Consider the following 54,693-nt stretch of genomic DNA (forward strand, 5'->3'; position numbering starts at 1 on the left):
AAAGACCTATGTCCACTAAGGAATCAGTCCTCAACGAGCCGCGCAACCCAAAAAAGATGTGTGCATTCAATAGCCCCTTGCGGGAGAGGGCAGCACCGGCGCCAACGTCATGTTCGCTTGGGTGAGGGGTTCGTCTCCACGAGTTCGACCGTCTCTGCAGAGGCAGACCCCTCACCCGGCATGATCGCGCTTCGCCTGATCATGCCACCCTGCCCACAAGGCAGAGCGATCGCATATGGGGAAAAAACTTGGCCGGCGATCTCTCTCGCGGCCGTCCTTCGAGACGCTCGCCTCCGGCGAGTTCCTCAGGACGAGGGCTTGTTTTGCGGCAAAATGACAGACCTCCATGGTGAGGAGCGCCGCTTGCGGCGCGTCTCTAACCATGAGGCCCCGTCCGGTTTGGGGCCATATGCGGTCGCCCTCTCCCACAGGCAGAGAGGGTGCACCGCTGTCATGGCAAGCGACTCGATGCTTCACGAGAGACGCAATCACATGTTCTCTTCGCCAAACGAAAACGGCCGGGATCGCTCCCGGCCGTTGTCTGTTCGAAACTCAGAGAACCTCAACCGAGGTTGAGCTCCTTGAAGAAGTCGTTGCCCTTGTCATCGATGATGATGAAGGCCGGGAAGTCGACGACCTCGATGCGCCAGATCGCTTCCATGCCGAGCTCGGGATATTCGACCACCTCGACTTTCTTGATGCAGTGCTCGGCGAGGTTCGCCGCCGCACCGCCGATCGAGCCGAGATAGAAGCCGCCATACTTCTTGCACGCCTCGCGAACCGCCGGCGCGCGGTTGCCCTTGGCGACCATCACCATCGAGCCGCCAGCCGCCTGAAACTGATCGACGAAGGAGTCCATGCGGCCCGCAGTGGTCGGGCCGAACGCGCCCGAGGCGTAACCTTCCGGCGTCTTGGCCGGACCGGCGTAATACACCGGGTGGTTCTTGAAGTAGTCCGGCAGCGGCTCGCCTTTGTCGAGCCGCTCGCGCAGCTTGGCATGCGCGGCGTCGCGCGCGACGATCATGGTGCCGGTCAGCGACAGCCTGGTCTTGATCGGATGCTTCGACAAGGTCGCGAGGATATCCTTCATCGGCTGATTGAGGTCGATCTTGACCACCTCGCCGCCGAGCGCCTGCTCGACCTCGGGGAGATATTGCGCCGGATGATGCTCGAGTTCTTCCAGATAGACGCCGTCCTTGGTGATCTTGCCGAGCACCTGTCGGTCGGCCGAGCACGACACGCCGAGACCGATCGGCAAGCTCGCGCCGTGACGCGGCATGCGGATCACGCGCACGTCGTGGCAGAAATACTTGCCGCCGAACTGTGCGCCGACGCCGAGGCTTTGCGTCATCTTGTGGATTTCCCGCTCCATCTCGAGATCGCGGAAGGCGTTGCCGTCAGCCGAGCCGTGGGTCGGCAACGCGTCGAGATAGCGTGCCGAAGCAAGCTTCACCGTCTTCATGCAGAGCTCGGCCGAGGTGCCGCCAATCACGATGGCGAGGTGATAAGGCGGGCACGCCGCGGTGCCGAGGGTGAGGATCTTCTCCTTCAGGAAGGCGAGCAGACGGTCCTTGGTCAGCACCGACGGGGTCGCCTGGAACAGGAAGCTCTTGTTGGCCGAGCCGCCGCCCTTGGCCATGAACATGAACTTGTAGGCGTCGTCGCCTTCGGCGTAGATCTCGGTCTGCGCCGGCATGTTGTTGGCGGTGTTCTTCTCTTCATACATCGACAGCGGCGCGACCTGCGAATAGCGCAGGTTCCGGCGCAAATAAGCGTCGCGCGCCCCCTCCGACAGCGCCGCCTCGTCGTCACCGTCGGTGATGACGTTGCAGCCCTTCTTGCCCATGATGATCGCCGTGCCGGTATCCTGGCACATCGGTAGGACGCCACCGGCGGCGATGTTGGCGTTCTTCAGGAAATCGAGCGCGACGAACTTGTCGTTGGAGCTGGCCTCGGGATCGTCGAGGATCGCGCGCAGCTGCTTCAGATGTCCGGGGCGCAGGTAATGATTGATCTCGCCGAAGGCCGCTTCCGACAGCGTTCGCAACGCCTCGCGCGACACGACCAGCATGTCGCGGCCGAGCACCTTCTCGACCCGCACGCCTTCGCTGGTGATCTTCTTGTAGGGCGTGGTGTCGGCCCCGAGCGGAAACAGCGGCGTATGCTTGTAGGGCGGGACGGGCTTGGACGGGTCGGGGAAAGCGGTGGGCGCGTTCATGGGAAGCTCGTGGGGTTCTAAAGATGGCCGCCCAAAGCGGTCTTGACAGGCCTGATAGACTACCCCCTCGAGCAAGCGCAATACATCTCTCCGCATGGCCGGTCAGGAGGATCGCAATGGCCACTTTCGTCCTCATTCCCGGCGGTTGGCGCGGCGGCTGGTGGTATGCGCCGCTGGCCGCGCGGCTTCGCGCCGCCGGCCATGCCGCCTATGCGGTCACCTTGAGCGGGCTGGAGGAGACGCCCGCCTCCCCCTCCCCCATCAATCTGGAGACCCATATCGCCGACGTAGTGGCGCTATTGTCGGTCGAAGACCTTTCCGAGGTCGTTCTCTGCGCGCACAGCTATGGCGGCATGGTCGCGACGGGAGTCGCGGACCGCGCGCCCGAGCGACTCGCAGCCCTGATCTATCTCGATGCATTCGCTCCCGAGCATGGTCAGGCCTGGTGGGATCTCGCCGGCGACGGCTATCGCGAATTGGCGATCGCGGGCGCCGGCCACGACGGGCTGACCGTCATGCCGCGCGACGGGGTCGATCCTCGTTGCCGGCCGCATCCGCTCGGCACTTTTGTGCAGAGGCTGCGCCTCACCCGCCAACCGCCGGAGCTTCCTCGCGTCTTCGTTTATGCCTCCGGCTGGAGGGCCACACCGTTTGCTGCACAATATGAGCGCCTGCGCAACGATCCCGCCTGGGAGGTGCGCGTCATCCATTGTGCCCATGATCTTGTGCAGCACGCCCCGGATGAGACGTTCAAAATTCTGAGCGACACGGCCCGCGAGGTGACCACGGCAGGATGAGGTCAGCTTGCCTCCCGCCCGCAGGCCGCAAGCGCCGCATCACCTGCATGCTCGCGGATCCTGTCTGCCACACTCGCCGCCATCCTTCGCTCACAGCGGCCGCGATGCTTGCATGATCCGCACGTGCGCGCTTCAATGCGCGGGGGTATTCATAATGATGTTGAAGACGATTTTGCGTGCGACCGTATGTTGCGTTCTTTCGGTATTTGCAGCCGTGCTCGCGGCCTCGCCCGCGCGCGCCGACCGTTGTGACGATCTCGCCAAGGAGCTGAAGAATCAGATCGACGGCTTGCGGATCGGCCAGACCGTCGCCGGCACCGTTTACCTCGCCCATCCCAAAGCCCGCGAGATCACGCTCGGCTGTTCGGCCAAGAATTTCAGTGGCCAGCTGTTCGCAAAGTCAGACCGCAAACCGCCGCCGGCTTTCATCGACTTGACTGCGGGCGCCGCCGCGATCGTCTTCACACTGCCGAAGGACGACATGCAACGCGGGATCAGGCGCTGCTTCGGCCGCCTGGGGCTGTTCCGCGGCGATGACGTCACCAGCCGCTATCGCCGGCTCGACATGCGCTGCGTCAGGACGAAGACCGAGTCGACGATCACGATCACGCGCAGCAAGGATCAATAGCCGCGCCGGGTTTTCCCCCCATGGTAAACGGTGTGTTTACCGGCCCTGCTACATGGTGACGCAGGAAGACGGCCAACGGCGGCCGCTCTGGGGGACAATCCATGGACATTTCGGGAATTGGCGCCGCGAACGGCTTGCATGCGATGTCGGGCGCCAGCAGCAGCGGCCCGCCGCGGGAGAAGATGGCGAGCCTGTTCGACTCGATCGACACCTCCGGCTCCGGCAGCATTACCCAGAGCCAATTCGATCAGGCCTTCCAGACCAAGAATCCACCAGCCGTGTTCCAGAACCAGGGCGCGGATGCGATCTTTGCGACGCTGGATCCCAGCGGCTCCGGCAGCGTGTCGCGGCAAGACTTCGTTAGCGGCATGTCGCAGTTGATGTCCTCGCTGCGGGCCGACAACGCCGGGCAGTCGGGCACGGCAAGCTCGTCGCAGGCCTCGCTGGCCGCGAGCCTGCAGTCGCTCAGCCAGATCGATCCGTCCTCGGTGCCTACCAACGCCGCGCCCGGCACGCTGGTCGATCAGATCGCGTGAGATCGCAGTTCACTGAGCCAGCAACGGCTCGGTCCCACTGCAGCGGCCCTCGGCGTCCACCACGATGTGACGCACGCCGAGGCCCTGCAACCACGCGATGCCATCACGCCCCTTGAGCATCGCCATGGTCGCCAGGCTTCCAGCCACCAGGCAGCGCGGCGCGAGGACGGTCACGGACGACAATCCCTGCGCCGGCCAGCCGGAACGGGGGTCGAGGATGTGGCAGTAGCGCATGCCGTCGACCTCGACGAAGCGCTCGTAATCGCCGCTGGTCGCCAGCGCTCCCTCAGCCAACGGAATCTCGGCCAAGACTGCGGCAGCGTCGCGCGGATGACGCACGCCGATCCGCCACGCATCGCCGCTCCTCTGCGGGCCGATCACGCGGATGTCGCCGCCGAGATCAACGAACCCACCCGCCGCTCCCATCTCGCTGCAGATCTCGGCGGCACGGTCGCAGGCATATTCCTTGCCGAGACCACCGAAATCCAACTCGAGGCCCTCCTGCGCAAAGGACAGGCGGCCATCGCCCAAGGTGACCTTGTCCAGGCCGATCAACGGCAGCAACGCTGCAACGGCGCTCGCCTCCGGCAAGCGGCCTTGCGTAAAATCCCAGGCACGCCGGAGCACGCCCGAGGTGATGTCGAAGGCGCCTGCGCTGGCGCGATGGCAGCCCTGGGCGAAGGCGATCAGGCCGGCGGTCTCAACATTGACATCGACCGTATCGCCGACGGCCGCGGCCTGATTGATCCGGGCAAGCTCGCTATCCGCGCGGTAGCGCGAATAGCGCGCTTCGATCCTGCGGATTTCCGCCTCCGCGGCGAGCGCGATCGCAGCAGCCCCGGTATCGGCCTCGATGTGAATGGCGCAGGCGGATGCCATCGCCTGAAATCGGTGAACCACAGGGGTCATCGGCTCGCATGGATCGACAGAGTGAGTCGCTGCATTATACCGGCCGGGCCGGCTGCGCAGTCATGCGTGCGCGACGAACTGCCCTGACGCGAGCTTCGGCAGGGCAGCGGGCCGCAACGGCGCCTGGATCTTTCTGTGACCGGGTCAGGCACCCGTTCACCATTGCGGCTGCCACCGCCAGTTGCAGACAATTCGACCGATCGGATTGACGAAACGTTCGTTTGACGCTGGCCACGCTTGGCGCGAGCAAGCGAGGATCTGGACCATGTCCGTATCGACCCTATCACCATCCTCGTCGCCACCGCAGTCGTCGGTGTCGGCCGAGGCGAACAAGCCGCAGACCCAACAGACGGAGGGGACGCAGACTGCGGCCTCGCGGGCGGAGAAGACCGGCGACCAACACGAAGCTGAGAAGCAGGCCTCCCGCCCACCACTGCCGCCGGGACAGGGCACCCGGGTCGACATCCTCGCCTGATCCGCAGCGCCGGACCAGGGACGAGGCTGGCGCTCATGTGTCAGCCGCAGCACGCGCGATGGCGTCCATGACCCGGCCCCAGCCCGGGCTCATCATCTCAAAGGCGAATTTGTTGCCGGGGAATTCGAAGCCATCGTGGACCAGGCGCAGATGCGTGCCGCCCTCGACCGGCGTCAGGGTCCAGGTCACCTCGCTGTCCAGCCGCGAACCATAAGCCGGATTCGAATCCGAGCCGCCCTGCCACGCGTAGCGCAACAATCGCGGCGGCTCGCAGGCGAGCACCTCGCATTGCACAACACCATCCCAATCACCCATCGGCTTGGTGCGAAAAGTGAAGCGGTGGCCGACCACGGCAGCGAAATCGTTCGGCATCAGCCATTTTGCGATCAGTTCGCTGGTCGTCAACACGCGCCAGATCCTATCTGGCGCATACGGCAGCACCTTCTCGACCACGATCGCCTGGGTTTGCCGCATCACTCGCCTTCCTTCAGCAGTTTCTCAAGCTTTTCAAAGCGTTCGCGCCAGAACGTGCGGTAGTGATCGAGCCAGCCGACAAGCGGATCAAGCCCATGCGGCGCGACCCGATAGTGAACGTGGCGACCTTCGCGGCGCTCCGTCACCAGTCCGGCGTCGCGCAGCGCCTTCAGATGGTGCGAGATTGCCGGCTGCGAGACCTCTGATCCCTCCACCAGCCCCGTGGCCGCCACCTCGCCCTCGCGCGCGATCCGCTCGAACACGGCCCGCCGCGTGGGGTCGGCAAGACTCTTCATCACCATCGTGAGTTCGGCTGCTGCGGTCATGATGAATATATAAATGATTGTTTATATATTGTCAAAGACGCTGCATCCCCCGCTCCGCTTGCGCTATCGTTGCGCCGTTCCATCAGGAGGAGCGGCAATGACCGAAAGGACCTTCACCGGAGGCTGTCACTGCGGACAGGTGCGGTTCGAATGCACGACCGATCTTGCGATGGTCACGGCTTGCAACTGCTCGATCTGCACCAAGAAGGGCCTGCACTTCGCCTTCCTGCCGCCGGCCAAATTCCAACTCCGCGCCGGTGAGGAAAACCTGCGCGAATATCTGTTCAACAGACATCTGATCCGGCATCAGCTCTGCATCGACTGCGGCGTCGACGTGTTCGCACGCGGCCGCAAGCCTGACGGCAGCGAGGTCGTCGCGCTGAATGTGAGCTGCATCGACGGCATCGAGCTCTCAAAGCTTGCAATGACGCCGATCGACGGCCGCAACATGTAGCGCGCGATTCCTCTGCGACGGCGTTCGAACCAGACCGGGGCCGGGCAACCTCAGGCGTCGAGCGCCTTGTAGTGGCGGAAGATGCCGTCCTCGTTGAACGGAATGCGGCGCTCGCTCGCGAGATAGGCCGCGATGTTGGGCCGGGCGGCGACGCGGTCGTGCAGTCCGACCAGGCCGGGGATCTTGCGCTCGAACGCTTTCATCCGCTGCGGAAAGGCATAGCGCAGGCCGTCCACGATCTGAAACAGCGACAGATCGATATAGGCGAGCCGGCGGCCGGTGACGTAAGGCCCCTTGTCCTTCAGGATGTCCTCGAAATAGCCGAGGAATTTCGGCACCCGCTCGTTCCAGAATTCCATGGTGCGCTTCTTGGCCGCCGGGCGCTGATCTTCGTAGTAGAGCGTCGGTCCGAGCGGATGATGGGTGTCGTGAATCTCGACGACGAGATCGGTGATCGTGAGCTGGAGCTGATGCACCCACAGCTGCCCGGCCTCCGCCTTGGGCGCGAGATCAAGCCGGCCGCCCAGATAGAACAGGATGTTGGCGACCTGCCCGATCACGAGCTTGCCGGCTTTCAGAAACGGCGGCGCGAAGGGCGGCGTACCGCTCTTGGCGTCGAGCATCTTGGTCATCGCGGCCATGCCGCCGGGTTCGCGGGCGACGTCGCGATAGTCGGCACCTGCCTCTTCGAGCGCGAGCCGCACATATTCACCGCGGCCCTGGATCATGGGCCAGTAATAGAGCTCGTAGCGCATGGATGAATCCTCGCGGGCGGGACAGGCGCAATAGATTTAGCAGGGGTATTCGTTTTCCCAAAGCAAAGGCGCCGCGGATGGTTCCGCGGCGCCCTGCCATACAGTCTATTCGTAGGATCAGTTGGCCTGCTGGATCGCCGAGAGCTGCCAGCTGCTGCCGGGATGGCGCGAGAAGGTCCAGATCTCCGTCACCTGCTGCGGCTGATCGCCGCCTTCCACGAGCCGTCCGGTCGCGCGCTCCACCGTCTTGTCGACCAGCGAGAAGCGCAGCGCCACGGTGGCGTAATCGGTGTCGCCCTCGCGCCAAGCCTCCGCCAGGTCGCCCTGCAGCAGCTTGGTCGCGCTGACCTTGTTGACCACGCCGCGCGCCTGATTCTGCTCGAGGTCGCGCTCGAAATAGGAGGCCATCTCAGGCGTCGTCAGCAGCCGCAGACGGCCGACATCCTCGTTCGACCACGCGGCTTGGATGTCGCCAAGCAGCCGTTCGAAAGCCTCATAGTCGGCCGGCAGGATCTCCAACGGGGGCGTGTTCGCGCCGCCAAAACCGCCGAAACCCATGCCCGACCGGAAGGTCTGGCCGTCGGGCGCCTGGGTTGCGCCGGCATAGGCCGGTTGGTTGCGCCGCTGCCACCAGGCCATCGCCATCCGCGCCAGGAACACGATCAGCAGGATCTGCAGGACGAGACCCAGGATCGAGCCGAAACCGCTGAGGCCGGAGAACAGGCCGCCACCGAACAGCATCCCGAGCAGGCCGGCGCCGAGGAAGCCCGCGGCGAGACCGCCCAGCATGCCGCCGCCACGGTTGAAGAAGCCGCCTCGCGCCGGCGAATTAAAGCCGCTGCTGCCATTGTAGCCCGGCTGCGTGAGCGTGCGGTTGAAGGGGCTCGCAGTCGATGGCGCCGTCGAGGTCGACGGCGGTGCGGAGAAGGTTCGCGAGCCGCGGGAGCCCGAGCTGAAGCCGCCGCCGACGCGGGCGTCGGCCGCCGAAACGACGAGCACCGTCGGCAGCGCGAGCGAAAGGACCAGGGCCATCGCCTTGAGGAGGCCGCTTTTGCGCTGCATGAGACTCATTTGCATTTTCCTAAATCCCCAGGATGGGGATGCCTGTAACATGGGCAAAGCGGCCGAAAAAAGAAGGCGGCACGACGCCGCGCGGCTGCGGCGTGGGGTCGCGGGGAACCGCCGCTTTCGATTGCGGTATCCTATTGTGGCGGCGCCATGGTTTCCTTCACGGCCGCAACCAGCTGGCTGAGCGTAAACGGCTTTGGCAGGAAGGCGAATTGCTGGTTCTCCGGCAGGCTCTTCTCGAAGGCGTCCTCGGCATAGCCGGAGACGAAGATGATCCTCACCTCGGGATTGCGGTCGCGCATCGCCTTCAGCAAGGTCGGTCCGTCCATCTCCGGCATGACGACGTCGGAGACCACCAGATCGACGTTGCCGTCGCGCTCCTCCAGCGCTTCCATCGCCTCGATGCCGTTGGAGGCTTCGATCACGCTGTAGCCGCGTGAGCGCAGGCCCCGTGCATTGAGCGCGCGCAATCCCTCTTCGTCCTCCACCAAGAGAATCGTCCCCTGGCCGGTGAGGTCGGTCCGCGGCTTGGCCTCAGGCTTGGCATCGGTGGCAGGCGCGTCCTTGCCTGCCGCGCCGTTCGTCGCATGCTGCGGCTCGGCATGCACCTCCTGCTCGGCATGATGGCGCGGCAGGAAGATGTGGAACGAGGTCCCCTTGCCGATCTCGCTATCGACATAGATGAAGCCGCCGGTCTGCTTGATGATCCCATACACCGTGGAGAGGCCGAGCCCGGTGCCCTTGCCGACCTCCTTGGTGGAGAAGAACGGCTCGAAGATCTTCTCCCGAATCTCGGCCGGAATGCCGGTGCCGGTATCGGTGATGTCGATCCGCACATAGTCGGCGACCGGCATGCCCTTATAGTTCGCCTGTGCCGCCTCCTCCGCCGCGACATTGGCGGTGCGCACCGTGAGCTTGCCGCCCTCGGGCATCGCGTCGCGCGCATTGACCGCCAGATTGACGATCACCTGCTCGAACTGGGACACGTCGACCTTGACCGGCCAGAGGTCGCGGCCATGGATCAGGTCGAGCTTCACCTTCTCGCCGATCAGCCGGCGCAGCAGCATGGTGAGGTCGGACAGCGCGTCGCCGAGATCGAGCACCTGCGGACGCAGCGTCTGCCGCCGCGAGAACGCGAGCAGCTGCCGCACCAAGGTGGCGGCGCGCGTTGCGTTCTGCTTGATCTGCATGATGTCCTGGAACGACGGATCGGTCGGCTTGTGCGCGTTCAGCAGGAAGTCGTTGGCCATCATGATGGCCGAGAGCACGTTGTTGAAGTCGTGCGCGATGCCGCCGGCGAGCTGGCCGACCATCTCCATCTTCTGCGACTGGTTGATCTGGTTTTCCAGCGCGCGCCGCTCGGTGGTCTCGAGCATGTAGACAATCGCAGCTTCGGTCTCGCGCTCGGGCTCGTCGACGGCGGTGACGAAGAATTGTCCGAACCGCTCCTTCGGACCGTCAAGCATGACCTCCACCGGAGGAATGTCCGCCTGCCCTTCCGCGGCCTGGTTGATCGCGGCGATCAGCAGATGGCGATCGCGCGGGCTGACGGCCCGGAAGATCGACCGCGCCGCGGCGGCATCGGTGCTCAGGCCCTGCGCCAGCTTGGCGTAGCGGGCATTGGCGCGCACCACGGCGCCGCCGCGATCGACGGTGGCGATCGCCATCGGCGTATGGTCGAAGAACCGCATGAAGCGCACTTCGGCCGCGCGCTCGGGGTCGGAACGCTCGTCGCGGGCGCGGCTGATGACCAGCGTCCGCGACGGTCCCGGAGCGCCGTCGGCGCCGAAAGCGAGCTTGTGATAGAGCCGCGCCGGCACGGTCTTGCCGCCGCGCATCTTCAGGTCGATGTCGAACACCTCGGTCCTGACCTCGCCGGGCACGGCCACGATCGAGGTCAGGAGCGAGGCACCGTCGCCGGAGACGACATCCGAAAGCTTCAGCCCGCCAGAGGCGATCTCGGCGAGATCGTAGTCGAGCCAGTTCGCCAGCGTCGCGTTGACGTAGACCAGGCTTCCTTCCGCATTCACCGAGAAGAAGCCGCACGGCGCATGATCGAGATATTCGATCGCGTGCTGCAGCTCCTGGAACACATCCTCCTGCCGCTCGCGGTCGCGGGTGATGTCGGCGATCGCCCACACCGCATATTTCGATTCGCGCTTGCCGCGGCTGAGCGGGCGCACGCGCATCCGCAGCCAGCGGCCCTGGCCGCCTTCGCCGGAGGCGATGCGAACTTCCTCCTGCTGCCGCTTGCCTTCGCGCGCAGCCTTGAGCAGGCGGAAGACGGCCTCGGACACGTCGGGATTGCCGATGAAGACGCGTTCGACCGGCCGCGCCTCCTGCGCGCTGGTGGCGCCGGTCATGGCGAGATAGGCGGCGTTGGCATAGACGACGTGCCCGCGCGGATCGGTCACCGCGAGCCCGTCCGGGGCGAGGTCGGGGACGCGTCCCATCACGGGATCGTCGGTGGTGCGGTCGGCGAAGCGGACGATGCCGGCCGCGAAGGCGAACAGGTTGAACAGCCCGACCGTGGCGAGCAGCGCCAACAGGCCGAGGATATAAGGCTGCGCCTGGGCCCGACCGATCGTCATCAGCACCAGCGCGACCGCGACCAGGCCGCCTGCGACCAGCAGCACCAAAAGGATGCTGCCGCTGCGGCGTGGCCGGTCCGGCAGGTTCACCTGATCCTGTGACGGATCGTTGTCGGGTTGGGCGCTCATGGCAATAGGACGCGACCTGTCGGCAGGGACGTCACGCGCATTGGCGCGGCTCCCGTCCCCACCTGCCTGAATCGGACGCTCAAGCGCAAGCCCGTCAAGCCGATATTCCATGATTTATCCGTATTTTACGTGTTGGGCCGATTCGAAACGCGATGAACTGCTACAGTCGCCCGGACAGGTTGCGCCTGAGACCCATGACGTAGCCGATGATCTCCGCCACCGCGTGATAATGTTCCACAGGAATTTCGTCATCGATCTCCACGGTGGCGTAGAGCGCGCGGGCCAGCGGCACGTTCTCGACGATCGGGATGTCGTGGGCGCGCGCGACCTCGCGGATCTTGAAGGCGATGTTGTCGACGCCCTTGGCGACGCAGATCGGCGCCGACATGCCGCGCTCATAGGCCAGCGCCACCGAATAGTGGGTCGGGTTGGTGATGATCACCGACGCCTTCGGCACCGCCGCCATCATGCGCTTCTTCATGCGCTGCTGGCGCAACTGCCTGATCCGGCCCTTGATGTGAGGATCGCCTTCCGACTGCTTGAACTCCTCCTTCACCTCCTGCACCGACATCTTCTGCCGCTCGTACCATTGCCGGTACTGGAACAGGTAGTCGCCGATCGCGACCAGCGCGAGCAGTGCGACCACCGAGCCCATCAGATGCTTGGTCAGGGAGAGCGTGACGCCGAGCACCGCGCCGGGGTCGAGATGCAGCATGGATTCGAGCCGCATCCGCTCGGGCCAGAGAATCATCACCATCACGCTGCCGAGCAGCACGAGCTTGAAGATGCCCTTGGCGAAGTTGACCGCGGCCTGCTTGCCGAACAGGCGCTTGGCGCCGGAGAACGGCGAGATCTTGCTCAAGGCAGGCTTCAGCGGCTCGCCGGACCAGACCATCCGGTGCTGCAGCATGTTGCCGGCGAGCGCGGCCAGCATGAGCATGAAGATCGGCAGGCCGATCGCAACCACCACCGCATAGGCCAGGCTGCGCCCCAGCGCGAGCAGGCCCGCTCCATCGGTGTGGATCATCCAGGAATTGGCGATCAGGTTGCGCAGCGGCACCATGACGCCGGTGCCGATCGAATCGGAGAAGGTCGTCAGCACGAGCGTCGCCGCCGCGATCACGAACCAGGTGTTGAGCTCCTGGCTCTTGACGACGTCGCCGCGCTCGAGCGCCTGGTCCAGGCGTTTTTGGGTCGGGTCTTCTGTCTTGTCGGAGGTATCGTCCTCGCCGGCCATGCATCAGGCCCTCATCTTGGGGTGAGGTCGTGCATGACGCCCTCGAAATAGCCGAGGAAGGTCCCCATCATCGCCGCGAGCACCAGCGCGAAGATCAGGAAGCCGATCATGATCGAGAGCGGAGCACCGACGAAATAGACCTGCATCTGCGGCATCAGCCGCGCCAGCACCGCAAGCCCCATATTGAAGACGAGCCCGAAGACCAGAAACGGCGCCGAGAGCTGCAGGCCCAGCTTGAAAGCGGCGGCAAAGGCCCGCGTCGCCAACGAGGCGACGTCGCCGCTCGGCACCAATTCGCCCGGGGCAAAGATGTTGTAGCTGTCGTTCAGCGCCGCGATCACCAGGTGATGGCTGTCGGTCGCGAACAGCAAGGTCACGCCCAGCATGGTGAGGAAATTGCCGACCAGCACGCCCTGCTGGCCCTGGGTCGGATCGATCTCGGTGACGAAGCCGAGCCCCATCTGCTGGGCGATGACGGCGCCCGCGACCTGCAGGGCGGCCAAGGTCACGCGCGCGGTGGCGCCGAGCACGATGCCGATGATGATCTCGTGCAGCATCATCACCAATAGCGGCGTCAGCGCCTGCATATCGACCTGATAGGCCTGCCGGTGCAGCGGCAGGATGATCATCGTGAGCAGCAGCGCAATGGCGAGCTTGATGCGAACGGGAATGTTGCTCTCGCCGAGCCCCGGCAGCAGCATCACCATGGCGCCGATCCGGGCAAAGGCCAGCATGAAGGCTGCGGCCAGCGCCGGCAGGAATGAAATATCGATGCGCATCGCGCGCTGCGTCCGGGCCCCTGACGGCGCAAAGAGACAGTCGCGCCGCGGCGCACATTGCCCTATCCGCCGATGATTCGCGACGAGATCCGCATCATGTGGGAATGCAGCGCGTCGGCCATGAACGGCAATGCCAACAGCAACGTGACGAAGATCGCGATGATCTTCGGCACGAACACCAGGGTCTGCTCCTGGATCTGGGTCAGCGCCTGAAACAGCGAGACGATGACGCCGACGACGAGGCCGACCACCATCAAGGGCGACGAGACCACGACGATGGTCCAGATCGCATCGCGCGCGACATCCAGCGTTTCAGCTCCGGTCATTGGCAACGCCTTCCCCAGTGCATGTCCCGCGCCTCTCGACGGCGATCAGGAGGCCCAATAAACGAGTCTTCACCGATGGCTCGCGCAGCAACCGCACAAGCCCGTCCGATGTCCGAATTCGATGATCCGATGCGGCGTCAGATCGTCATCTTCATGATGTCTTCGTAGGACTGGATCACGCGATCGCGCACCGAGACCAGGGTCGACACCGCAACATCGGTCTCCGCCACCGCGGTCACCACGTCCATGACATTGGCCTTGCCTGAAGCCATCGCCACCGTCTGCGCATCGGACTTGCGGCCGGTCTCGACCACGCTCCCGATCGCGTCCTTCAACAGGGCGCTGAACGACGGACCAGAGTTCTCCTGCCCGTTCGCCGACCCGAGAAAGTCGCGCACGCGGGCGAGGCTGCCGAATGTATTGCCCGATCCGGCGGTGTCGAGCACGCGGGCGGAATTCGCATAAGCGTTCGCAGCGGAAATGGGGGAAGCCATGGCTAACGTTCCTATCCTAGGTCTTGAGAATGTCGAGCGTACGTTGGATCATGCGGCGGGTGGCGCCGATGACGTTCAGGTTCGCCTCGTAAGATCGCTGCGCATCGCGCATGTCGGTCATTTCGATCAGCGGGTTGACGTTCGGGTACTTGACATTGCCGGTCGCATCCGCGGCCGGGTTGCTGGGATCGTATTTGACGCGGAACGAAGACTGGTCCGGCACGACCTTGCCGAGGCCGACCACCTTTGCGTCGAGCGCACGGTCGAGCGCCGAGGTGAAGGTCGGGACCTTGCGGCGATAGGGATCGCCGCCGGCGGTCGCAGCCGTGGAGTCGGCATTGGCGATATTTTCCGAGATGACCCGCATCCGCCCCGCCTGCGCGCGCAGGCCCGAGGTCGCGATGCTCATCGATCGCAGAAAATCGCTTGTATCGTTCGACATGCTGGTCGTTCTCCGTGTCTAGCCGCGCGCCTCGACCCTTGCCCTCAGCCCTTGCCGATCGCTGTCTTCAAGAGGTGCAGGCTCTTGCCGTAGAGCGAGGTGACGGCGGCAAAGTCCATCTGGTTCGCCGAGACCTTCAGCATCTCGTCCTCGAGGCTGACGGCGTTGCCGGCCGGCCGGGTCTGGAAGCCCGCCTTGCGATTCTGATCGAAGCCCGTATTCTGGCCGGATGACGGTGCGATATGAGCGGTGCTGGTCAGGCTCAGCGGCAGCGGCGCGAAGGCGTTCGCCGGCGCGCCGGTTGAATCAAACTTCGGCTCAACCAGGTCGCGCGGCTTGAACTTCGGAGTATCCGAATTCGCGACATTTTCGGACAGGACGCGCTGCCGCTCCTGGTGCCATTGCATCTTGGTCCGCAACGCCGACAACACTGGAAGATCGTTGATGGACATTGCGCCGCTCCGCGTCCTGGGGCGTCTTCACCACCCGTTAAACTAGGCACAACTTGCCGTGCGTATGGTTAATGCGAAGTTAACGCGATGTGCGCCGCACCCCGGGAAAGTTCCGGGGCTTTACGATTTTTTTAGGCCTGTGGCAGGAACCGGGGCCCGCTGCACCAAATTGGGACGCGTGACCCCGCCAAGAAGTCGTTTTGGCCCGGCCGATTCATGGGTTATTAAGACCCCGGGCGGCAGTTCCTGCCGTGGGTCGTTAACACGTAGTTCCGCGCCTTCAGGCCCGTTCGCTGCGACCACCCTGCGCTCGAGCGGCGAAATGCGTTGATGGAAGCGGATTTGTAGGGGACCGACATGCCGGCACCACTCACATTTTTCTTTGCGTTCCTGGCCGTGCTGGCGCTGATCGGCCTTGCCGCGTGGCTGGTGCGTCGATTCGCAGGCAGCCGCCTGGGCACCAACACCAGTCGCGGGCGAATGCCGCGCCTCGCGGTGATCGATGCCGCCGCCATCGACGGCCGCCGCAGGCTCGTGCTGGTACGCCGGGACAACATGGAGCACCTGTTGATGATCGGTGGCCCGACCGACATCGTGGTCGAGTCCAATATCGTGCGCGCCATGCCCATGCGCGAGCAGCTGCCGCGGGCCGGCGTCGCGGCCGAATCGCCGCCCCCGCCACGAATCGCTCCGCTGCCGGACGCACCGGTCTGGCCGGAGAGCGAAGCGGCAAAGGCTGAGACGCCGGAGGCCCATGAGCCGCAGATGCCCGAATTGCCGCCGCGTCCGCTGCGGCCGGCCTTCGCCGACGAGCACCGCCGCCCGGCCCCGATCTTGAGCGAGCGGCGCGGTGAGCCTCGCAGCGAGGGGCGCGGCGATCTGGCCGATCGCCGTGAGCCGCTGACGGGGTTTGCGCCCGAGCCAATACCTGGACGTCCGGAGCAGCGACCCGAGCCCCGCCATGAATTGCGCGGCGAGCCGAGGATGGAACCTCGCCCCGAGCGAATGATGCCGCGCAGCGAGCCGGCCGCGCCGCGTCCATTGCGGCCGGCAGAACCTTCGCGTTTGCCGGAACTGCCGAAGGAGCCCGCCAAGGAAGCGCAAAGGGAATTCTCGAGGGAATTGCCGCGGGAACCTTCCAGGGAGTTGCCAAGGGAATTGACGAGGGAGGTGCCGCTGACGAGGGAGGTGCCGCGCCCGGCGCCGCTCCGCGCGGCCGAACGTGCGCCTGAGCGCCCCGCCGTGGCCCCGCCGCCCCCACCACCGTCGCCGCCAACGCCCGCTGCGCCGCCTCAACAGAGCGCCGAGGCCAATCTGGCCGAAATGGCGCAGCGTCTGGAGGCTGCTTTGCGCCGTCCCGCGGGCGAGCCGCCCGCACCGACCGCCGCGGCTCAGGAGCCGCCGGCGAGGCCCGCTGCGCGCAACGAGCCCCCGCCGCCCGCGGCGCCGCCCAAGAGCAGTTTCGAGAACCTCGAGGATGAGATGGCATCCCTGCTCGGCCGTCCGAAATCCAATCAGTGAGGGGCCTGCTCTCCCCGCGTAGAGTTCTGTTCCTTTTCGCCCTGATTGCCGCCGGTTCGCTGGCGGGGAGCGCGGCTGCCCAGGACATCAGCATCAATCTTGGGCCAGGCAATGGGGGCGTCACCGAGCGCGCGATCCAACTGATCGCGCTGCTGACGGTGCTGTCGATCGCACCGTCGATCCTGATCATGATGACGTCGTTCACGCGCATCGTCGTGGTGCTCTCATTGCTGCGCACGGCGATGGGCACCGCGACGGCGCCGCCGAACGCGGTCATCATCGCGCTGGCGATGTTCCTGACCGCCTTCGTGATGGGGCCGGTTCTGCAGAAGTCCTACGACGAGGGCGTCCGTCCGCTGATCGAGAACCAGATCAGCGTGGAGGACGCGCTGCAGCGCGCGGCGGTGCCGCTGCGCGGCTTCATGCAGAAGAACGTGCGCGAGAAGGACCTCAAGCTGTTTATGGATCTCTCAGGCGAGCCGCCGCCGGCGACGCCCGACGAGATGTCGCTGCGCATTCTCGTGCCCGCATTCATGATTTCCGAACTGAAGCGCGCCTTCGAGATCGGCTTCCTGCTGTTCCTGCCGTTCCTGATCATCGACCTCGTGGTCGCATCGGTCCTGATGTCGATGGGCATGATGATGCTGCCCCCCTCGACCATCTCGCTGCCGTTCAAGCTGATCTTCTTCGTGCTCGTCGACGGCTGGTCTCTGGTCGCGGGAAGCCTGGTGCAGAGCTACGGCGGATGAGCGTCGGCAGGCACCAAAGATGCGGCCTTTGTCCGACGCCGCGTTGGCAGCGCTTGAGGCTCAAGCGCTTGAGGCCGAGATCATGTTCCGAAGCCGGTTTCCAGTTTTCCGGATCATGCTCTAGCGAACAAAACTGAGATACGACGCGAGCGCCTCGATTTCATTCGGACCCAGCGCGCGCGCCACAATGGGCATCGGGGTGCTCATCCCCGAATGGTAGCCTTGGCCCCATTGCTCAAGTCGCGCCTTGAGGTAGAAATAGGCGAGCCCGCCAAGGCGTGGAATCTCGCGGATGCCTTCGGCATTCGGTCCGTGACAGGCATAGCATGAGGCGATGTTGGCCTCCGGGATTCCGTCCATGTAGATCGTCTTGCCCTTGGCGATCAGGCTCGGATCGCCGTCGTTGGCGGGCTTGGCCGGAATGGTGGCGAAATAGGCGGCCAGATCCCGTACGGAATCTGGATCGAGCGCGGCCACTGCGCCCCACATGTACTGCTTAGAAAAGGGATTGTCCCGCGAGTGATCGCGAAAGCTTCTGATCTGGCTTTCGAGATAGGCCGGCCGTTGTCCCGCCAATCTCGGCGCCACCATATAGCCTTGCGCGGACGTTCCATGACACCAGGTGCAATTGCGGACATTGGCGTCCCCTGCCGCCGCAGGGCCGATGCAGGACAGGACGAAGAGCAGAGCTACCGTCAATCCGGTGCGCTTCATGACCGCTCACTCTCGTGCATTCTGGTTGATCGGCTCGGCATTGGTCGACTTATGCCCCTTACTGCAAGTAGCTGACATAGGCGGCCACCGCTTCAACCTGCGATCTCGTCAGATTGTGTGCCGTCGGCGCCATCACCGCCGAGGTGTCCACTCCCGATCCCAGCCCCCGCACCTTGGACCAGCCGCTCAACTGGCCGACGGTGTATTCATAGAGTTGGCCCGCCAGCCGCGGGATTTCGTTCTGTCCCTTGCCATCGGGGCCGTGACAGGCCGAACACGCCGGCACATTGGACTCGGGAAGTCCTTCCTCATAGATTCGCTTGCCGACGCCTACGGCTCCTCGGGGCGCACCACCGATCGGCTTCGAATCAAGATTCTTCAGGTGCGTCGCCAGCGCCGAAATCATCGAGGGGCTGAGGGCGTGGGACACATTGGCCATGATGGGATTGGTGCGCCGGCGCTCGCTGAAGGCGCGCAACTGATTCTCGATATATTGCGGCTGCTGTCCCGCCAGCCGCGGCATCGGAAACCACCCCCGATAGCCTTGCGCCGACAGTCCATGGCAGGTCTTGCAGTACTCGAGCTTGGCTTCGAGGCCGCCTGTTGCAACGACTCCCCGCTCCGCGGCGTGCCCGGCGATCGGGAGGCCTACTGCCAGCGTCGAAGCCAGCAAGGTTCGGCGGAGGCCAGCCACGTGCCCTAGAACAACGAGCCATGATGCCGAGGTCGGGGCCATTACAGACCAGCCCCCCACATGTGGAAGTTCAGCCCGACCTTCACCACCTGGATGCTCTGCCCGATGGTCACCGGACCCGAGAAGCCGGTAAGCGGGTCGGTCATGTTCACGGTGCCGTGGCCGAACCCGTAATAGTCATATTCGAAATTGGCGGACCAATGCTGCGCGAAGGCCCAATCCACGCCTGCCCCCGCGGTCCAGCCGAACCTGTTCTCAAGTCCCCGGAAGTCATAGGGCACGCCGCCGAACGTACCGCTGACCTCGTATTTGTCGCCGGCGAGAGCGCCGCCAGCTTTTGCGTATACAAGCACGTTGTCGAAGGCGTATCCGACGCGCGCGGTCACGCTGGACAGAAAGTCCGTATTCGCCTGCACAGTGGCGACGTCGGGAATGCTGAGCGGAAGCGCGACTGTCTTGTTGGCCTTCATCGTCGAGCCAGAGGCCGCGCCCTCGATACCCACAACGACCGACGAGCCGGAAAACTGATAGTCGCAACCGATCTGGCCTCCGATGACCACCCCGCTCGGCCCCGGATTCACCGTGGTGACGCCGACGGTGCTGCCGGGAGCAATGAACGAGTCCTGGACGAGTTGCACGGGGTCGGTGACGTTCTTGGTCGCGAAGCCGCCGCCGAGGTGGAGGCCGCCATAGCAACTTGTCCAGTTGAAGCGCGCGGCGAAGGACGCTGGAGGAGCGACCGCCAGATCGGCCGCCGCAGCTGAACCTGCAGTGGCCATCGCCAGCGCTGCGACATTTGCGAAAAGCAATCTTCTCATCGGACCTCTCCCATGCGACGGAGCTACATCGCAAACCAAGCGTGGAGGAACAGCGAATTGTTGTCTTGGGCCCCGACCGCGGTGCCGTTGAACTTGTTGTAGTAGGTGTATTGCAGCCCGATGCGGGCGTTGAACCACGGCCAGCCAAAGGACTTGCTGGCGCCGAACGGGATGTAGGCAATCTCGGCCTGCCAGCCGTTGCTATTCGGGGTCATCGCCAGTCCGCTGACCGGATCGAGGCCGTAGAGATTGGCGTCGGCGGTGCCGCTGATATCAAAATACTGCCCGGTCAGGACGACACGATTATCGCTCCCGAGAGCGACCGAGCCTTGCAGCTTCAGGCTGTTGACCACGTTGGTCGGATTGGCTGCAGCCAGCATGGCGAAGCTTGCATCGAGCCGTTGGAATTCGCGGATGTAGCTGCCGCGCAGAGTCACCCAGAAATTGTCACCCTGATACTGGTATTGCGCATCGACGCCGACGTCCGTGAACTTGTTCGACAGCGGAAAGACATCCGTCGACCAGCTTGCAAAGCTCGTATCGATCCACGGATGCACGTCGAGATACATTCCGAAGGTGCCGAACATCAGCGAGTGCCGGCCCCAATGCGGCTCGACCGCTGCGCGCCAGTAAGGCGCTACGCCGCCGAGCTGGCCGGGCGCGCCAAATGGATCGGTGCCGAGTGCATTTTGCTGGCTGAAGCCGAGCGTCTTGTAGCCGGTGACCTCGAGATAGAGCAGATCATTGATCATCGCGTAGGCGCCGACGCCGCCGACATGCGCGGAAAACGCGCCTTCGATCATCGTCTTGGTGGCCGGCGTCGATGCAAGCGTCGATGCGGCGTAGGGGAAAGACCAGGCCGGCGTGGTGTTCCACAAGTCCTGCACCGTCGGATTGTTGTTGGCGGTGATGCCGTAGATGACGTCCAATGGACCGAGGCTGGCCTGTCCTGCAAAGCGGACGTCGGTGTTGTCCCACGTCCAGGTGTGTCCGAACGGATCGCCGAAGCCGCCCGCAGGCACCGCGTTGTACGTCACCTGCGCAAAGGCACCGACATTGCTGGTGATCGCCCCGCCCCAGAACATGCTGAACGGCGACAACACCGTGTTGTTGTTCGGACTGTAGGGATCGGTCGGCGGAGGCAGATCCGCTTGCGTGTGAGTGAAGCCGACGATCGCCATCATCGAAACCGGCGGCACCCAGACCTTGCTGTCATCACTTGCGGGCGGCGCATTGTTCGCGGGCGGCGCGCCGTTCACCCCGTTCGCATAGCCACGCAGCTTGTCGTATTCGGCCCGCACATTGATGGCGTCGTTCGAAGAAAACGGCGTCGTGCGAAACTGACCGCCCCCGGCGGTGTAGCCCAACAGCTTGAACCGCCGGCCATATGGAGTAAGCGCGGGAAAGTCGGTGTGACAGGTGCCGCAAGGCTGCCCGGTTTGGCGCGCGAAGCTCGGCAGCGCATTCGCCGGAGAGGTCGATCCGACCATGAGCGCGGCTGTGGCAATGATGGTGAGCCAGAGTGCGACAAAAAGACACCTGCCGCCCCCTGCGCTTGCCATGTATCTTGGTCCAAGCATCGCGTCCGCCCCCGCGGCGCTTTGACAGCGCTTCGGCCATCAGTAGGCCAAGGTTTTGACACTTCGCCAAGCAGTGTTGACTACTGCTCGGCTCTATTTCCGTGTGTCGCGACAATTCTGCCACTCCAGCTGCTTGTGCGACTAAGAAGCATATTCATGTCGCAACTTATCGTGCGTGCGAAGGGTTTGGCTCCTCACCTTCCGTGCACTCGCCGGCAAGACATACCGTCTCAGGTATCCCGCTCCGTGATCGGGGAGCGCGGCTAGAATCAACTGGACCGCGCCGACTTGCTGCGCGTAGCTTGCGCGTGTCAAACGCGGGGGCGTTCATGAACTTGCAATCGGCAAAGCGAGCAGCGGCTATTGTTATCCTCGTGTCCACCTGCACGATGGCACATGCGGAAGACAAAGCCGGTCAGGTGTCGAAGCAGGAACTCAAGGCGAAGACGGACTACTGCAAGACTTGCCACGGGATTGATGGACAAGGGTTTCGCGGGTCATTCCCGATGCCGCGACTGGCCGGTCAGCAGCCGGAATACATTGAAAATCAGCTGAAGGCCTTCATTGAACACCGTCGCAACAACCCGGTGATGTTCAACGTCGCGCACACGCTGAGTCCGGCAATGCTGGAGGCGCTCACGGGCGATTTCAAGGATCTGAATCCAAAGCCGCTCGGTGGCGCGCCGAAAGCACTCGTTTCCGAAGGCAAGAAGATCTACGAAGAGGGCGTTGCGAGCGCAAACGTCCCCCCTTGCGCATCATGTCATGGTCCTGAGGCGAAGGGAGATGGCCAGTTTCCGCGCCTTGCAGGTCAGCTCTACGACTACGTCACGAAGAAGCTGACCAACTGGGACAAGGAGCGCGGGCAGGACAAGGCCAATCCCGACAGCTCGGCCATCATGCAGCCTATCGCCCACGATCTGACCGAATCGCAGATCAAGGCCGTGGCCGCCTATGTCAGCCAATTGGATTAGCTCGGCTGCTGACTGCCCGCCATTTACGAGTGGACCTCACTCGGACAGCGCCGTCCAGACACCGATCCGAATTAGAACATCTGACAGGTTTTCAGGCCAGACCTGTTCGGACGTCGAGAGCAACTCTTCGGCCGACCACCAGTGATGAGTTGCCATCACCTCACGTTCCAGATCGGTCCAGCGTTCGGTTGAAGGCATCTGCGCAGCTTCGACCCTGATGAGGAAGAACCGCTCGTCGGCACGGACCATCTCGCCGTCCGGCATTTGGAAGGTCACGATGCGCTGATCGACGACCGGCCCTGGATCGTCGATGACGAGCCCGGTCTCCTCCAATAGTTCGCGGCGTGCGGCCTCCGTATAACTCTCACCTAGGTCAAGCCCACCGCCGGGCGTTGCCCAGAAGCTATGTCCGGCGAGCGCGCCTTTCGTGTGCTCAAACCTGAACAGGAGAATGCGATCCAACGGATCAAGGACCAGCAGCCGAGATGACGGGCGTTCGCGCATGATGCCGTCATTGTACGAGGTCCGGTGCGCCAAGCCCAGCGCCGGCGATCAACGGCCGGCCACCGCCTGTTTCACGCCCTTGATCTGCGGCAGGCTCCCGGTCGTGTCGGGCTCGGCACGGGCCGAATCCTTGCCGTCAGGCGATTTGCCGGTCGCGTCGGGAAAGCGCGCCCTCATATCGCGCAGGAAGCCGTCGAGCGTATCGACGCCTGCCGCCATCTTGGCGATCTGGGCGAATTCGGCGCTGGAGCCGCTCGCAGGCTTGCTCGCGACGTCGAAGGCCAGCTTGTCCGCCTCGCCGGTCATCAGCGGCGCGTATTTCTCACGGAAGCGCGCCAGGCCGATCGCGTCCTCCGCCAGCGCATAGCCGATCACCGCGCGGAGGATGTCGCCGCGCTCGGCCGGATTGAGTGGCCGGAAGTCGTGCCAGCGATCGCCGTAATAGAGCTCGATCTGTTCGGAGGCCTCGCGCCAGCGCCGCGACGCCCAATAGATGTCGGAGCGCAGCCTGATCGCCTCCCGCCCCGCGATATTGCTGATGATGTCGAGCGCGAGGTCGTGACGGCCGATATCGCTGTTCGCCCTCGCCTCGAGCAGAAGGCGTTGCTGCCGCAACTCGCCGGAGAGATCGGCGATGCGGGTGGTGCGCAGCGCCTCGAGAGCGCGGTCGGGCTTGCGGTTGGTCAGATACACCATCGCAAGCCGGGCCGCGACCTGGGCGCGTGCGGCGCCTTCGAGCCGATGGTCGATCTGATACTGCAACAGCTCGGCCGCCTGATCCAGGAGGTCGATACCGACCAGCCGATCGGCGAGCTTGCGGATCATCTCGTCGCCACGCCGGCCGATCGGGGTGAGCTCGCGGAATTCGTAGAAGATGCTGAGCGCATCGACCGGCGGCAATTCGTCGGCCTTGCCGGCGAGGAACAGCTGCGAGAACAGCGCGGACGCTGCGTCCTGCGCATTGCGCGCAACTTCTGAATTCGGCATCAGCCGCGTCGCCATGCGTGCGGCGCCAAGCGAATCGGCGTAGCGCCCGGCGTCGTTGTAGAGCTGCGCCATCATCTGCAAGGCCTGCACTTCGATCGCGTCGCCCCGCCAGACCGCCTGCAACCCTTCCAGCTCGTTCAGCGCGTCGGCCGGCTTGATCTCGCCGCGCTTCTGCAACAGCTTGATCTCGAGCAGCTTGGCTTCCGCGGCGGAGGCCCGGTCGTTGGATGCGACCGCGAAGCGATATTCGTCCAGCGCGTCCTTCTCCTGCGCCATCGCCTCCGCGAGCCGGCCGCGCAGCACCGCGATGGCGGGCTTCATGTCGGCGGGAACGCCGATCACCTCGAGCTCCGCGCGCCGCTTGGCCGCGCCGGCGTAGTCCTTGATCTCGATCGACGATTTCATCGCATCCGAGGTCACCACGCGCTGCAGTTCGAGCGGCAGCGAGGCGATGGCGAATTCGACATTCTTGAACTTCTCGCGGGCATCGGCAAACTTGCCCTGGCGTGCATAAGCGAGCCCCTTCCACATCTGGGAGTCGAAATTGTTGCCGATCGTCGGGCTCGCCAGATCCTTCAGGCCCTGCTCCGGCCGCCCCATCAGGATGCTCGCCACGGCGTGGATCATCAGCATCCCGGTCTCGTCGGTGCGCGGGTCGGCGTCGGAAATCATCAGATTGGTGATGCCCCTCGCCTCCGGATACATCTCACGCGCCATGTAGAAGCGCGCGAGCGCCAGCCGCGCCTGCGCCCGCTGCTCCGGCTCAGCCGCGGCCGACGCCTTGACGAGCGCATCCAGCCGCGTGTTGAAGGGCTGAGTGCGGTTCTGCCGCCATTCCTCGACGTCGAACAGCGGCCGCATCGCGGTCGCCGCGCGCTCGGGCGCATAGCCGATCGAGGACAGGGTCAGCCCGCCCGGCCGTCCGAGAATGACCTTGTCGGGCGCGATTTCGACCGCGACGTCATCCGAGTTCGGCCGCACGGCAATGCCGTGGATCGAGTCGAGCAGCGACAGGTCGACAAAGTCCTGCCGCTTGATGAAGCCGCGGATCGGCGGCGGCGCGGTGACGACGAGCAGCGTGTCGCCGGCATCCGGATCGGTCAGGCGGTGCAAGAGGCCGGGACCGGGATTTGCGAGCGGCACCATCACATTGGCCAGCGCGGGATCGGTGACGTTGCGCATCACCATCAAGGGCTGCTGCGTAGTCTGTCCCTTGTCGGCAAAGGTGAGCGTCCAGCTCTGGCCCTTGCCATCGTCGCTGCTCAAGGAATGCATCTGCGGCCGGTTAAGGCGAATGCGGATCGCCTGGCCCTTGTCGAGCGGCACCCGGTTCACCTCCCCGATCACGGCACCGCCCTTGGCCCGGATCGGCTCGACATCAAGCGGCTTGGTCGAATCGAATACCATCCACACCGTGTCACCCCGACGGAACAGCGCCGCCGGCGTCACCTGACCGAAATCGAAGGTCACGCGCAGCCCCTCGCTATCGCGCGTGGCCGTGACCGTCGCCGCGCCGGCGCGATCAGCGGGTTGCGCAGTCGTGGCAACCGGCTTGGCGGCCGCTTGCGTCATCGCTTCCGGCTTGGCCGGCTCCGCTTTTGCCGCGTCAAGCTTCGGCGGATTCGTCTTCTGAGCCTCCGCGCTCGCAAGCTCCGCTTTCGCCGGCTCGGGCTTTGCGACTTCGGTTTTGGCCGGCTCCGGCCTGGTCGCCTCCGCCTGCACGCTCGCCGCGGGCGGCGTCGGCGCCGCGGCGCTTTGCGCAGCCGGTGCGGCGGCCGCAGCGACCGGCATGGCCACCGGTGTCCTTGCTTGCGCGCTCATCTCGCGCGCGATCGTCTCCGAGGTCGGCGGCACGATCTCCGCATGCGGCTCGGCCTTGGGCTTCTCCGCGGGCGCGGCATTCGCTGCCGCGGGTTTGGCGGCCGGCAAGGTCTCGGGCAGCACCGTCGCGGTCTTCGGCTTGTCCGGCTGCACATAGGAGACGTCGATATTGTAGGTCTTGTCATCGCGGAATGCGCGGAGGTCGACATCGCCGATCAGGCCCATCTCCACCGTGGTCTTGGCGATCTCCGTCTTCTGGGTGATCGCCGCGATATTTGGCGGGGCCGCGATCTTGGCGTCGGCCAGGTCGAAGGTCAGCGGCGCGCCGAAGAACAGCAACAGCTTCTGCTCGTTCATCACCGAGGAGACGCCGACGCCATCCGGGATCTCGAACACGAAACGGACGAAGGTCGGCTGCACCAGGGCGCGGACACGGATCGGCGGCCGCTTCTTGGCTTCCAGTTCGGCGCGCTGCAGCCGCAGCGCCCGCTCGGCCGTGCGGGCCCGCTCCGCCAGTTCACGCACCACTTCGGCCGGCAGCGGCGGCGGCGGTCCGGTCCAGCTGTCCGGCAGCAGGTCGATGAACACGCGCTCGCCGGCGGTCATCGTGTTGACCTGAACCTTGCGCGACAGCGACAGGCGGAGCGCCGAACCATCGGGATCGCCGCGCGCCCCGGAGATGTAGTCAGGCGCGGCATCCACCCAGCGGTCGATCGGGATGTCGGCGGGCCGGTCGAACCGGACCAACAGGATCGAGCCGGCCGTAGTCACCTCGGTGCCGACATCCTCGGCGAATTTGAGCACCAGCCGGGCATAACCGTTGGCCACCGAGAGGCTCGCCTGGCCGGGCACCGGTTCGGCACGGCAGGCCGTCGACAGTGCAAGACCGATGACGAGCGCTAAAACCCAGCCAACTCCGGACCGCGCGCCAACGCGAGCCTGCGACCACAATCCGATGGAAGCCGTGCGCACCATGGTCAACTACTTTCAGTTCGACATCCGTCACGCGACGGACGAGCCCGGCCGTTGCGCCATATGAGACTAGCGACCGGCGTTTAAGGGCTCATTAAGCATCCAGTTCAATTGGTCTTCGCCGGCAGCACCTTGCCTTCGATCTTCGGCAGCTCGGCACTCACCTCGGCCGGCTTGTCGGCGCCGGCCCGCCGCGCCAGCTCGACCGTCAGCCGCTCGGCGGCTTCAGGCATCATCAATCCCAGAATGTCCGACATCTTGCGCGGCTGGATCTGCGATGCGATCTCGATCAGGACCGACATTTCGAGCCGGTCGAACACCTTGGCGGCATCCTTCGGCTTCATGCCTTCGTACATCGTCACGATGCTCTTGAAGCGCGCGCTGTCCGCCTCGCTCTTCTGGCTGCTCACCGCGGAGATGCGCTGCTCGATCGCCTTCATCTCATCGGTCTTGGTTTGGATGCGCTGCTCGGCCGCGCGCAACAGGCTCTCACGGATGTCGATCTCGCGCGCCCGCGCATCGAGCTCCTGGCGGCGTGACTGCAGCCGCTCGAGGATCGCCTTCTCGGCCGCCGACACGTTCTGCGGATTGTCCTCGGGATGCAGCACCACCCCCTCGGGCTTGGTCTCCGGCGCGGCCGGCTTCGGCGCCTCCTCCTTCTTGGCCTCCTTCGCGCCGTGCGTGGAGCCGGTGATGTCGGTCTCCACACCGCCCGGGAAGTTCAGGTTCTCCTGCGCCCATGACCGTCTGGTCGACTGCGGATCGTAGTCGAACACATAGGCGCCATCGAGCACGAGGCCGGCGACCTTGAGGACCGCGAGGCTTGCGATTGCGATCAGCGCGACGGGAATGACGCGGATATTACGGAACGATTTCATGCGGCAAGGCCACCGGACCTTCGACGTTCAGAGAAAGCCTGCGCCGCGGCAGCAACCGCCCTGGCGCCGGAGACCCTGGCGGGCTCGACTGCGGGCGCAGGCGCGGGCTGGGGCGCGACAACCGGCGCCGGCTCGGGTTCGGCCGATGTGGCCGGCCGCGCGGCGCTCGCGATTCGCGACAGCCTTCGGACCACCGCGTCGCTTTCCGCAAGCTGCCTTCTCAGCTGGTCCGACATCTGCGTCGCCGCTGTGAGCTGGTTGCCGAGATTTTCGTTCACGTCGCGCACCGCAAGCTTGAGGCCGCCGATCGCCCGCTCGGCGATTTCGGTCGCGGTGATCAGTTCCGCGATCACGGCCTTCAACGAGTGCTCATCGGCCTTCAGGCGCTTCAGCCTTGCATTCAACAGCATGCAGTAGCCGATGGTCAGCACCAGGAGAACCGCGACCAGGCTCTCGATGATCAATCCGAGGGAGTGGTTCATTGTGCCTCCATCAACTTGTTCTGTCCTTCCGCCCCTTCGAACATGGCGAGCGTGGTATTCGGCTTGCGCAAATTCTTCGTGACACGGATCGCGACGCGGTCGCCGACCCGGCCCATCCGCCCTTCCGTCAAGGTCGTGCTGCCGCAGCGGATCGCGACCAGCGCATCCGGGCGCATGTCGAGCGGCAAGGTGTCGCCGACCTTCAGCCGCATCAATTGCTTCAGCGGCACGTCGGCCTCGTAGAGCACGGCATCGACGGCGATCTCAGCCTGCGCGATCTCAGTGGCGAAGTGGCCTTCCCAGACCGGGTCACGGCCGAACTTTTCGCCCATGAACATCTGCAACAGCACCGGGCGGATCGGCTCGATGGTCGCATAAGGCAGCAGCAGCTCGACATTGCCGCCACGATCTTCCATGTCGATGCGCAGCTTCACCAGGATCGCTGCGTTGGCCGGACGGCTGATCGCGGCAAAACGCGGATTGGTTTCGAGCCGGTCGATGGTGAAGGTGACCGGTGACAGCGGCCGGAACGCCTGTTCGGCGTCCGCGAGCACCACCTCGATCAGGCGCTTGACGAGGTTGGTCTCGATTGTCGTGTAGGGTCGTCCCTCGACGCGCATCTGGCTGGTGCCGCGCCGGCCGCCCAGGAGCACGTCGATGATCGAATAGATCAGGGTGGAGTCGACGGTGGCGAGCCCGAAATTCTCCCACTCCTCGGCCTTGAAGACCGAGAGCACCGCAGGCAGCGGGATCGAGTTCATGTAGTCGCCGAACCGCACCGAGGTGATGCGGTCGAGCGTGACCTCGACATTGTCGGAGGTGAAATTGCGCAAGCTTGTCGTCATCAGCCGCACCAGGCGGTCGAAGACGATTTCGAGCATCGGCAGACGCTCGTAGGACACCATCGCCGAATCGATGATGGCGCGGATACCGGAATGGTCGTCGAGACTGACCTCGCCGGCGGTGAAGCCGAGCAGATTGTCGATCTCCTCCTGCGACAGCACCCGCTCGCCGCCGCCATTCTTGGTGGCGCCGAACTCGCGGCCGCCGTCCTCGACCATTTTGGCCCATTGCAGGGCCATCGACTCCGTGAGTTCATTGGCTGCTGCGGCTTCCGCGGCCTCGGTGGGATCCTCCGAATCGAGCGAGGCTTCCCATTGCGCGGCTATCGCATCTTGGTCGACTGGATCGTTGCCCGCCATGGCTGCAATTCCGTGCCTTACTGAACCACGATTTCCTTGAACAACACCGCGTTGACCTGGTTGGGTGCCAGCGCGACGTTGACCCGCTTGGTGAGCTCTTCCTTGAGCCGGAACAGGCCGGCGGAGCCGTTGAGGTCGCTCGGCCGCAATTCGCGCAAGTAGGTCTGGAAGATGTCGCTGACGCGCGGCAGGGTCGGCTTGATCGCCTCGACCTGCTTCTCCTCCTTCACTTCCAGCACGACCTTGACCTTGAGATATTGGACGCGGTCGCCGGGATTGCCGACCAGGTTGACCAGGAGATCAGGAACCTCGACGAAGGCCGGCGGCTTCGGCGGCGGCGCCGCTTCCGCATGCTGCTCTTCGCTCTTATGGCCGAAGAAGAAGAAATAGCCGGCACCGCCCATCGCCAGCAGCGCCAGCACGCCGACCGCCATGATGATCAGCTTTAACTTGCTCTTCGGGGCGCCTGCGCCTTGTTCGGCCTCGCCGGCACCGCCTTCATTCTCAGCCATGGCTTTCGGGTCCCCTTACGGAAATCGATCCGATGCCGCCAGAAAGCCCTATGACGCGATACCAACACGCTCCCAGCGCATCTGCGCTTGTTGGCTGAACGCTACGGTAACAATGGTTAATGGAAGCTTTCTTTTACGCGACCGGTGGGAAAAAGTTGCCGGGCAAACATGGTTGATGAGCGGTTATTGCCGGGTGTTTTGATCTGTCTCAAAATGACAATCGTTTGATTTTTCTTATCTTTTTGACTTGGCACGGTCTTCGCTATCCCCACTGCGACCCCCGTAAGGCTTGGGAGAGCCGAACGGGGTTCGATGACCACCCGTTAACGATCGCCTTGGGAGAGGCGCCGCTTGCGGGGTTCGTAAATCAGGGGAGCTTGACCGATGGAGAATTCGCTTCTCGTCGGATTGTCACGGCAGATGGTGCTGGAGCGACAACTCGACGTCGTTGCCAACAACGTCGCCAACGTCAACACCAACGGCTTCAAGGCCGATCAGCAGCTGTTCGAGGAATATCTCACCTCGGGCGCGCATGAAGACAATTTCCGCGGCAACGACCGCCGGGTCTCCTATGTGCAGGACCGCGGCACCTATCGCGACTTTTCGCAGGGCTCGTTTCAGCGCACCGGCAACCCGCTCGACATTGCCGTCCAGGGCGACGGCTTCCTGGTGGTGCAGACTGCCGGCGGCGAGCGCTACACCCGCGACGGCAGCCTGCATGTGAGCAACACCGGCCAGCTCGTCACGGCGGCAGGCGATCTGGTGCTCGGCACCGGCGGACCGATCACGCTGCAGCAGACCGACCACGACATCAACATCTCGCCGGATGGCACGGTCACGGTGGTCGAAGGCACCAATCCCACCGATTCGATCCGCGCCAAGCTGCGCCTGGTCAACTTCGCCGATCCGCAGGCCGCGCAGAAGCAGGGCAACAATCTCTACGCCGCCCAGAACGGCGTCGTGCCGCAGCAGGATACGAAGTCGACCATCCAGCAGGGCTACGTCGAGAAGTCGAACGTGAATGCGGTCGGCGAGATGAGCCGCATGGTCGAAGTGATGCGGTCCTACCAACAGGTCGCCACCATGCTGCAAGGCCAGAGCGACCTGCGCAAGAACGCGATCGAGAAACTCGCCGACGTTCCGGCCTGAACCTCGCAGAACACGAAGGAGACTTGACATGCAGGCGCTTCACACCGCTGCGACCGGAATGGCGGCACAGGAACTGAACGTTCAGGTGATCTCCAACAACATCGCCAACCTGCGCACCACCGGCTTCAAGAAGCAGACGGCGGCGTTCCAGGACCTGATCTACGAGCATGTACGCCGCGTCGGCGCTCAGTCCTCCGACCAGGGCACGATCCTCCCGGTCGGCATCGATCTCGGCGGCGGCGTCAAGACCGTCGGCACGCCGCGCTCGATGACGCAGGGCACGCTGTCGCAGACCGGCAACGACCTCGACCTCGCCGTCTCGGGCGAAGGCTTCTTCAAGATCCTGATGCCGGATGGCACCAACCAGTACACCCGCGACGGCACGTTCCAGATGGACAATCAGGGCCGCATCGTCACCGCGCAGGGCAATCCGGTGCAGCCGACCATCACCATCCCGCAAAACGCCTCCGGCATCACCGTGAACTCGCAAGGCCAGGTCTCGGTGACGCTGCCGGGCTCGAGCACGTCGCAGATCATCGGCCAGATCCAGCTCACGCGCTTCATCAACAAGGCCGGTCTGCAGCCGGTCGGCAACAACCAGTTCATCGAGACGCCTTCCTCCGGCGCGCCGCAGGACGGCATCGCCAACCAGCAGGGCTACGGCAGCATCACGCAAGGCAGCCTGGAGCAGGCCAATGTCGACGTGGTCAGCGAGATGAGCGAACTGATCGCGGCGCAGCGCGCCTACGAGATGAACGCCAAGGTCATCTCCGCTGCCGACCAGATGATGCAATCCACCACCGCGCTGTTCCGCTGAGGCAATAGGAGCCTGCCATGAAGATCCGCACCGCGCGTCCGCTTCTCATCGCTGCAGCCCTGCTGGTCTCGACCGCGCTTCCCGCCCTGGCCGGCGGCGCCGACGAGCAAATCGCCGCTCCCGTGCTGCGCGCCACCGTCAACGTCACCGGCGATATCGTCCGCGTCGGCGACCTCATCGACAATGCCGGCGCCGCAGCGCAGGTCGCGGTCTACCGAGCACCCGATCTCGGCACCACCGGCATGCTGCCGACCGCCCAGGTGATCTCGGTGCTGCGCGCGCACCAGGTGATCGGGGTCGACACCCGTGACATCAAGGAAGTCGCGGTGACGCGGCTCGCACGCAGCCTCGCGACCAAGGACATCGAGCAAGCGGTGGCGCAGGCGCTCGACCACCGCTCCGGCCTTGGCGATGCCGCCAATATCAGCCTGAGCTTCGACCAGGCGGTGCAAGACCTGAAGTTCGACGCGGCAACCAGCGGCGCGCTGATCCCGACCTCCGTCCGTTTCGATCCGCGCTCCAGCCGCTTCGATGTGGCGTTCGAGATCGGGGCGAACAGCGGTACCGCGCCGGTGCGGCTGCGTTACACCGGTGTCGCGATCGAGACCGCCGAGGTCGCGGTGCTCACCCGCAATGTCGACCGCAACGAGCTGTTGCGCTCGGGCGATCTCGTGATGGAGCGGCGGCCTCGCGCCGAACTCGGCGGGGCAGAACCCGCCTCGCGCGAGTTCGCGGTCGGCATGCAGATGCGTCGTCCGGCGCGCGCCGGCCAGGCGCTGAAGAGCACCGATCTCGCCAAGCCCGACCTGGTGCAGCGCGACCAGAACGTCACGATCGTCTTCCAGACCGCCGGCATCTATCTGACCACGCGCGGCAAGGCGCTGGACAACGGCACGGAGGGCGACGTCGTCAGCGTGCTCAACCTGCAATCCAAACGCACCGTGACCGGTCGCGTCAGCGGCCGCGGCCAGGTTTCGGTCGAGATCGTCGTGCCCAAGCCCGCGCAGACCGCCGAAGCCGAGATTCCTGCTCCTGTATCCGTCGCCGCGCGACTTCCCGCGTCCGCCACCCCGAAAGCCGAGTAAGTTCCATGTCGAAGTTCACGTCTGATGCTCCGTCCTACAACGGCTTGCGGCGGCTCGCGCTGGTGTCGGCCTCGCTCGCGGTCCTGTCGGTGGCAAGCGGCTGCTCCTCGATCGATCGCCTGTCGCAGGTCGGCGAAAGGCCGAAGCTGACGGAGATCGACAATCCGACCACCCAGCCCGGCTACAAGCCGGTGCAGATGCCGATGCCGAAGCCCGAGACGGTGTCCTATGCGCCGAACTCGTTGTGGCGCAACGGCTCGCGCGCTTTTTTCAAGGACCAGCGCGCGCACCAGGTCGGCGACCTCCTCACGGTGACCGTCAACATCACCGATCAGGCGAACTTCGCCAACGAGACCCAGCGCAGCCGCACCGGCAAGGAAGACTCGGGGATCACCGACTTCATCGGCTCGAAGACCATCACGCAGGCCAACAAGATCCTGCCCGGCCGTATCCTCACCGAGGACTCCTCGTCGACCTCGGACGGCAAGGGCTCGATCCAGCGCTCGGAATCGTTGACCACCAGCGTCGCCGCAGTCGTCACCCAGGTATTGCCGAACGGCAATCTCGTGGTCGAGGGCAAGCAGGAGATCCGGGTGAACTACGAGATCCGCGAACTGATCGTGGCCGGCATCGTGCGTCCCGAGGACATCCAGAGCGACAACACCATCGACTCCACCAAGATCGCCCAGGCCCGCATCTCCTATGGCGGCCGCGGCCAGATCACGGACATCCAGCAGCCAAGATACGGCCAGCAGGTGATGGATATATTGCTACCGTTCTAGCGAGAGCCTGAGGCTGGACGCGTGATGTTGCACGACACGACTGCACCCACGGCACGATCCAAGTGATGCGATGAAAGTCCCCTCCCCCTTGTGGGGGAGGGCTAGGGAGGGGGTAACCCCAAGCGCGACGTTGGTTCTCAGCGAAGAACGACAGCAACGCGCGGCTCCTCTCCCCGACAACGAGCTCCCACATCGCTCGCCTGCGAACCTAGGCGCAGAAGAGTGATGGTATACACGGCCTCCGGTAGCTCCCCTGCCGGGGGCCGTGTTTGTTTGTGGGAGCCAAGAACGCCGTTCTACCCAAAGCCGCCCTATCCTCTCGATTCCCATTGGGTGAGTGCCTAGCATTCGTTAAATGCACTGGGAGAACATTGTCCTTGACGCATCGCTCAACCTCCTTTATGTTCTTGTTTTGTTCTAACCTCTAATCGAGGGACGTATCGCGATCGTCACGAACGTTGAGGTTGGAATGCGATGGCTGCGGGCGCGCCGAACAGACGAGCGGCGCGGACGCGGACGGTGAAATCGTGTGGTCCTGGCGTCCCGGTGCTGGCGCCAAGGTCGCGACGAGGGCCTTGGTCCTCGCGCGGGTGACGGGGGCAAGACAGCCGATCCCCGGGGAGATCACGTATAAGCCGTAAGCCCATCGCGCAGGGAAGGCCGGTTGTTCGGCTCGTACCTGTGGTGACTGCCGCCTGCTTTTTTGATGCAGGCGGGCCATGGGTGCGGCCTGCACCCGGCCTTCCCTGCGCCCTCGTGTTGCCGAGGGTGATGACCAGCAAAACCTCGGGCGGATCGGCGCCGCGGGAACGTCGTTGCTTTCGGTCGTTCTCGCGACGGAGGCTTTGCGCCTGTAAAGCAATACTTGACTGTGTAAAGCGTTACTTTACATTCGAATGGCTTAGAGCAGTGATCGAGAGTTTTCGGCACAAGGGCCTGCGACAGCTGTTCGAGGACGACAATGCGCGAGGCGTCCGTCCGGAACATGTCCGCAAGATCAGGCAGGTTCTCGCCGTTCTGGACGTGGCGGAAACGATCGACGCGCTCGATCTGCCAACGTTTCATCTTCATCCCCTGAAGGGCGATCTCAAAAGCTTCTGGGCAGTGACCGTTCGAGCCAACTGGCGGATTGTTTTTCGATTCGAAGACGGGGTGGCCTGGGACGTCGATCTCGTCGACTATCACTGAGGATTCTCCATGGCGATGAAAAGCCCTCCCCACCCCGGCGAACTGCTTGGCGATACGCTGGAGGAGATCGGCGTCTCCATCAGCGCGGCGGCCAAGGGCCTCGGGGTCACGCGCCAGCAACTACATAATGTCATTGCCGGGCGAAGCGGCGTCAGCGCCGAGATGGCGGTGAGGCTGGAGAAAGCAATCGGCAGCACTGCCGATGCCTGGCTCAAGATGCAGATGGCCTATGACCTCGCAGAGGCCCGCAAACGCCCGATCGACGTCAAGCGATTGGCGCCGGCGTGAGCGAGCGAAGGCGAATTTGTAAAGCGCAGCGTGCCCCTCCTACACTCACTCGAACCTCGCCTCCACCGTACCCAGCCCGTCCAGTTCCATCCGCACGCGGTCGCCGGGCTTGAGCCACACCGTCTTGATCAGGCTGCCGGTCAGCACCAGCTGACCGGCCTCGAGCCCGTCGCCGCGAGCGGCAAGATGATTGGCAAGCCAGGCCAACGCGTGCAGCGGATGTCCCAGCACGTCGGATCCGGCCCCCGCGCCGGCCAGCGCATCGTTGATGAAGGCGCGGCCCTGCACTGCGGCGAGGTCCGGCACGGCACCGCGCGCCACCGCCGGACCGAGCACGCAACCGGCGGCAAAGAAATCGTCGGCGATGAGCGTCGGCGCGCCCAGCGTCTCCCACTGCACATAGCGGTCGTCGACGATCTCGATCGCCGCATGGCAGTCGCCGATCGCCTCCGCGACATGCGCGATGGTGAAGGGCGCATCCAGCGGCAGCAGGTCTTGCGCGAGCCGTACCGCGATCTCGCATTCGACGCCGACGCGGACGAAGTCGGCCGCGCGCAACACGGCACCGGACTCGTGAACGCCGCGCGCAAATACGCCACCGGCGCAGGGATGCGGAATGCGAATGTAATCCTGCATCACCTTGCTGGTGCAGCCGATCTTGTAGCCGGCGAAATCGCCGGCGTGCTCGGCAAGCAGCCAGTGAACCTCATGCTGGATCTCATAGCCCGCCGCTTCATCCTGCGGCTGAAGCTGAGCCGGCAGCGCGGCCAACGGCCTCCTCTCCTGGCGGGCGCGCATGATCAGTTGCGCGGCAGCCAAGACCTCGTCTGCTCCCATTGTCGTTCAACTCCCGTTGTCAGCCGCCCCAAGCGGCCGTTCAGGATTGCTGGCGAACGGATTGTTTATAAACGACTTTCATCAGCTCGTCTCATCCTGCATTGCGGCAGCTTCGGACCACGTTCAAAACGCCTGCCGGGCTGTTCAGATGGAGCTTTAGCGCGCTCACGGCTGCACCAGCCCGAGCTTCAGCAGGCTCTCGGCGGTGGCCATAATGATCTCCTCGTTCGGCCGCGGGTTCCAGCCGAGCACATTGCGGGCCTTGTCGCCGCTGGCGGCGCGGCGGAGCCCAAGCAGCGGCTTGACGTCACGCAGTTGCGGCACGGCGAGCGCGACGACGCGCGCCAGCCAGTTCGGCATTTCGAACCGAGGTGCGCGCCGGCCGGCCCGGCCCATCCGTTCCCGCAGTACCGACGCAATGTCGAGGATCGACACCGGCGGGCCGGCCACCGCAAGGAACCGTTCCCTGTTGGCGGCCGGATCGGTCATCGCGCGCAGGTGCAGGTCGGCGACATCGCGAACATCCACCAGGCCGAAATAGATCTTGGGCGCGGCCGGCGCCCTGCCCTGCATCAGCGCCTGCACCACCGCGATCGAGGGCGAGAAGTCCGGACCCAGCACGGGGCCGAGCACGGCGACCGGGTTCACCGCCGCAAGCTCGAGCCCGCCCCCTTCGCGCGCCATGAAATCCCACGCCGCACGCTCCGCCAAGGTCTTGGACTTCGGGTAAGGCTGCACGTCGGGGCCGTTAAGATCGGTCCAATCGGTCTCGTCGAAGGGCTTTTCGCGTGGAGAATGCCCATAGGCGATCGCGGCAAAGGAGGAGGTCAGGACGACGCGCTTCACGCCGGCATCGCGCGCCGCACGCAGCACCCGGAGCGTTCCCTCCCGTGCCGGCACGACCAGTTCGCTCTCGTCCTTCGGCACGTAAGGCGGCAGGGGCGAGGCGACATGCAGGACATAGTCGCACCCCTTCACGGCGTCGGCCCAGCCGGTATCAGCGGTGAGATCGGCGGCAAAAAAGGACGGATTATCGATCGAAGCAGCGCCGCCCGCCCGCAGCATCGCCAAGGCGTCGTCCTTGCGATCGGGATTGCGGACGGTGGTGCGGACCGTGTGGCCGGCGGCCAAGAGCTGCAGGATGCAATGCGCGGCGATGAATCCCGAGCCGCCCGTCACCAGAACCTCGCTCATCGCACACCTCAGTTCGGCAGGCCATTGCCGCCGCAGGGATCATGCGGCGCGCGCCTGCGTTTTGTGGGCGCAGCTTGTGACAAGGAGAAGACGACCGAATACGGCAGGCGGAGGCCCGCAACAGCGAACCAGCCAGAAACGACGGCGCCCCGCATTGGTACGGGGCGTCGGACAAAACAAACCGCGAATTATTCGTCGCGGTACACCTTCTCGCGCTTCTCGTGACGTTCCTGCGCTTCCACCGACAGCGTTGCGATCGGGCGGGCTTCGAGCCGTTTCAACGAAATCGGCTCCCCGGTCTCCTCGCAATAGCCGTAGGTGTTGTCCTCGATGCGCTGGAGCGCGGCGTCGATCTTGGAGATCAGCTTGCGCTGGCGGTCGCGGGCCCGAAGCTCGATCGCGCGATCGGTCTCCGACGACGCGCGGTCGGCGAGGTCCGGATGGTTCACGTTCTCCTCCTGCAGAGCCTGCAGGGTGAGCTTCGATTCGCGAAGTATCTCCTCCTTCCATGCCAGCAGCTTGGCGCGGAAATACTCGCGCTGGCGTTCGTTCATGAAAGGCTCTTTTTCGGAAGGCTTGTAGTTTTTCAACTTTTCCAAGGTCGGCCCATCTGTACGTGCTGGCGCCGGTCGTCGCGGCACCGGCGGACGGAATACGCCCGTTCGCGGCCGCCTTATATAGCGACGCCCGGTGCCAGACAACATTCCCGTGGGCGGGGACGGCCCGCCCCCAAACCCTTGCACAGGCAAATCTATCGGGACCGTGCGGGGCGCCCTCGGGAATCCTTAATAGCCGACCGTGAAGCGCTGCCGCAGATGGGCCGGCTGCTCGATCTCGTCGGCCAGCGCGACCGCATAATCCTCAAAGGAGATCCAGCTTTTACCGTCGCTGGCGGTCAGCAGCTGATCCGTTCCGAGCCGGAACTTTCCGGTCCGCTCCCCCGGAACAAACATCGCCGACGGCGACAGGAAGGTCCAGTTCAGCTCCTTTTCCTGCCTCAGGCGATCAAGAAAGGCGGCTCCCTTCTCCGCTTCGGCCTTGTATTGCGGCGGGAACGAGGGGGTCGTGACCAGGCGCACGCCGGGCGCCACCTCCAGCGAGCCGGCGCCGCCGACCACGAGATAACGGCCGACACGTGCATCCTTGGCGGCACCGATCAGCGCCTCGGGATCGCTGACCAGGAAATGGATCGAACTGATCGCGACATCGTGGCCGGTCCACAGTCTGGCCAGCTCGCCGCGATCGTTGGCATCGCCCCTGACCGGGGTGACATTGGGCAGCTCGGCGATCTTCTCCGGATTCCGGGCGATCGCGGTGATCTGGTGGCCGCGGCGGGCCAGTTCGGCGGTAATCCGCGACCCGGCATTTCCGGACGCGCCGGTGACGGCGATCTTCATTGACAAGCTCCTGTCTGGCATCTGTGACGTGGTAACCAACGGGAACTAGATAGCGGATAGAATGCTGGTGTTAAGAACGCACTTTAAGATCACCTGGTCACGCCGGAGTAACCCATGAGAGCCGCCGACGCCTATTCGGCCGATTGTCCGACCCGGAAGATCCTCGATCGCGTGGGCGACAAATGGGCCGTGCTGATCCTGCTGCTGCTTCGCGACGAGCCTTTGCGCTTCAATCAGTTGCGCCGCGCCATTGAAGGCATCTCGCAGAAGATGTTGTCGCAGGTCTTGAAGAGCCTGGAGCGCGACGGGCTGGTCCGCCGCCGCGCCATCGCGACCGTGCCGGTGACGGTGGAATATTCGATGACGCCGCTGGGACTGACGCTGGCCGCCGCCGTCGATCCTCTGAGGGACTGGGCGGAGAACAATTTGAAGGATGTGCTCGCAGCCCAGCGCCGTTACGACGCACAGCACCGGCCCAAAGCCAGCATCAAGTCGCGGGTCAAGGCCGCGTAAGCGGTGGTGCGCTCAACCCTGCCCCGCTTTGGCGAGCTCGACCTCAACGCGCAGCTCAATTTCTGACAGCACGGCATCGAGCCCGGGATCGCCAGACGACTGCTTCAGCGCGGCAGCGGCATCGCGCAGACGGCTGGCCATGCCGGCGTCGAGCTTGCCGGAGAGCAGCGAGAGCTTGAGTTCGTCGAGTGCATCGAGCGCGCGCCGGCCGCGCTGGACTGAGCGCTTGCGGCGCTCCCGCGGCTCCTCCTCGATTCCCTGCAGCGCCAGCAGCGCGTCGATATTGGCGGTCTGCTTCGGCGCCAGCGTCGCACGCGTCTCCTGCGTCGTTCCGATATCCGGCAGCATGAAGCCGCCGGACGATGTCTTTCGCGTCGAACTGGTGGATGTCGTCGGCGTGGTGCCGTTCGGTCCGATGATGCGCATGGGTCTTTCCCGCGGCTTCGTGTGCAAGGCGAGCTTGGCCGCTGCATGGTTAATGACGCGTAAACGGCCCGGCAAAATCTGCCGGGGCGGCATTTTCGATCGCGCAGAAGACGCGATCCGGAGAAAGGAGCATCGATCAACTTCGTATGATTTCAATCAGTTAAGCCACGGCGTCGAGGTGGCACGGTGCTCGCATAGTTAATGGTGATCATGCGGTCATGGGAGTGGCGGCAGCGATCGCTCAGATTTTGAGAGTTCGAGGGGAGCATAGGATGCGACGCATCCGTTCGACGCGCCTGTTTCAGGTGGCCTGCGCAGCATTGCTTGCGCTGGCGTCATCGACCATATCGGCCACCGCAACGTCGCGGATCAAGGATCTCGCCAATATCGAAGGCGTGCGCCAGAACCAGTTGATCGGTTACGGCCTCGTGGTCGGCCTCAACGGCACCGGCGATACGCTGAACAACATCCCCTTCACCAAGCAGTCGCTGCAGGCGATGCTGGAGCGCATGGGCGTCAACATCCGCGGCGCCACGATCCGCACCGGCAACGTCGCCGCCGTGATGGTGACCGGCAATCTGCCGCCATTCGCCACCCAGGGCACGCGGATGGACGTGACCGTCTCCGCGCTCGGCGACGCCAAGAACCTGCAGGGCGGCACCCTGCTCGTCACCCCGCTGTTAGGCGCCGACGGCAACGTCTACGCAGTGGCGCAAGGCTCGCTCGCCATCTCGGGCTTCCAGGCCGAGGGCGAAGCGGCGAAGATCGTACGCGGTGTGCCGACGGTCGGCCGCATCGCCAACGGCGCCATCATCGAGCGCGAGATCGAGTTCGCACTGAACCGGCTGCCGAATGTGCGGCTGGCGCTGCGCAATGCCGACTTCACCACGGCGAAGCGGATCGCCGCGGCCGTCAACGATTTCCTCGGGGTCAAGTCCGCCGAGCCGATCGACCCGTCGACCGTGCAGCTGACGATCCCGCCCGAATTCAAGGGCAACGTGGTCGCCTTCCTGACCGAGATCGAGCAGTTGCAGGTCGATCCTGACCTCGCCGCCAAGATCGTCATCGACGAGCGCTCCGGCATCATCGTCATGGGCCGCGACGTCCGGGTTGCGACCGTTGCTGTCGCGCAGGGCAATCTCACGGTCACGATCTCCGAAAGCCCGCAGGTGAGCCAGCCCAATCCGCTGTCGCGCGGCCGCACCGTGGTCACACCACGAACCAGCGTCGGCGTAACCGAGGACGGCAAGAAATTCGCGGTCGTCAAGGACGGCGTTTCCCTGCAGCAGCTCGTGGACGGCCTCAACGGGCTTGGCATCGGGCCGCGCGATCTCATCAGCATCCTGCAGGCGATCAAGGCCGCGGGCGCGATCGAAGCCGACATCGAGGTGATGTGATGTCGGCCTATATCGACACCTATAGCGGCCGCGTTCCGCTCAGCCTGCCGAGCCCGGTCGGCCCGACCGAGCCGCGCACCGATCTGGACCTCGCTGAAGCGCTGACCAAGGTCTCGCCGAAAGCGCAGGCCAAGGCGAGGTCAACGGCCACCGATTTCGAGGCGATGTTTCTGAACTCGATGTTTTCGCAGATGACGAGCGGCGTCAAAGGCGAAGGCCCGTTCGGCGATACGCCCGGGACAGGCGTCTGGCGGTCGATGCTGACCGAGCAATACTCCAAGAACTTCGCCAAGGCCGGCGGCGTCGGCATCTCGGACGAGGTGTTTCGTACATTGATCCTGCAGCAGGCGAAAACAACGGGCCAAAGCGCGGCCTGATCAGTTCAGTTGAGTGGCGCGCAAGCGCGCGCAATCGAGGAGTAAAGACATGACGGCACAGGTGCAGGCCAAGCAGACTACCTATCAGGCAGCGACCAACGCCACCGAGGCGCGAGCGCTCGCCGATCAGCTCATGACGGCGATGAGCGATCTGCTGGGAGTCATCGAGCAGGAGACCGAGCTGGTGCGCGCCGGCAAGCTGCGCGAGGCGATGGCCTTCGGCCCCAGGAAGACCGAGCTGTCGCGCCATTACGTCGCCGGCGTTGGCCGCCTGAAAGCCAGCCAGACCTTCATGCAGGCGCAGGCTCCCGAGCTCCTGGCCGCCCTGCACCGCCATCACGACGCGTTCCGCGCCATGCTGAAGGTCAATCTGACCGTACTCGCCACCGCACACTCGATCTCCGAGAAGATCGTGCGTGGCGTCAATGCCGAGGTCCAGCGCCGCAACATTCCCGATACCTACACGGCGAATGGCCGGCGCGCCGCCCCGACTTCGCGCCAGCTGACCCCGCTCACCATCAGCCGCTCGCTCTGACGGACTAACTCCCATTGCCCGCAGGCGCCGCGCCTTGGGCGCCGCCTTAATCTATCTTAAATGCCAGGAATGGTTGAAACGCGCCATTTATTCTATTTCCTAACGTAACTTTGAAACATGACGGACATGGTTGCATCGCGGATTGGTTGAGATTTGACTCGACTGGCACGAGGAGGCTGCCATGAGTACCGACTTCAGCGTCAGGCCGGTGGGGGCTGCATCACCCGCCCCTGTTGTCGCGCCGTCGAGCCCGGCGGTGAGCAATGCTGTTCAGACGGAGCTACCGCCGAGCCAGAGCGTCACCGCGGCCGACCCCAGCGTCATGATCCGCAACGACACGCAGTCTCAGGTCCAAGGCGAGGTGTTCCTGTCGCATCAGGCCTATTACGACCGCGCCGCAGCTGCCATGGTGTTTCAGGTGGTCAACCGCCGAACGGACCAGGTCGTCGACCAATATCCCGACGAGGCAGTGCTGCGCCGGCGCGCCTATTTCCACAGCCTCGATCTGCAGAAGGACTTGCAGAAAGAAGAAGCCCCGCGCGTGCCGCCGACCGACCGGACCGCATGAGCGGCCGCCGAGCGTAGTACGGGCAGCAGGCCCATCCGCCGCCCTCGATCCTACAGGTGCAAAGCGTTTATCTCACGGCCTGCTTAGCCGCTCTGCGTCGCATAGGCCGTATCGAGATAGGTCTGGCCGGAGGCCGGATCGGTCACCACGTTCTTGATCAGCGCCTTGCCCTTGCCGGTCAATGTGAACTTGGTGTCGCCGATCCGAAACGCATTGTCCTTGATCAGGACGTCCTGGTACTTCGACGTCCCCTCGCTCTGATAGCGTACCCTGGCGCGAAAGCCCTGGACGTTCGAGACCGTCACCGTGAACGATTTGTTGTTGGCGTAATTGCCGGTCCAAGTGCCCTGATAGAGGGTCGGATCCACCGCAACATATTTGCTGCTGCTCTGTGCAGTGGTCAGGACGTTGGATTTGTAGGCGGACGACAGGATGCTCATCACATCGGCCATGACGTTCCCTCCTTCGACCGGCAAATGGCCGATCAGCCTCGTCCTGAGAGGCCGGCGGCGATATGGCAGTTGATGTCGATCAGCGATTTGAGTTTTGCCGGGTCGGGATTCAACTGCATCTCGATGGTCTGCTTCATCACGAACACGCCGATATTGGCGATGTTCTGACGGATCTCGAGCGGATTCGGATTGTCATCCATCTCCATGGCGCTCATGAAAATCGTCCAAAGCCGACGATTGAACAGCAGCGCCTTATGCATGTTGCGGTCCGGACCGCTCCAATTGGCCTGCACTTCCTGCAGTTGCCGCGCCGCCTTCAACAGGGCCTGTGCTTCGATCTCCCGGGGTGATGCTGTCGTTTGGGACGTGCGTGCATAGGCTTGAGCGGCATGTGACATCAACTACTCCGGGACTGACGCGAAGGACACGACCAATTGCACAGGTTTTGTACGTTGGGTGCCTTTAAAATATGGTTAGCGGGTATTATCCTATTTGTTCGAGGTTGCCTGACTGGTGCCTCAAAAACGACATCCCCCACCGCGCGCCTTAACGCCAAACAAAGATCGCAAATCAAACTGCAGAAATTTTTCTGCAACTAATAGCGATCCGCCCCGAAGGTCCCGCTCGGGTCACATGAATTGAAAAACTGCCAAAACGGCGCCGCCCAGTCTCGTCCGAAGACACCGATCTTTCAAACGAAAAGCGGCGGGTTTTGCCCGCCGCTTTCGTCGTATCAAAGATGCAGTGATCGCTTAGCGGAGAAGCTGCAGCACGCTTGCCTGCGACTGGTTGGCCAGCGCGAGCGCCGAGACTGCGATCGACTGACGGGTCGACAGCGCCTGGCTGTTGGCCGCTTCCTGGTTGGTGTCGGCCAGCGTCAGGTTGGACGAGCCGGTCTGCAGCACGTTGATCAGGTTCTTGTTGAATTCCTGGCGGACCTGCACGATCGAAAGGTTCGAACCGAGCGCGGACGCTTCCGAACGCAACGTGGTGGATGCGCCCTGCAGCGAGTTCAGGATCTTGTTGGCAGAGCTGGAGTCGAGGAAGTCGACGCCGGATGCCAGCGGGCTCAGTCCGAGTCCGGTGATGTTGAAGGTCACGCCCGTGATCGAGAGCGTCGACTTGCCGGTCTCGTCGAACACCAGCTTCAACGTATCGCCGTTCAACAGGTTGATGCCGTTGAACGAGGCGTCGACCGCAGTGGTGTTGATCTGCGAGAGGATGTTGTTGTACTGCGTGACCAGGTTCGAGCGGATCGCCTGCGAGTTGGTGTCGATCACCGGCGTGGAGCCCGTCAGGCCATTGAACGCCGCACCGGCGGCTGCCGCCGTACCACCGATCGCGCCGATCGTCGAGGACGCCGCATCGTTGATGGTGGTGATCGCGATCTTGCCGGTCGTATCGACAGAGGCCTGCAGGTTGTTGGCTGCGAGCGCCGCGTTCAGGTCGTTCAGCGAGTTGACCTTGCCCGTCCCTATCCCGAACGTGACGCTGGTCGGGGTTCCACCGCCTGTCGCAGCGATCGTGAGCGTCTGGCCGGCCAGACCATCGCCGACTTGGCTGAGGCCGAGCTTTGCCAGAGTGCCGGTCGTGCCTGACAGCGTGAGCCCTGTCGGCGGTGGCGTCAGGGTGATGGCGCCCGAAGCGCTGATGGAGCCGCTGATGCCGGTCGCCGTCTGGATCGCCGACAGCAGGCTGCCGACCGTGTCGCCGATGCCGATCGAGGTGCCCGACGAGGTCGATCCGGCGATGAACGTGAACGTCGTGCCATTCACGGTCAGCGTGTCTGTGGTGGTGAAGCCGGTGGCGAGGTCATTCGAGGTGCTGCTGCCGGTGCCCGACAGCTTGGTCGAGCTGGTGATCGCGGCCGGTGTCGTATTGTCGTTAAGAAGGGCGGTGCCGGTGGTGGGGGTGATGGAGGCCCCGAGCAGGCTGGTCGCGTTGGCGCCGGTCAGCGCAGCCGAGGTGACGGTGGATTTCGTCGCGTAGCCCACCGCTGTCTGCAGCACCTGGTTGGCGATCGACTTGGCGCTGTCGACCAGCTTCTGGAGCGAGGTGATGCCGGTGTTGGCCGCCTGCAGCACCTGAACGCCATTGCCGATACCATCGAGCAGGTTTGCGATATCGCTGGCGCGGTTGTTGAGGCCTTGCGCGGTGAAAAATTCGGTAGGGTTGTCGAGCGCTGTATTGACCTTGTTGCCGGTGGCCAGGTTGTTTTGAGTCGTGGCCAGCAGCTGCGCCGTGTTTTGCAGCGCGAGCAGGTTTTGGCGAGCTGAAGCCGAGAGGACGATACCGGACATTCGTGTGAAACCTTCCTAGTTATTCACTAGCCGGTTTTATGCATTCCCCTTTAAAACATGGTTAATCGCCGTTTAAATTCTTTGATTAACGAATGGTTACCTCCTCCCTGCCTGGGATACCGGTCATCGCATAGCGGCCCGGCAAGCGCGGCCCGAACGCAAAAACGGCGGGGTTTCCCCCGCCGTTTCGCAACGTCGTTTCGCTCGGGTCGAGATCAGCGCAGCAGCTGCAGCACGCTCGCCTGCGACTGGTTGGCGAGCGAGAGCGCGGACACCGCGATCGACTGGCGGGTCGACAGCGCCTGGCTGTTGGCCGCTTCCTGGTTGGTGTCGGCCAGCGTCAGGTTGGACGAGCCGGTCTGCAGCACGTTGATCAGGTTCTTGTTGAAGTCCTGACGGATCTGCACGACTGACAGGTTCGAACCCAGCGTCGAGGCCTCGGACCGCAGGTTGGAGCTGGCGGAGTTGAGGACGTTGAGCACCTTGTTCGCCGACGAGTTGTCGAGGAAGTCAACGCCCGAGGCGAGGTTGGTCAGGCCGAGGCCGGTGGTGTTGAAGTTCACGCCGGTGATCGACAGCGAGGATTTGCCGGTCTCGTTGAAGGTCAGCTTCAGCGTGTCGCCGTTCAACAGGTTGACACCGTTGAAGGAGGCGTCGGCAGCGGTCGTGTTGATCTGCGCGAGCACGTTGTTGTACTGCGCAACCAGGCTGGCCCGGGTGGCCTGCGAGGTCGGATCGGCCACCGGAGCCCCAGCCACCAGACCGTTGAAGGCCTGGCTGGCTGCCGCCGCCGTGCCGCCGACCGCGCCGATCGTGAACGACGCCGCATCGTTGGTCGTGGTGATCGAGATCTTGCCCGTCGAGTCGACCGAGGCCTGCAGGTTGTTGGCGGCAAGGGCTGTGTTGAGGTCGTTCAACGAGTTGACCTTGCCCGTCCCGATACCGAAGGTGATACTCGTCTGAGTACCTCCGCCTGTCGCACCGATCGTCAACGTCTGGCCGGCGAGACCATCGCCGACCTGGGTGAGGCCGAGCTTCGCCAGAGCGCCGGTCGAACCTGACAGCGTGAGACCGGAGGCCGGAGGCGTCAGGGTGACGGCGCCCGTTGCGCTGATCGAGGCGGAGACGCCGGTCGCCGTCTGGATTGCCGACAGCAGGTTGCCGACGGTGTCGCCAACACCGATCGAGGTGCCGGACGAGGTCGAGCCCGCGATGAACGTGAAGGTGGTGCCGTTCACGGTCAGCGTGTCGGCGGTGGTGAAGCCGGTGCCGAGGTCGTTCGAGGACGTACCGGCGGTGCCCGACAGCTTGGTGGAGCTGGTGATCGCGACCGCGCTCGACGTGTTGTCGTTGAGGACGTTCGTGCCGGTGACGGCGCTGGTGGAAGCCCCGAGCAGGGTGCTGGCAGTCGCGCCGGTCAGCGCGGCCGTGGTCACGGTCGACTTGGTGGAGTAGCCGACCGAGGTCTGCAGCACCTGGTTGGCGATCGACTTGGCGCTATCGACCAGCTTCTGCAGCGAGGTGATGCCGGTGTTGGCGGCCTGCAGCACCTGCACGCCGTTGCCGATACCATCGAGCAGATTGGAGATGTCGCTGGCCCGGTTGTTGAGGCCCTGCGCGGTGAAGAAGTTGGTCGGATTGTCGAGAGCCGAGTTGACCTTGTTACCGGTAGCAAGGTTGTTCTGGGTGGTGGCGAGAAGCTGAGCCGTCGACTGCAGCGAGAGCAGGTTCTGGCGCACCGACGCCGAGAGAACGATACCTGACATTATTCATACCCTTCTGGTGTGAAATGAGATCCTGATCCCTTCGAGACCAGGTGAAGCCTTCGATCGACTTCGCGATCAGGCGACACGGGCAAAGTGAACGGGAGTGGCTAACAAAACCTGAAGCGCCGCGGGTGCCGGATCGATTCCCGTTGCCTCCACAAGGGTTCGATAGGCGCGACTGCGAGTCACGGCCCGGCAAAAGCCCTTTGATAAGTCAGCGTATTTACCATCCGGCCAGCCCGTTTACCGGTCATTAACCTTGTTCGGAAAGGATTTGCCTCGTGCGCCGGCCGACCTTTGCGCGCGCAAAGCGCGAGCGATCTACTTCGCCCCGGACCGCCACCATTGATGACAGGCCTCTCGGAGCCGGCTCATGGACCGGACACGACGCGGCAACGGAGAACAAGGATGGCCCTGAAAGTCGAACTCAAGCCGCACGAGCGGATCATCATCGGCTCATGCGTGATCACCAACACCGATCAACGCGCGCGGCTTCTCATCGACGGGGACAACGTCCCGATCCTGCGCGAGAAAGACATCCTCACTCCGGAAACGGCCGATACGCCCGCGAAGCTCGTCTATCTTGCGGTGCAGCTAATGTACATCTCGCCCGCAGCCGACACCAGTCACGGCACCTACTTCAACCTGCTGCGCGACATCATCACGACGGTGCCGAGTGCCTGGCCGCTGATCGAGGCCATCAACGCCCACATCCTCAATGGCGACCTCTACCAGGCTCTGAAGGAAGCCAAGAAGCTGGTCGCTTATGAAAAGAAGCTCCTGGAGCAGGTCGAGGCCGAACAGGCGAAGTGCGTCAGCAGCGCGGCCTGATCATATGGACCCGGCCAAGCAAGCCGGGCTCCCTCTCCTACGCGCAAACGTAACGCCGCTGCCCTGCGTCACAGCGCCAGCGGCGGCGCTTCGATCTCCATCAGGGGCAGCTGGCCCGCGGCGCGCTGCCGGCCGAACATCAACACCGCATCAATCAGCGCATCGACGTCGCATGCTTGGGTGCGATGATTGACGATGGCTGCGCGGATCGCCAGCCTGCCGTCGAGCATCGTGCTGGACGGTGCGGCGATCCCCGCCTCCTGGATGTCGGCTACGATATCGCCGTTGAGCGCATTGGCATCCGTGGCACGATAGCGGAAGCAGACGATGTTGAGATTGACGGGCGCCAGCAGCTCGAGCTCCGGCTCGGCGCGCACCCGACCTTCGAGATATTTGGCGAGCTCACAGCTGCGCGCGATCATGGCGCCCAGCCTATCTGCACCGAATGTCTTGATCGTGAACCAGGTCTTCAGCGCGCGAAAGCCGCGCGACAGATCTGGACCGAGATCGCACGGCCACTGCGCGCCTGCGGCAAGCCCGCGCGTCTCCCGCCGCAAATAGGCCGCCGGCGCTGCGAAAGCAGCGCTGTGGCGCTCGCCGTCGCGGACCAGCAGGAAGCCCGCGTCGTAAGGCACCTGCCCCCATTTATGGAAGTCGAGCGCGATCGAATCCGCCTGCTCGATCCCGGCCAACAGCGGCGCCAGCGCCGGCGACAGGATCGCCAACGCACCGAACGCGCCGTCGACGTGAAACCACAGCTTCTCTTCGCGGCAGAGCGCGGCCACCGCGGCAAGATCGTCGATGGCGCCGATGTCGACGGTGCCGACCGACGCCACCACCAGGAACGGACGCAAGCCCGCCTTGCGATCAGCAGCAATGGCGCTGCGTAGCGCCGAAACGTCGATCCGATGGTCGCGGTCGACACCGATACAGCGCAAGGCATCGCTGCCGAAGCCAGCGATATCCATCGCTTTGCTGATGCAACCATGCGCGGCCTTCGACGTGTAGGCCTGCAGCAGCCCTCCCGTCTCTCCGATCCCATATTGCCGCACCCAGGGGCCGAGCGCAGCGCGGCGCGCCACCAGGACCGCCATCAAATTCGCCATCGAGGTGCCGGTCACGAAAAGCCCGCTCGCGCCGGGCGGGAAGCCGAACATCTCGCGCGTCCATGCAACGATCTGCCGTTCGACCTCGATCGGCATGTGGTCGCGTCCGCCGAGATTGGCATTCAGGCCCGCCGCCAGCATCTCCGCCAGCATGCCGACCGCGGATCCGCCGCCATGCACCCAGCCCATGAAGCCCGGATGCACATTGCCCGTCGCATAAGGAACGACGTAATCGGCAAATTCGCGGTAGACCTCGCCGAGCTCACACGGCGCGTGCGGGAGAGCTTCGCGAAACCGCTCACGCGCCTCCGATGGAATCGGCTGCCAGACCGGCCGCATGCGAATATTGGCGATGTAGTCGATCATGTCATCGAGCATGCGATGACCTTGCGCGCGGATCTCGTCCCAATCCTGCGGGTCCAGCGTCCGACCCTGCTGCTGCTGATGGTCCGTGTCCGGCAACGCGGTGGTCATGCAGCCTGCTCCCGCGAGGCCGCCACCCGGCGTTCGATCATGTCGAGGAAGGCTGCAAAGATCTTCCGCATCTGCGGTTCTTTGTAAGGATACACGTCAGGCTGATCCATATTGTGCACCACCGCGGTGTTGTCGGCCTCGAACACCAGGAACGAACCATCCTTGGTCTCGGCGCAATCGATGATGAAATAGTCGAGCCCAATGCGCTCGGCGATCGCCGCCAGTGCGGCGCGATGGCGCCGGCCGAAGCCGATGTCGAATGTCTGCATGAAGGTCGCCTCTTCGAGGCGCTTGGCTTCGCTCGTCGCCATGCCGGCGTTGAGATACCAGATGTCCCAGCGGCGCGCGATCGCCATGTGGCACGCATAAGGCCGACCGTCGACGAAGACGACGCGATATTTGCGGAACAGCCCGTCTTCACTTGCGTAGTCGACGAAACGCGCCACGAAGAACTCCTCCTCCGCGTGCTCGTCGAGATAGAGCGAAAGCTCGATGGGCTCATCGACCTTGGCGAGACCGACACCGGCATGCGAACCGCGCGGACGGATGATGATTGGAAAAGCGAGATCTACGGCGATCGCCGTCAGCCATTCCCGCTCTTCGGAGATCTCGATCAGTCGTTCGCGGCCGACGGCCACGGTTTCGGGAATCATGAGCCCGTCAATATCGGCGAGCAGCCGGTGCAGCTTGTCGCGATCGAGATTTGAGATCAGGCGCGGCGGATTGAGCAGCGGCCGCGGCCAACGCGCCGCGACCTGGTCGATCTGTTGCAGCGTATGCTGGCAATCCTCCGAATCCGAGGCGATAACGATAGCGAGATCATGCTCCGGCAGCGGCGACGGCAGCTCTGCCCCGGGGATGACATAGAGCGTCATCAGCTCGACGTCGGCGTCCTCGAGCAGGAATTCGATCGGCGTGTTGCTACCCATGTCGGTCGCGGCGGCGAGCGCAAGCACGCGCAGCCGCGGCGCCGTGCTCCGACACGGTACGCGATACAATTGCTGCGAGAGCAAGATATCCTGCTGGATCGCAAGTCCGGCGGATTTGTCGCCCAGCAGCTGCGCGATCAGCGCGACATCGAGTCCCTCCCCGGCCGTCGCGCTACCATCGAGCAGCTTGGCGATCAGTTCGCTCCACAGCGGCTTGAGATCCTTGCCGTCGAACGCCGCCTTGGCGAGCCTGGCGAGGCCGATGCGGTCGGCGATCTGCGAATGCGCCGATACCGCGAGCACGTCAGATACCATCACACATATCCCTGAGATCCTGGCCGCTCACGTCGGTGACGAGCAGCTCTATTTTGGCAATCACATCGGCGATACGGCCGATTTCCGCATCGATATTGACGCGGGCGGTCGTGAGATCATCGCTCCAGGTTTCAGTCACCTGCCGCGCGCCGAGGCACAGCCGCAGCAGCGCGATCGAGCCGCGCTCGGGCGTGTCCACCCGAACCGGCTGGCCGATCAGACATTGGCGGGCGGCGACATCGGCCGCGCGGCCGCTGAAGTGAGCGCTGAGATCGCGCTGGAGCGCGCGGTGGATCAGTTGAACCTCGCCGGCGCCGACCAGGCTGCCGTCGCGCTGCAGGGCAAACGGAAAGATGGTCGGCTGTCCGAACTCTTCGTCGTCGGCATCGGTCTCGGCGACTGCGAGCGGCCGCAGCATCGGCGACAGCATCAGGAGACTCTCGGTGATCATGCCGAGCTCGCGCAGCACCATGCGACGGTAGCGATCCGGCACCTGGTAATAGGCCGAGATCTCCTCAAGTGCGGCTTCCCAGCGCAGCCACTGACCGATATTCGCCCGCTCCGGAGATGCGGCGCGCAGCGCCGTCCAGCTCATCGGCCAATCGCTGCGGCTGACGTAGTCAGACAACCCCGCTGCAAGCGGACCGCGACCTTCGACCACGCATGCAAGCTGCGGCGGAACCAACATGGCGCCGCTGAAAGCAGGCCCACCGAAAAATTTGGAGCCGGTGACGAGCACAAGATAGCCGCGATCGAGATAGTGGCGGATCCGCCGGCGGCCGAGCCGCATCTGGCAGGCGTCCACCACGACCTGCACCTGCCCCGGCCAGCGCCGCACGATCTCGTCGAGGCAGGACTGATCCGGCGCACGCCAGCCGAGCTTCGATGCGTCCATGACCTGCAACAGCACGGCATGGCCGAACGCGATCGCTGTCTCCACAGCGGCGACAACCGCCGGGCCATAATCCCCGTCTGGCGCGAGGGTTGCACCGTCGAGCAGTGGCACAGCGACGCTGTCGACGGCGAGCCCCTCGATCGGCCCACCCTTCTGAACGGGCGCGCCCTGCGCCGTGGTCACGCAGAAGTGGCGGCCGCGGGCGGTGAACTGCGTTCCACTGCCCGTCTGATCCGACGCCACCACAATGGTGGTCAGCGCATCGCCGCGCAACGCCTGCGACAAGGCCAGCGCATGCAGCTGCGCATCCGTTCCCGACGGCGAGAACACGATGCCCGTCCCGACGTCGAGGCCGAGCAGCGTCTTCAATTCGCCGCGCATCTCCTCGGTACGCCGGTCGAGCGCCTCGCCGACCCCATGATGGATGGCCGCATGCATCAATCGCTCGCGCGCAAGCTCGGCGCGCGCATAGGCGCGTTCCGAGATCGAAGACGCAGTGCTCGAGGCGAAGTTCAGGATATCAGGCGAAGGTGCCGGACCGCAGCCATAGGCATTGCGGCCCCAGGGACGGTCGAGCGCGAGCCGCGCATCACCGCCGTCGATGAGCAGGTCGCCCAACAGCGCGAACAGATCGCGCAGGCTGCCTTGGCGACCGCGATCGGACCTGAATGGAGAGATTTCGGATGAAGACGCGACCGGCGCCATGATGCACGCGTCAGGCCGCATCGGCTGCGGCTGCCACTGCAGCCGGCGCAAATTGAGAGGCTACGTTGCCATGAAACACCGAAGGACCGACGTGATCGAGGCGGCTGTCGAGATCGGCCCAGATCTGGCCGCCGAGATCGGTCCAGCGCTTGCAGAAGGCGAAATCCTCGGACAGATAGGTCCCGGTGTCCGGGTCGATCATGCATTCGAACAGAGCGAACCGGTTCGGACTGCCTGCCAGCGCATCGTGAGAATGCTCGCGGAAGAACTGCAATGGCGCGTAGCCGGGATACCCGCACATCTGCTCCAGCACCTGGCGGCGGATCATCAGAAAACCGGTTCCCGCAAATCGCACGCGGGCAAAGCCGTTCACCACCACGACGTGATCGGGATTTTCAATCTCCAGCACGTAGTCGAGTGCGGCCGAGGGGACGTCGGGCCGACCGACGTCGAGCGCCCGCTTCGCCTTGTTCCAGTTCACGCGCTTGATCGGGTAGACGCCGGCGACGACGTCACCGCCCGATTCGATCAACCGAAACACCTGCTGCGGCGTGAATCCGATATCGGCATCCACGAACAGAAGATGGGTCGCAGTGGGATCGTTCAAAAACAACGTGACCAGATTGGCCCGTGCCCGCGTGATCAGCGCATCGCCGTCGCGCATGTGGACGGTCAGACTCACATTGGATGTCGCCCGCAGCTCACGCTGAAGCGCGAAGATCGAGCTGGCGTAGATGCTCGACACCTGCCCGCCGAAACAGGGGGTCGCAATCACCAGATGGATCCGCTCGCTCACGTCGGTCACGACTGCCTCCAAACGCAAAGAGACGCACTGCGACGGTTCGCCCCACGCCTGAACAAAGGCTAAACAGACGTGGTTAACGAAACCTGAATGACCGGTCTCAAAGGTACTTGACGAGCGACAGCTGCGACAACATCGAGGTCGTCTGGTAGGACGCCTGCAGATTGGTCTGCAGCTGCAGGATCTGGCTCGCCACCTCGTTCTGCGAGATGCCCTCGGTGCCGTCGATCAGGCTTTGCAGCGCCGCCTTCGACTGTGTCTGCCGGGCGCCGGCATCCTTCATCGCGGTCTGCGCATTGGCGAAGTCGGTCTGGATGTCCGAGATCGTCTGCTGCCCCGGCTGCGAACTCAGATTGGCGGCGATACGCTGCGAGAGCGCCGCGATCTGGGCGCCGGAATTGGGCGCGGTCGGCGACGCCGTGACAGCGGAATAGACTGCAGTTTGCTGGAGCGCCTGGCGGATCGCCTGCTCGTTGGCCTGGGCGCCGAATTGCACCTTCTGGGAGCCGTCGATGCGGACCGTCGAGGTCGAGCGTGCCGCACCGGGCGCATTGTTGCCGGTGTACCAGGCGACGGTGTTCGCGGCGCCTGGGGCCAGGCTGGTGGCAGTCCCAAGCGGGGAGCCCGAGACGCGCAACGGGGACGTCGCGGTCACAGTGCCGCTGAAGCCCAGCGCCTGGAATGCCGCCGCGTTCGAGCTCGATATGCTGAGATCGGGGGCGTCATTGGTGTTGATCCTGATCGCGCCGCCGCTCACGGTCGAAGCCGTCTTGGTGCCCGTGATCTGATCGACCTTGGACAGCAGAGTCTGAACGCTGTCGGTCACGTTGAGCTGATTGCCGGTGGCTCCCGACGCGACGAACGTCAGGGTGGTCCCGTTCACGGTGATGGTGTCGCCGGGCACGAAGTTGGTCGCGATCGAATCCGTCGCCGCAGCGCCGGACAGCAGGGTTGCGCCCGTGATCGGCGCCGCAGCCTTGTTGTTGACCGCGCTGCCGGTCGCCACCCCGTCGGAGAAGAAATTGTTGCCGGCCGCGACCGCCGAGGCCGCCACCAGCGACGTATTGGCGAGCGTACCGATCGCGCTGTTCATGGCCGCGTTCAGGTTCGCCGAGGTGGTGGCCGGGGTCGCGCCGATCGCAAACGTGTTGGGCTGCGCCGGCGTCGTGTTCGACGCGGTCAGCTTGATCGATTCGGTGGTGCCATCCGGCAGGTTGAACACGAAGCTGATCTGGTCACCGGGATTTGGATTGCCGGCGGTGAGATCGACCGACACCGATGGCGGCGACCCCGACGGACCGGTGACGGTGGCGTTGGTCAACGACGAGGTGACGGAGTTCAGTTTCAGCCCGAAGGGCGAGCCTGCGACATCCTCTGACAGCGTGATCGGCATCGTCGCCGGGGCCGACAGCACCAGGCGACCCATGCCGGAGGTGCCGACATCGGCCTGCAGCCGTTCGGCGATCACCTGTTTCAAGCCGGCCTGGGTGGCGGTTCCGTTCAGGATGTCGGCGGCGGATGCCACCGCCGGCTTGTCGATGGCCGAACCCGAGAAGATGTAGCGATCGCCGACCTGGGTGTTGAGCATGCCGACCATCGCCGACAGGTTCGACTGCGCGTTCTGCTGCCCGATGCTCTGGCCGGTGCTGGTCAGATTTTGCGGTGTCGCAGCCGCCGCACTTTGAATCTGTCCCGCTGTCTTCGACAGCGACTGCAGGACAGTGTTTGCCGCCTGCACGATGGTGTTGACGTGCGTTATCGTGTCGGTGAAGGCCTGGATGTTCGAAAGCTGCGACCGCGCCGCGACCGCAAATCCCTCGTCCGTACCCATTCCAGCGTAGTTGCTCGACTTCACGCCCGTCGAGAGCTGGGTCGAGAGATTGGCGAGCTGATCATTGATATTCCGCACGGAAAGCCCGAGCAGAGACGAACCGTAATTGATACTGCTGATCGACATGTGACGCGCCTTACTTGGCCTGGAGCAGGGTTTGCATCATGCTTTGCACGACCGACATGATGTGGGCGTTGGCCGCGTAGGTGTTCTGAACCTGGATCAGGTTCGACATC

Annotated in this window: 58 protein-coding genes (1 of these 58 only partly in view); 20 read left to right on the forward strand and 38 right to left on the reverse strand. The window is 64.2% G+C overall.

The window, feature by feature from the left end:
- Window positions 1–562: 562 nt before the first annotated feature.
- Entirely contained in the window at window positions 563–2,218 is a 1,656-nt protein-coding gene (locus QXZ85_RS32800) for a fumarate hydratase (protein WP_315727845.1), read from the reverse strand.
- Window positions 2,219–2,334: 116 nt separating this feature from the next.
- Here QXZ85_RS32800 and QXZ85_RS32805 point away from each other — a divergent pair, with 116 nt between their 5' ends.
- The 3 genes from QXZ85_RS32805 to QXZ85_RS32815 all read left to right on the forward strand — a co-directional run bounded on the left by QXZ85_RS32805 (window position 2,335) and on the right by QXZ85_RS32815 (window position 4,179).
- Window positions 2,335–3,015 carry an alpha/beta hydrolase gene (locus tag QXZ85_RS32805; protein WP_315727843.1) on the forward strand — a complete coding sequence of 227 codons (681 nt, stop codon included), beginning with the start codon at window positions 2,335–2,337 and terminating at the stop codon, window positions 3,013–3,015.
- Window positions 3,016–3,169: 154 nt separating this feature from the next.
- Window positions 3,170–3,643: a hypothetical protein gene (locus QXZ85_RS32810; RefSeq protein WP_315707183.1), complete on the forward strand. Its 474-nt coding sequence runs from the start codon at window positions 3,170–3,172 to the stop codon at window positions 3,641–3,643.
- 101 nt (window positions 3,644–3,744) lie between these two features.
- A complete protein-coding gene (locus QXZ85_RS32815; protein WP_315707182.1) occupies window positions 3,745–4,179 on the forward strand; it encodes an EF-hand domain-containing protein in 435 nt (144 codons plus the stop codon).
- A gap of 9 nt (window positions 4,180–4,188) precedes the next feature.
- Here QXZ85_RS32815 and QXZ85_RS32820 read toward each other — a convergent pair whose 3' ends face one another.
- Window positions 4,189–5,088, reverse strand: a complete 900-nt coding sequence (locus QXZ85_RS32820; RefSeq protein WP_316175628.1) for an FAD:protein FMN transferase — start codon at window positions 5,086–5,088, stop codon at window positions 4,189–4,191.
- Window positions 5,089–5,353: 265 nt separating this feature from the next.
- Between QXZ85_RS32820 and QXZ85_RS32825 the strand changes: the two genes are divergently transcribed.
- Complete coding sequence (locus QXZ85_RS32825; protein ID WP_315707180.1) at window positions 5,354–5,563, forward strand: hypothetical protein; 210 nt, start codon at window positions 5,354–5,356, stop codon at window positions 5,561–5,563.
- A gap of 33 nt (window positions 5,564–5,596) precedes the next feature.
- Here QXZ85_RS32825 and QXZ85_RS32830 read toward each other — a convergent pair whose 3' ends face one another.
- Both QXZ85_RS32830 and QXZ85_RS32835 read right to left on the reverse strand, forming a co-directional pair.
- Window positions 5,597–6,037 (reverse strand): SRPBCC domain-containing protein, encoded by a 441-nt coding sequence (locus tag QXZ85_RS32830; RefSeq protein ID WP_315707179.1) that lies wholly within the window; start codon window positions 6,035–6,037, stop codon window positions 5,597–5,599.
- Window positions 6,037–6,363, reverse strand: coding sequence for a metalloregulator ArsR/SmtB family transcription factor (locus tag QXZ85_RS32835; protein ID WP_315727838.1), 327 nt, complete (start codon window positions 6,361–6,363; stop codon window positions 6,037–6,039). The genes QXZ85_RS32830 and QXZ85_RS32835 overlap by 1 nt, the downstream gene beginning before the upstream one ends.
- 97 nt (window positions 6,364–6,460) lie before the next feature.
- On the opposite strand from QXZ85_RS32835, the gene QXZ85_RS32840 reads away from it, so the two are divergent.
- On the forward strand, window positions 6,461–6,817 hold the full coding sequence (locus QXZ85_RS32840; RefSeq protein WP_315707177.1) for a GFA family protein: 357 nt from the start codon (window positions 6,461–6,463) through the stop codon (window positions 6,815–6,817).
- Window positions 6,818–6,867: 50 nt separating this feature from the next.
- Here QXZ85_RS32840 and QXZ85_RS32845 read toward each other — a convergent pair whose 3' ends face one another.
- The 9 genes from QXZ85_RS32845 to flgB form a co-directional block, all read right to left on the reverse strand.
- Entirely contained in the window at window positions 6,868–7,572 is a 705-nt protein-coding gene (locus QXZ85_RS32845; protein WP_315707176.1) for a glutathione S-transferase, read from the reverse strand.
- A 117-nt stretch (window positions 7,573–7,689) separates the two neighbouring features.
- Window positions 7,690–8,634, reverse strand: a complete 945-nt coding sequence (locus QXZ85_RS32850) for a Tim44 domain-containing protein (protein WP_315768077.1) — start codon at window positions 8,632–8,634, stop codon at window positions 7,690–7,692.
- A 140-nt stretch (window positions 8,635–8,774) separates the two neighbouring features.
- The gene (cckA, locus tag QXZ85_RS32855; protein ID WP_315707175.1) at window positions 8,775–11,360 is read right to left on the reverse strand and encodes a cell cycle histidine kinase CckA; all 2,586 of its coding nucleotides are present in this window, start codon (window positions 11,358–11,360) and stop codon (window positions 8,775–8,777) included.
- Between the two features lie 160 nt (window positions 11,361–11,520).
- Entirely contained in the window at window positions 11,521–12,597 is a 1,077-nt protein-coding gene (gene flhB / locus QXZ85_RS32860; protein ID WP_315727836.1) for a flagellar biosynthesis protein FlhB, read from the reverse strand.
- An 11-nt stretch (window positions 12,598–12,608) separates the two neighbouring features.
- Window positions 12,609–13,376 carry a flagellar biosynthetic protein FliR gene (fliR, locus tag QXZ85_RS32865; RefSeq protein ID WP_315707173.1) on the reverse strand — a complete coding sequence of 256 codons (768 nt, stop codon included), beginning with the start codon at window positions 13,374–13,376 and terminating at the stop codon, window positions 12,609–12,611.
- 62 nt (window positions 13,377–13,438) lie between these two features.
- Window positions 13,439–13,702 carry a flagellar biosynthesis protein FliQ gene (fliQ, locus tag QXZ85_RS32870; RefSeq protein WP_008974330.1) on the reverse strand — a complete coding sequence of 88 codons (264 nt, stop codon included), beginning with the start codon at window positions 13,700–13,702 and terminating at the stop codon, window positions 13,439–13,441.
- A 137-nt stretch (window positions 13,703–13,839) separates the two neighbouring features.
- Window positions 13,840–14,196, reverse strand: coding sequence for a flagellar hook-basal body complex protein FliE (fliE, locus tag QXZ85_RS32875; RefSeq protein ID WP_315707172.1), 357 nt, complete (start codon window positions 14,194–14,196; stop codon window positions 13,840–13,842).
- A 16-nt stretch (window positions 14,197–14,212) separates the two neighbouring features.
- Complete coding sequence (gene flgC / locus QXZ85_RS32880) at window positions 14,213–14,638, reverse strand: flagellar basal body rod protein FlgC (RefSeq protein ID WP_315707171.1); 426 nt, start codon at window positions 14,636–14,638, stop codon at window positions 14,213–14,215.
- 44 nt (window positions 14,639–14,682) lie between these two features.
- Window positions 14,683–15,090, reverse strand: coding sequence for a flagellar basal body rod protein FlgB (gene flgB, locus QXZ85_RS32885; RefSeq protein ID WP_315707170.1), 408 nt, complete (start codon window positions 15,088–15,090; stop codon window positions 14,683–14,685).
- A 357-nt stretch (window positions 15,091–15,447) separates the two neighbouring features.
- On the opposite strand from flgB, the gene QXZ85_RS32890 reads away from it, so the two are divergent.
- Both QXZ85_RS32890 and fliP read left to right on the forward strand, forming a co-directional pair.
- Window positions 15,448–16,611 carry a flagellar biosynthetic protein FliO gene (locus tag QXZ85_RS32890; protein WP_315806682.1) on the forward strand — a complete coding sequence of 388 codons (1,164 nt, stop codon included), beginning with the start codon at window positions 15,448–15,450 and terminating at the stop codon, window positions 16,609–16,611.
- Entirely contained in the window at window positions 16,608–17,360 is a 753-nt protein-coding gene (gene fliP / locus QXZ85_RS32895) for a flagellar type III secretion system pore protein FliP (protein ID WP_315707168.1), read from the forward strand. The genes QXZ85_RS32890 and fliP overlap by 4 nt, the downstream gene beginning before the upstream one ends.
- Before the next feature lie 120 nt (window positions 17,361–17,480).
- Here fliP and QXZ85_RS32900 read toward each other — a convergent pair whose 3' ends face one another.
- The 4 genes from QXZ85_RS32900 to QXZ85_RS32915 form a co-directional block, all read right to left on the reverse strand.
- Window positions 17,481–18,074 (reverse strand): c-type cytochrome, encoded by a 594-nt coding sequence (locus QXZ85_RS32900; RefSeq protein WP_315707167.1) that lies wholly within the window; start codon window positions 18,072–18,074, stop codon window positions 17,481–17,483.
- A 58-nt stretch (window positions 18,075–18,132) separates the two neighbouring features.
- Window positions 18,133–18,597 (reverse strand): c-type cytochrome, encoded by a 465-nt coding sequence (locus tag QXZ85_RS32905; protein WP_315707166.1) that lies wholly within the window; start codon window positions 18,595–18,597, stop codon window positions 18,133–18,135.
- Between the two features lie 212 nt (window positions 18,598–18,809).
- Entirely contained in the window at window positions 18,810–19,586 is a 777-nt protein-coding gene (locus QXZ85_RS32910; RefSeq protein WP_315707165.1) for an outer membrane protein, read from the reverse strand.
- A gap of 23 nt (window positions 19,587–19,609) precedes the next feature.
- Window positions 19,610–21,148 (reverse strand): cytochrome C, encoded by a 1,539-nt coding sequence (locus QXZ85_RS32915; RefSeq protein ID WP_315707164.1) that lies wholly within the window; start codon window positions 21,146–21,148, stop codon window positions 19,610–19,612.
- A 347-nt stretch (window positions 21,149–21,495) separates the two neighbouring features.
- On the opposite strand from QXZ85_RS32915, the gene QXZ85_RS32920 reads away from it, so the two are divergent.
- Window positions 21,496–22,140, forward strand: a complete 645-nt coding sequence (locus tag QXZ85_RS32920; protein ID WP_315707163.1) for a c-type cytochrome — start codon at window positions 21,496–21,498, stop codon at window positions 22,138–22,140.
- Between the two features lie 36 nt (window positions 22,141–22,176).
- Here the strand turns inward: QXZ85_RS32920 and QXZ85_RS32925 are convergent, their stop codons facing one another.
- The 6 genes from QXZ85_RS32925 to fliL form a co-directional block, all read right to left on the reverse strand.
- Window positions 22,177–22,644: an NUDIX hydrolase gene (locus tag QXZ85_RS32925; RefSeq protein WP_315707162.1), complete on the reverse strand. Its 468-nt coding sequence runs from the start codon at window positions 22,642–22,644 to the stop codon at window positions 22,177–22,179.
- Between the two features lie 48 nt (window positions 22,645–22,692).
- A complete protein-coding gene (locus QXZ85_RS32930; protein ID WP_316175638.1) occupies window positions 22,693–26,427 on the reverse strand; it encodes a tetratricopeptide repeat protein in 3,735 nt (1,244 codons plus the stop codon).
- Between the two features lie 104 nt (window positions 26,428–26,531).
- Window positions 26,532–27,302 (reverse strand): flagellar protein FlbB, encoded by a 771-nt coding sequence (locus tag QXZ85_RS32935; protein ID WP_315707160.1) that lies wholly within the window; start codon window positions 27,300–27,302, stop codon window positions 26,532–26,534.
- Window positions 27,299–27,784: a DUF6468 domain-containing protein gene (locus QXZ85_RS32940; protein ID WP_315707159.1), complete on the reverse strand. Its 486-nt coding sequence runs from the start codon at window positions 27,782–27,784 to the stop codon at window positions 27,299–27,301. The genes QXZ85_RS32935 and QXZ85_RS32940 overlap by 4 nt, the downstream gene beginning before the upstream one ends.
- The gene (gene fliM, locus QXZ85_RS32945) at window positions 27,781–28,986 is read right to left on the reverse strand and encodes a flagellar motor switch protein FliM (RefSeq protein WP_315707158.1); all 1,206 of its coding nucleotides are present in this window, start codon (window positions 28,984–28,986) and stop codon (window positions 27,781–27,783) included. The genes QXZ85_RS32940 and fliM overlap by 4 nt, the downstream gene beginning before the upstream one ends.
- Window positions 28,987–29,003: 17 nt before the next feature.
- Window positions 29,004–29,498, reverse strand: coding sequence for a flagellar basal body-associated protein FliL (gene fliL / locus QXZ85_RS32950; protein ID WP_315766720.1), 495 nt, complete (start codon window positions 29,496–29,498; stop codon window positions 29,004–29,006).
- Window positions 29,499–29,882: 384 nt separating this feature from the next.
- On the opposite strand from fliL, the gene flgF reads away from it, so the two are divergent.
- The 6 genes from flgF (at window position 29,883) to QXZ85_RS32980 (ending at window position 34,807) form a co-directional block, all read left to right on the forward strand.
- Window positions 29,883–30,647, forward strand: coding sequence for a flagellar basal-body rod protein FlgF (gene flgF / locus QXZ85_RS32955; protein ID WP_315707156.1), 765 nt, complete (start codon window positions 29,883–29,885; stop codon window positions 30,645–30,647).
- Between the two features lie 28 nt (window positions 30,648–30,675).
- Window positions 30,676–31,464 (forward strand): flagellar basal-body rod protein FlgG, encoded by a 789-nt coding sequence (gene flgG / locus QXZ85_RS32960; RefSeq protein ID WP_315707155.1) that lies wholly within the window; start codon window positions 30,676–30,678, stop codon window positions 31,462–31,464.
- Window positions 31,465–31,481: 17 nt separating this feature from the next.
- Window positions 31,482–32,549, forward strand: a complete 1,068-nt coding sequence (flgA, locus tag QXZ85_RS32965; RefSeq protein WP_315707154.1) for a flagellar basal body P-ring formation chaperone FlgA — start codon at window positions 31,482–31,484, stop codon at window positions 32,547–32,549.
- A gap of 5 nt (window positions 32,550–32,554) precedes the next feature.
- Complete coding sequence (gene flgH / locus QXZ85_RS32970) at window positions 32,555–33,331, forward strand: flagellar basal body L-ring protein FlgH (protein ID WP_315707153.1); 777 nt, start codon at window positions 32,555–32,557, stop codon at window positions 33,329–33,331.
- A 771-nt stretch (window positions 33,332–34,102) separates the two neighbouring features.
- Window positions 34,103–34,519, forward strand: a complete 417-nt coding sequence (locus QXZ85_RS32975; RefSeq protein WP_315707152.1) for a type II toxin-antitoxin system RelE/ParE family toxin — start codon at window positions 34,103–34,105, stop codon at window positions 34,517–34,519.
- Window positions 34,520–34,528: 9 nt separating this feature from the next.
- Window positions 34,529–34,807, forward strand: coding sequence for a HigA family addiction module antitoxin (locus QXZ85_RS32980; RefSeq protein ID WP_315707151.1), 279 nt, complete (start codon window positions 34,529–34,531; stop codon window positions 34,805–34,807).
- Window positions 34,808–34,852: 45 nt separating this feature from the next.
- On the opposite strand, the gene QXZ85_RS32985 is transcribed toward QXZ85_RS32980, so the two are convergent.
- The 4 genes from QXZ85_RS32985 to QXZ85_RS33000 all read right to left on the reverse strand — a co-directional run bounded on the left by QXZ85_RS32985 (window position 34,853) and on the right by QXZ85_RS33000 (window position 38,235).
- Complete coding sequence (locus tag QXZ85_RS32985; RefSeq protein WP_315707150.1) at window positions 34,853–35,644, reverse strand: 2-keto-4-pentenoate hydratase; 792 nt, start codon at window positions 35,642–35,644, stop codon at window positions 34,853–34,855.
- A 165-nt stretch (window positions 35,645–35,809) separates the two neighbouring features.
- Window positions 35,810–36,838 carry an aldehyde reductase gene (locus QXZ85_RS32990; protein ID WP_315765740.1) on the reverse strand — a complete coding sequence of 343 codons (1,029 nt, stop codon included), beginning with the start codon at window positions 36,836–36,838 and terminating at the stop codon, window positions 35,810–35,812.
- Between the two features lie 188 nt (window positions 36,839–37,026).
- Entirely contained in the window at window positions 37,027–37,392 is a 366-nt protein-coding gene (gene dksA, locus QXZ85_RS32995) for an RNA polymerase-binding protein DksA (protein ID WP_172114412.1), read from the reverse strand.
- A 231-nt stretch (window positions 37,393–37,623) separates the two neighbouring features.
- Window positions 37,624–38,235, reverse strand: coding sequence for an NAD(P)-dependent oxidoreductase (locus QXZ85_RS33000; protein WP_315768063.1), 612 nt, complete (start codon window positions 38,233–38,235; stop codon window positions 37,624–37,626).
- A 114-nt stretch (window positions 38,236–38,349) separates the two neighbouring features.
- Here QXZ85_RS33000 and QXZ85_RS33005 point away from each other — a divergent pair, with 114 nt between their 5' ends.
- Complete coding sequence (locus QXZ85_RS33005; protein WP_315707147.1) at window positions 38,350–38,748, forward strand: helix-turn-helix domain-containing protein; 399 nt, start codon at window positions 38,350–38,352, stop codon at window positions 38,746–38,748.
- Between the two features lie 12 nt (window positions 38,749–38,760).
- On the opposite strand, the gene QXZ85_RS33010 is transcribed toward QXZ85_RS33005, so the two are convergent.
- Window positions 38,761–39,174: a flagellar assembly protein FliX gene (locus QXZ85_RS33010; RefSeq protein WP_315707146.1), complete on the reverse strand. Its 414-nt coding sequence runs from the start codon at window positions 39,172–39,174 to the stop codon at window positions 38,761–38,763.
- Between the two features lie 272 nt (window positions 39,175–39,446).
- Between QXZ85_RS33010 and QXZ85_RS33015 the strand changes: the two genes are divergently transcribed.
- From QXZ85_RS33015 to QXZ85_RS33030, 4 genes are all read left to right on the forward strand, one after another.
- Window positions 39,447–40,571 (forward strand): flagellar basal body P-ring protein FlgI, encoded by a 1,125-nt coding sequence (locus QXZ85_RS33015; RefSeq protein WP_315707145.1) that lies wholly within the window; start codon window positions 39,447–39,449, stop codon window positions 40,569–40,571.
- Window positions 40,571–40,948 carry a flagellar assembly peptidoglycan hydrolase FlgJ gene (gene flgJ / locus QXZ85_RS33020; protein WP_409977567.1) on the forward strand — a complete coding sequence of 126 codons (378 nt, stop codon included), beginning with the start codon at window positions 40,571–40,573 and terminating at the stop codon, window positions 40,946–40,948. The genes QXZ85_RS33015 and flgJ overlap by 1 nt, the downstream gene beginning before the upstream one ends.
- Before the next feature lie 49 nt (window positions 40,949–40,997).
- Window positions 40,998–41,483, forward strand: coding sequence for a hypothetical protein (locus QXZ85_RS33025; protein ID WP_315707143.1), 486 nt, complete (start codon window positions 40,998–41,000; stop codon window positions 41,481–41,483).
- A gap of 181 nt (window positions 41,484–41,664) precedes the next feature.
- On the forward strand, window positions 41,665–42,051 hold the full coding sequence (locus tag QXZ85_RS33030; RefSeq protein ID WP_315707142.1) for a hypothetical protein: 387 nt from the start codon (window positions 41,665–41,667) through the stop codon (window positions 42,049–42,051).
- Window positions 42,052–42,134: 83 nt separating this feature from the next.
- Here QXZ85_RS33030 and QXZ85_RS33035 read toward each other — a convergent pair whose 3' ends face one another.
- From QXZ85_RS33035 to QXZ85_RS33050, 4 genes are all read right to left on the reverse strand, one after another.
- Window positions 42,135–42,503 carry a hypothetical protein gene (locus tag QXZ85_RS33035; RefSeq protein WP_315707141.1) on the reverse strand — a complete coding sequence of 123 codons (369 nt, stop codon included), beginning with the start codon at window positions 42,501–42,503 and terminating at the stop codon, window positions 42,135–42,137.
- Between the two features lie 32 nt (window positions 42,504–42,535).
- Complete coding sequence (gene flaF / locus QXZ85_RS33040) at window positions 42,536–42,901, reverse strand: flagellar biosynthesis regulator FlaF (RefSeq protein WP_315707140.1); 366 nt, start codon at window positions 42,899–42,901, stop codon at window positions 42,536–42,538.
- Between the two features lie 354 nt (window positions 42,902–43,255).
- The gene (locus QXZ85_RS33045; RefSeq protein ID WP_315707139.1) at window positions 43,256–44,803 is read right to left on the reverse strand and encodes a flagellin; all 1,548 of its coding nucleotides are present in this window, start codon (window positions 44,801–44,803) and stop codon (window positions 43,256–43,258) included.
- A gap of 215 nt (window positions 44,804–45,018) precedes the next feature.
- Window positions 45,019–46,569 (reverse strand): flagellin, encoded by a 1,551-nt coding sequence (locus QXZ85_RS33050; protein ID WP_315707138.1) that lies wholly within the window; start codon window positions 46,567–46,569, stop codon window positions 45,019–45,021.
- 408 nt (window positions 46,570–46,977) lie between these two features.
- Here QXZ85_RS33050 and flbT point away from each other — a divergent pair, with 408 nt between their 5' ends.
- Entirely contained in the window at window positions 46,978–47,400 is a 423-nt protein-coding gene (flbT, locus tag QXZ85_RS33055) for a flagellar biosynthesis repressor FlbT (protein WP_315741854.1), read from the forward strand.
- A 68-nt stretch (window positions 47,401–47,468) separates the two neighbouring features.
- Here flbT and QXZ85_RS33060 read toward each other — a convergent pair whose 3' ends face one another.
- The 6 genes from QXZ85_RS33060 to flgK all read right to left on the reverse strand — a co-directional run.
- Window positions 47,469–48,980, reverse strand: coding sequence for an aspartate aminotransferase family protein (locus QXZ85_RS33060; RefSeq protein WP_315768064.1), 1,512 nt, complete (start codon window positions 48,978–48,980; stop codon window positions 47,469–47,471).
- Window positions 48,977–50,224: a hypothetical protein gene (locus QXZ85_RS33065; protein ID WP_315768065.1), complete on the reverse strand. Its 1,248-nt coding sequence runs from the start codon at window positions 50,222–50,224 to the stop codon at window positions 48,977–48,979. The genes QXZ85_RS33060 and QXZ85_RS33065 overlap by 4 nt, the downstream gene beginning before the upstream one ends.
- The gene (locus QXZ85_RS33070; protein ID WP_315707134.1) at window positions 50,214–51,845 is read right to left on the reverse strand and encodes a hypothetical protein; all 1,632 of its coding nucleotides are present in this window, start codon (window positions 51,843–51,845) and stop codon (window positions 50,214–50,216) included. Before QXZ85_RS33070 ends, QXZ85_RS33065 begins: the two co-directional genes overlap by 11 nt.
- Window positions 51,835–52,620 carry a hypothetical protein gene (locus QXZ85_RS33075; RefSeq protein WP_315727988.1) on the reverse strand — a complete coding sequence of 262 codons (786 nt, stop codon included), beginning with the start codon at window positions 52,618–52,620 and terminating at the stop codon, window positions 51,835–51,837. Before QXZ85_RS33075 ends, QXZ85_RS33070 begins: the two co-directional genes overlap by 11 nt.
- A gap of 106 nt (window positions 52,621–52,726) precedes the next feature.
- Window positions 52,727–54,583 (reverse strand): flagellar protein, encoded by a 1,857-nt coding sequence (locus QXZ85_RS33080; protein WP_315768067.1) that lies wholly within the window; start codon window positions 54,581–54,583, stop codon window positions 52,727–52,729.
- A gap of 10 nt (window positions 54,584–54,593) precedes the next feature.
- Window positions 54,594–54,693, reverse strand: the 3' end of a protein-coding gene (gene flgK / locus QXZ85_RS33085; RefSeq protein WP_315768068.1) for a flagellar hook-associated protein FlgK. 1,766 nt of this gene lie beyond the right edge of the window; only the last 100 of its 1,866 coding nucleotides appear in the window; its start codon lies off the right edge, out of view — the gene reads right to left on this strand; the stop codon is at window positions 54,594–54,596.

Origin of the sequence: Bradyrhizobium sp. SZCCHNGR1005, from assembly GCF_032489995.1 — a bacterium.
In the GTDB taxonomy this organism is placed as follows: domain Bacteria; phylum Pseudomonadota; class Alphaproteobacteria; order Rhizobiales; family Xanthobacteraceae; genus Bradyrhizobium.

Bases quoted from the DNA above. Each gene is read 5' to 3' on its own strand.
- QXZ85_RS32800 (WP_315727845.1), bottom strand. From the start codon at position 2,218: ATGAACGCGCCCACCGCTTTCCCCGACCCGTCCAAGCCCGTCCCGCCC.
- QXZ85_RS32805 (WP_315727843.1), top strand. From the start codon at position 2,335: ATGGCCACTTTCGTCCTCATTCCCGGCGGTTGGCGCGGCGGCTGGTGG.
- QXZ85_RS32810 (WP_315707183.1), top strand. From the start codon at position 3,170: ATGATGTTGAAGACGATTTTGCGTGCGACCGTATGTTGCGTTCTTTCG.
- QXZ85_RS32815 (WP_315707182.1), top strand. From the start codon at position 3,745: ATGGACATTTCGGGAATTGGCGCCGCGAACGGCTTGCATGCGATGTCG.
- QXZ85_RS32820 (WP_316175628.1), bottom strand. From the start codon at position 5,088: ATGACCCCTGTGGTTCACCGATTTCAGGCGATGGCATCCGCCTGCGCC.
- QXZ85_RS32825 (WP_315707180.1), top strand. From the start codon at position 5,354: ATGTCCGTATCGACCCTATCACCATCCTCGTCGCCACCGCAGTCGTCG.
- QXZ85_RS32830 (WP_315707179.1), bottom strand. From the start codon at position 6,037: ATGCGGCAAACCCAGGCGATCGTGGTCGAGAAGGTGCTGCCGTATGCG.
- QXZ85_RS32835 (WP_315727838.1), bottom strand. From the start codon at position 6,363: ATGACCGCAGCAGCCGAACTCACGATGGTGATGAAGAGTCTTGCCGAC.
- QXZ85_RS32840 (WP_315707177.1), top strand. From the start codon at position 6,461: ATGACCGAAAGGACCTTCACCGGAGGCTGTCACTGCGGACAGGTGCGG.
- QXZ85_RS32845 (WP_315707176.1), bottom strand. From the start codon at position 7,572: ATGCGCTACGAGCTCTATTACTGGCCCATGATCCAGGGCCGCGGTGAA.
- QXZ85_RS32850 (WP_315768077.1), bottom strand. From the start codon at position 8,634: ATGCAGCGCAAAAGCGGCCTCCTCAAGGCGATGGCCCTGGTCCTTTCG.
- cckA (WP_315707175.1), bottom strand. From the start codon at position 11,360: ATGAGCGCCCAACCCGACAACGATCCGTCACAGGATCAGGTGAACCTG.
- flhB (WP_315727836.1), bottom strand. From the start codon at position 12,597: ATGGCCGGCGAGGACGATACCTCCGACAAGACAGAAGACCCGACCCAA.
- fliR (WP_315707173.1), bottom strand. From the start codon at position 13,376: ATGCGCATCGATATTTCATTCCTGCCGGCGCTGGCCGCAGCCTTCATG.
- fliQ (WP_008974330.1), bottom strand. From the start codon at position 13,702: ATGACCGGAGCTGAAACGCTGGATGTCGCGCGCGATGCGATCTGGACC.
- fliE (WP_315707172.1), bottom strand. From the start codon at position 14,196: ATGGCTTCCCCCATTTCCGCTGCGAACGCTTATGCGAATTCCGCCCGC.
- flgC (WP_315707171.1), bottom strand. From the start codon at position 14,638: ATGTCGAACGATACAAGCGATTTTCTGCGATCGATGAGCATCGCGACC.
- flgB (WP_315707170.1), bottom strand. From the start codon at position 15,090: ATGTCCATCAACGATCTTCCAGTGTTGTCGGCGTTGCGGACCAAGATG.
- QXZ85_RS32890 (WP_315806682.1), top strand. From the start codon at position 15,448: ATGCCGGCACCACTCACATTTTTCTTTGCGTTCCTGGCCGTGCTGGCG.
- QXZ85_RS32900 (WP_315707167.1), bottom strand. From the start codon at position 18,074: ATGAAGCGCACCGGATTGACGGTAGCTCTGCTCTTCGTCCTGTCCTGC.
- QXZ85_RS32905 (WP_315707166.1), bottom strand. From the start codon at position 18,597: ATGCCGCGGCTGGCGGGACAGCAGCCGCAATATATCGAGAATCAGTTG.
- QXZ85_RS32910 (WP_315707165.1), bottom strand. From the start codon at position 19,586: ATGAGAAGATTGCTTTTCGCAAATGTCGCAGCGCTGGCGATGGCCACT.
- QXZ85_RS32915 (WP_315707164.1), bottom strand. From the start codon at position 21,148: ATGGCAAGCGCAGGGGGCGGCAGGTGTCTTTTTGTCGCACTCTGGCTC.
- QXZ85_RS32920 (WP_315707163.1), top strand. From the start codon at position 21,496: ATGAACTTGCAATCGGCAAAGCGAGCAGCGGCTATTGTTATCCTCGTG.
- QXZ85_RS32925 (WP_315707162.1), bottom strand. From the start codon at position 22,644: ATGCGCGAACGCCCGTCATCTCGGCTGCTGGTCCTTGATCCGTTGGAT.
- QXZ85_RS32930 (WP_316175638.1), bottom strand. From the start codon at position 26,427: ATGGTGCGCACGGCTTCCATCGGATTGTGGTCGCAGGCTCGCGTTGGC.
- QXZ85_RS32935 (WP_315707160.1), bottom strand. From the start codon at position 27,302: ATGAAATCGTTCCGTAATATCCGCGTCATTCCCGTCGCGCTGATCGCA.
- QXZ85_RS32940 (WP_315707159.1), bottom strand. From the start codon at position 27,784: ATGAACCACTCCCTCGGATTGATCATCGAGAGCCTGGTCGCGGTTCTC.
- fliM (WP_315707158.1), bottom strand. From the start codon at position 28,986: ATGGCGGGCAACGATCCAGTCGACCAAGATGCGATAGCCGCGCAATGG.
- fliL (WP_315766720.1), bottom strand. From the start codon at position 29,498: ATGGCTGAGAATGAAGGCGGTGCCGGCGAGGCCGAACAAGGCGCAGGC.
- flgF (WP_315707156.1), top strand. From the start codon at position 29,883: ATGGAGAATTCGCTTCTCGTCGGATTGTCACGGCAGATGGTGCTGGAG.
- flgG (WP_315707155.1), top strand. From the start codon at position 30,676: ATGCAGGCGCTTCACACCGCTGCGACCGGAATGGCGGCACAGGAACTG.
- flgA (WP_315707154.1), top strand. From the start codon at position 31,482: ATGAAGATCCGCACCGCGCGTCCGCTTCTCATCGCTGCAGCCCTGCTG.
- flgH (WP_315707153.1), top strand. From the start codon at position 32,555: ATGTCGAAGTTCACGTCTGATGCTCCGTCCTACAACGGCTTGCGGCGG.
- QXZ85_RS32975 (WP_315707152.1), top strand. From the start codon at position 34,103: ATGACCAGCAAAACCTCGGGCGGATCGGCGCCGCGGGAACGTCGTTGC.
- QXZ85_RS32980 (WP_315707151.1), top strand. From the start codon at position 34,529: ATGGCGATGAAAAGCCCTCCCCACCCCGGCGAACTGCTTGGCGATACG.
- QXZ85_RS32985 (WP_315707150.1), bottom strand. From the start codon at position 35,644: ATGGGAGCAGACGAGGTCTTGGCTGCCGCGCAACTGATCATGCGCGCC.
- QXZ85_RS32990 (WP_315765740.1), bottom strand. From the start codon at position 36,838: ATGAGCGAGGTTCTGGTGACGGGCGGCTCGGGATTCATCGCCGCGCAT.
- dksA (WP_172114412.1), bottom strand. From the start codon at position 37,392: ATGAACGAACGCCAGCGCGAGTATTTCCGCGCCAAGCTGCTGGCATGG.
- QXZ85_RS33000 (WP_315768063.1), bottom strand. From the start codon at position 38,235: ATGAAGATCGCCGTCACCGGCGCGTCCGGAAATGCCGGGTCGCGGATT.
- QXZ85_RS33005 (WP_315707147.1), top strand. From the start codon at position 38,350: ATGAGAGCCGCCGACGCCTATTCGGCCGATTGTCCGACCCGGAAGATC.
- QXZ85_RS33010 (WP_315707146.1), bottom strand. From the start codon at position 39,174: ATGCGCATCATCGGACCGAACGGCACCACGCCGACGACATCCACCAGT.
- QXZ85_RS33015 (WP_315707145.1), top strand. From the start codon at position 39,447: ATGCGACGCATCCGTTCGACGCGCCTGTTTCAGGTGGCCTGCGCAGCA.
- flgJ (WP_409977567.1), top strand. From the start codon at position 40,571: ATGTCGGCCTATATCGACACCTATAGCGGCCGCGTTCCGCTCAGCCTG.
- QXZ85_RS33025 (WP_315707143.1), top strand. From the start codon at position 40,998: ATGACGGCACAGGTGCAGGCCAAGCAGACTACCTATCAGGCAGCGACC.
- QXZ85_RS33030 (WP_315707142.1), top strand. From the start codon at position 41,665: ATGAGTACCGACTTCAGCGTCAGGCCGGTGGGGGCTGCATCACCCGCC.
- QXZ85_RS33035 (WP_315707141.1), bottom strand. From the start codon at position 42,503: ATGGCCGATGTGATGAGCATCCTGTCGTCCGCCTACAAATCCAACGTC.
- flaF (WP_315707140.1), bottom strand. From the start codon at position 42,901: ATGTCACATGCCGCTCAAGCCTATGCACGCACGTCCCAAACGACAGCA.
- QXZ85_RS33045 (WP_315707139.1), bottom strand. From the start codon at position 44,803: ATGTCCGGTATCGTCCTCTCGGCTTCAGCTCGCCAAAACCTGCTCGCG.
- QXZ85_RS33050 (WP_315707138.1), bottom strand. From the start codon at position 46,569: ATGTCAGGTATCGTTCTCTCGGCGTCGGTGCGCCAGAACCTGCTCTCG.
- flbT (WP_315741854.1), top strand. From the start codon at position 46,978: ATGGCCCTGAAAGTCGAACTCAAGCCGCACGAGCGGATCATCATCGGC.
- QXZ85_RS33060 (WP_315768064.1), bottom strand. From the start codon at position 48,980: ATGACCACCGCGTTGCCGGACACGGACCATCAGCAGCAGCAGGGTCGG.
- QXZ85_RS33065 (WP_315768065.1), bottom strand. From the start codon at position 50,224: ATGGTATCTGACGTGCTCGCGGTATCGGCGCATTCGCAGATCGCCGAC.
- QXZ85_RS33070 (WP_315707134.1), bottom strand. From the start codon at position 51,845: ATGCGGCCTGACGCGTGCATCATGGCGCCGGTCGCGTCTTCATCCGAA.
- QXZ85_RS33080 (WP_315768067.1), bottom strand. From the start codon at position 54,583: ATGTCGATCAGCAGTATCAATTACGGTTCGTCTCTGCTCGGGCTTTCC.